Consider the following 57,671-nt stretch of genomic DNA (forward strand, 5'->3'; position numbering starts at 1 on the left):
TTAGGTTTAAAATCGCCTGAAACTGTTTTAATCGCAAAAAAATAATGCTTTCGATTTTAATTCCTACATATAATTACAACGTTTTTCCTCTTGCAAGTCAGTTAGAAAAACAAGCTTTAGCCTCTGATATTCTTTTTGAAATTATTTGTTTTGATGATGGATCAAAATCTTCAATTAATTCTAAGAATGAAAAAATAAATTCTCTTACATATTCTAAATTTTTGGCTCAACAGCACAATGTTGGTTTAAGTAATAATAGAAATGCTTTAGCAGAAGCATCAAAATATCAATTTCTTTTATTTATTGATGGAGATTCTCTTTTACCAGACGAAACATTCATTTTTCGTTATATAGAAGCTATCAAAAAAAATACTGACGTTGTTTACGGAGGGAGAATTCACCCTAAAACTGTCGATTCTAGCAGAAAATTACGCTGGAAATATGGAATTTATAAAGAAGACTCCACATCTATTAAACGAAATAAAAACATCTATAAAAGCGTATTATTTAATAATACATTGATTAAGAAAAACGTATTTAACACTATTGGGTTTGAGAAAAGTATCACGGAATACGGACATGAAGATACCGTTTTTGCTTATAATCTTAGTAAAATTAAAGCTTCTATTTTTCATATAGACAATCCCGTTTTACATGGTGATGTGGATTTAAACGAGGACTATTATAAAAAGACGCACAAATCGCTTGAAAATTTAGATTCAATTTATAAAACTAAAATGATTGAACCAGAGTTCACCACCTTCTTAAAGGTTTTTATTAAATTAGAAAAATTCAAATTGAATTATTTTTTTGCATTTGTCTATAAAATATTATCACCATTTTTTACTTACAATTTAATCTCTAAACACCCATCACTAAATGTCTTTGAGTTATTTAGATTAAGCTATTTTTGTCATATTAATTTAAAAAAATAATGCCGTTTTTTTCTGTAATTATACCCTTATATAATAAGGAAGATTTGATTGAGCAAACTATCTCTAGTCTGCTTAAGCAATCGTTTACAGATTTTGAAGTCATTATAGTCAATGACGGCTCTATTGATAATAGTTTAAATAAAATAAAACCTCTATTTGATTCTAGGTTTAAAATTATAAATCAAGATAACAAAGGTGTTTCTTACTCAAGAAATTTGGGTGTGAATAATGCAAATGGAAAATATATTGCCTTATTAGATGCTGATGATATTTGGCTTAAAAACCATTTAACTGAATTAAAAAATCTCATTGAAACTTTCCCTAACGCTGGTTTATATTGTAATAACTATCAAATTTATTACACAAAAGATATAGTGCGACCTGCAAATTTTAAGTTTGATTTTAAAAAAGACTGCTTGATAGTTGACGACTTTTTTAAAGCCAGCGTAACCAACTGCGTTGCATGGACCTCTACAGTAGGGTTCGCAAAAGAAAAATTTGATGCTGTTGGTGGTTTCAATTCAGCTTTTGATGGCGCTGAAGATTTAGATTTATGGATAAAAATGGCATTAAAATACGATGTTGCTTTTAACCCTACTATTACTATGTCTTACAAATTATATGTTGATAATAGCCTTTCTAAAAGAGAATATAATGATATACGGTATGAATTCATTAATAACTTTTCTGAAGAGGAAAAATTAAACCCTTCATTAAAATTATACTTAGATGTTAATAGATTTGCGGTAGCATTGCGGTGCAAAATGAATGATGAGGAAGAACTTTATAAAAAATTAAAATCTGATATTGATTTTAATAACTTAAATTTCAAACAAAAACTACTTTTAAGTTGCCCAAAATTCATCCTAAAATTAGCCAAACAATTTCATGGTTTTTTAGTTAAAAACGGGCTTTATTTTGCCGCTAATAAATAAATTGAAATAAGATGTTTCTTGTAGTAAGGAACCTATTAAACTATTTACCTTTCTTCTTTTAAACCTAAAATACTAAAAAAGAAACTAAATAAAATCGTTTGAACACCTAATACCACAACAACAATTGCTGGTACGATTATTTTCAACGTTCTCTCCATACTATCCATTTCATTTTTAAAGCCTAAATAGTATAAAGCAACACCAATTAATGTGAATAAAAAACCTAGTATCACACCTCTTTCTAAAGTAAAAAAATCAAATAGCTTATCATAACTTTTTTTTCTTGGTATGAGTCCATGATTAGTCGCATATATTTTAGTAAGCGCATAAAACACAACAAATTGGAAGCTAATTAAAAACAAACCAGCAAAAAGTGGTATCCATTTTAGATTTGCTGAATCTGCATCAAACAAAATATATAAAGCACCAAATACACCTGTTAACATACACAGGAAACCAGGTATTAAAAACAACCATTTAGGGCTGTAAAGTAACAAGAACCGTAAATGTCTCCAACCATCCGGAAACGTTCTTAAATGAGCCTTTCTATTTCGACCAGAGGGAAATACTGTTGTAGGCACCTCGGTAATATTAAGATTTAACAACGATGCTTTCACAATAATTTCCGAAGCAAACTCCATACCTGTAGTAGATAAATTCATTTTATTATAAGCTGTTCTAGTAAAACCTCTTAAACCACAATGAAAGTCTCCTAAATCAGTTCTAAAAAATAAATTGCCAATAAAAGTAAGTATCGGGTTTCCAACGTATCTATGTAAAAACGGCATGGAATCTTTATTATTTTCACCTTTAAAACGATTTCCCATCACTAAATCTGAACCTGCTCGTAAATTATCAATAAATAGATTTAAATTCAGAATATCATGACTGTCATCCGTGTCTGCCGTAATAATATATTTCCCTTTTGAAGCTTCAATAGCGCCTCTAGATGCATTACCATATCCCTTTTTTTCAACATCCACAACAAGAGCTCCTAACATTTCAGCAATTTCTTGAGAGCCATCGGTACTGCCATTATCACCAATTATAACTTCGCCTTTAATATTATTATCACGCATAAAACTTTGCGCTTTATTAATGCACGATGCAATGGTTTCTGCTTCATTTAAGCAGGGCATAACTATAGATAATTCAAGATTCACGTCGCTCTTGATATTTAAAAATTTCGTTCAATAATATTATAAATGTTGCAAAAATAACCCAATCAAAATAAAACACATAACGTTTAATAGAATGGATAACTAAAGCTATAAGGGCATTGTTTGCAAACATAAACAAGGTTGCTATAACAATAAACTTGTAAACACTTCTGTTAGACTTTAATAAATTTAACACACCATAAAATAATAATACACCGAAGAAAAGCATATACTTGGAAGAACCAAAAGAGTGGCTAAGATTTTTTAAAAAAAACTTTAACCAAACCTTAAAATTTTGCTTTATGAGCGGTCCAACCATTTTTGAACACAAGGTATTTAATGCTACATTTTGTTCAATAAAATTAAGCCCTTTTGCCTCATAATAGCTCAAGCCTAATTCATAAATCCTTCTGTTACATATTTCTGAGAAATTAAAATGGTAAAACAAATAATCATCTAATCCCCCAGTTTTAAAATTTTGATTTCTTGTTAACTCTGCTTCTTTTAGACTACTATAAATCAAATTAAAATAAGCGCTTTCATCTTCATCGGTAAAAAGATTTATGTCACTTTTATTCGCAATATAAAAAGGCGATGCGATAAGATGCACATAATTCATAGCGTTGTTTATAAAATGGTCAAATACTATTTTATTATATACTCTTTCAGTAAAACTAGTCAATATTGGTATGGCTATTAAAATGGCTAAAAAATAAAAATGCTTCTTAAAAGATTTAGTTTTAAAAATGATATACCCAACAATTAAAATTAATGCTGGAACTAAAGCTAAAAATTGTCCTCTTGTTAAAATTAAAACAAACAATAAAGCACCAATCTTATATACATATTTTAGGTTCTCTTCAACAAATAGTTTTAAAGTCAAGGCAAAAATCACTAAAAAAATAGGATACGCTAAAGCCTCACTTAATATGGCACTTCCTAGATTATGCACATATACAGATGGTGCTAAACTTATGAGTTGAATAATTAACACACCAACCTTATGTATGTGAAACACATTATTTAAAGTTTGAACAAAAAAATGAACGCCAAAAGCTATAATTATATATTGGGCTATAACAACTGGTAATTCAAAATAGTCTCCAAAAATACTAGTGAATATTTTCAAAAAAGTACAATAGGCAGGGCTATGGTTTAGTGCCATATCAACAAACGTATAGCTATCTGGAAAATAAATAGCACCCCTTGCTATTACCAAAACACCAACAATAAAATATATGCTTGTGTAAATTATGTTAGTTAACTTAAATTGTTCGTTTATTGGTTTCAATACTTTTTTTAATTAATGAATTAAATGCTTTTGAAGTTCTTACACCAGAATTTCAAACTTATAAAATATGTTGATATAAAATACTATCATGCCTTTCAATTTAATTTTAATTTTTCATTGTTAATTGTGTAACACTATTTTGTTAGTAAATGAGCCCACTCTTCAGCAATATTTTCTATAGAAAATTGTTTTATACTGGCCTTGGTATTTTCTTTACAATGAGAATAGAGTGAATCATCTTCAACAAAACGATTAAATGCATTTGCTAAAACAGTTACATTGTGGTTTTCAACCAATAAACCATTACTTTCATTCTTAATAATTTCATTTGGGCCAGATTTACAATTTACAGAAATAACGGGTGTACCACAACATAAAGATTCAATTAAAACCAATGGAAAGCCTTCATGCTTACTTGTTAATATCGTAAAAAACGCCTTTTTTACGTAAGGGAAAGGATTTTCTAAATATGGTATATGTTTTACAAAAGATTCTAGTTTTAATTCTTTAACAATTTTAACTATTAAGGGAACATCAATTCCATCACCGATAATGTAAAATTTAAATCCTTTTTTCGGCAAAAGCGATGTTTTATATGCATTTAAAGCTAAGGTCAAATTTTTAACATGTTCCTCAATTCGCCCATAAAACAAAATATAATTATCATCAATTGAAACTGTTTCATTTGCTTTTTCTAAGATGTTTTTTGCATTTGCTGGATTGTAAATTTGTCCACAATCTTTAAACTTATATCTTGTTATAAGCGTTTGTTGAATTTCTTTACTTACGGCAACAATTTTTACCTGATTGTATAATATTCGTGCTAAAAAAACCGAACTAGGTAGGTATTGTTTTAAATTATAACTATGAACAATTGATATTATTTTTTTTGACTTAAACACATAATTATAAACAATAAATTCTTTGAAAAAACTTGGTCTTGTGCGATTATCAATAATAATATCAAAATTATGTTCTTTAAAATAAGATTTTAAAATAGATAATTTTAAAAAATTTGATTTGCTGCTTCCTAATTGTGTCTCAAGATTAAATAGTTTACCTGAGAATTCATAATTTACTTCATCTTTAGTAATAACAATATGAACATTATATCCTAGTTTAAATAACATCTGAGAAAATATTGCACTAAAACGCTCAACACCTCCCTTTCCCATTGATGTTGTTACGATACATATTTTTTTCATTAGAGTATTACCTTTTATAGTTTTTATAAAATAAGACTATTTAAAATAGTTATCATAATCAACACTATCACCAACTATCCTTTTTCTCTCTTTAAAATGTTCGCTAAAAATACTACGAGTATAATCAACTTCTTTTGCTTTAATACTAAATAGGTCTGCCATTGAATGAAATAAGTCATCAATCATATACTTTGAATCTAAATGGGGAAACATAGTTTTTCCTTCTTTATAGTTTTCTGAGCGCCAAAGTATAAATGGGATTTCGTAAACATTTTTTGTTCGAAGTTTATCTCTAAAATGCCCAGAAAACTCAATGTCGTCATACACTTCTTCTCCATGGTCTGAAAAATATAGAACACAACTATGAGCATTAGCCTTTTTAACTGTTTTAATAACAGAACTTATTATATAATCAGTGTATCTTACAGCGTTATCATAAGCATTAATTTCTTTATAGATATGTTCTTTTTTAAATTTAGTTTTTGGAATTTCATTATTAAAAAACTTAAAGCTTTCAGGGTATCTATTTTTATAATCTACATGGGTTCCAAGTGTGTGTAAAAAAATTACTTTTTTATTTCCTTTTTCTAATAAAATTTTATCTAATTTTTCAACTAAAACTTCATCATGAATAGTTTTTCCTTCTGCTCGTTTAATATTTAAAAAATAAGATTTATCCGCTCCTAATCCTAAGTTAGTAATTTGTGAATCATCCGCACCTGCAGGTTTTTGAACTGACACCCAATACGTTTTAAAATTAGCTTTATTTAGTAATTGTATAATAGAACCTTCAAACTTAGCCTCTGGATTTTCATAATTACCTAAAGTTAATGCTTTTGTTAAACTAGCAATAGTATAAGTATCTGGACTTATAACCTTATTATAAATTAACAACTCATCCTCCATGTCTTCAAGTAATGGCGTAGTATTTCTATAATAATCATAAATACCCAAATGTAATCGGGATGTAGCCTCTCCAATTATAATAACATAAACCTCTTGCCCTTGCATATCAAAAGACCTAGAAACATCACTAAAATTTCCATTTTTATCGTTTGCATAATGACTTAACTTTTTTGACTCAATATAATATTCAATACCTGCCCTAATTATCATGTAAGGTGAATTGTAAATTATTAAAAGTGATAATTTCAGAAAAACAAGAATACCAATAAAAAGACCGAAAATTTTAATTCTAAACGCTTTTAATCTTTCATTAATTATGAAATCTTTCTGTTTTAATGCAATCAAATTAAGTATGATGGCTATAAAAAATATGATTACAAATAAGATTATATATGTGTTTGAATAAAACCTAATAAACTCTTTTGATTCTTGATAATTACTATCTAAAACAACAAATATTACTGAAGAACCGAAGGTTGTATCAAATAAAAAATAGTAAATAGTTTCAATGCAAACACTTAAAGAAAAAACGAGATAAAAAACAACATAAAGCAAATGACTAATTCGCTTATTATTAATTATCAAATGAGGACAAACAAGTATTATGGCAAATAATATATTCTCAACAAGGTTATAAATTACACTTTCTGTTATTTCATTAAAAATACAATCAAAAAGAAATGCTAAGAATATAACTATTAAATACCTAAAAAAAATCTTTACAAAAATTTTCATATTAACTCACTAGTCTTTTTTAAAGTATTCTACTTTTACCAATCAATTTATGCCTTAAAATGAAAAGCACCACTAAGAAAAACAAAATATACCTTACAAAATGCGCTATAACCACGCCATCTGTTCCATAAATATCTATAAAATAAACTGAAAAGCCATAAAACATTAAAACGGACAACACTTCCGTGAAAATAAAATAACCTATCTGTTTTTTAGCTATAAACTGATAAGATAACACAATAGCGACAAACTTGATTAAATCTCCTAATAATTGCCATTTAAATAAGCTAGACATTGCTAAAAACTCACTTGTATACAATGCTTTAATGATGAATTCTCTGAAGAGAAAAACCACTAGCATTCCAGAAATAAGAAAAGGCAATAACATTTTGTAAATCTTTACTACTTCTTTTCTAAAATCTATGGTGCTAGTCAATTTTGCATATACCGGCAAAATGTATAATGGAAAAATGGCTGCCGAAAATTGCATATATACTCTAGAAATAGAATTCATGGCGGTCCAATAACCAGCTTCTGCTATACTTGTTTTATCTTCTATTAAGTGTCTTATTGCAACATCAATTATATTACTAAAAAAAACGACAACCAATGTCATTAAGCTGTACGATAATAATTGCTTCTTAAAGCTCAATTTAAATGATATAAAATTTAAATCGATAAAGGTTTTATAGGTTTTTGAGCTAAAAATAATATAAATTAAAAATTGCAAAAGAGGAATTGTACTAATGGCAATCAAACTTCCAATAAGACCAAATTTAATGGTTAGAAGTACAATTAAAATAGTACTACTAATCACTACAATTAAACCTATTTTAGAAAATAATTTATAAGCAGACAAACCATTTAATAAAGCATATAAAATGCCATTAACCCCCATAAAAGGTATTAAAAATGCCAAAATCTTGAAGATGTAGCCATAGTTTTCATTAGCCCCAAAAACAGCATGGTTAATTGCATTAGACCAGAAAAACAAAATCATAAAAGAAACAATGGACGCTATAGCTGAAAAAACAAAAACAGTAGAAAATAAATTGTTAAGTTGTTTTTTATCGTCCTTATGTTCAGAAATATACTTTACTAAACCATTGGATGTCCCTAAAATAGAAAATTGCTCAAAAAAGCCAACTACATTTTTCAAGTTGCCAACTATAGCAATGCCTTCTGCTCCAATAAAAATAGCAAACGCTTTTTGAGAAATTAAAGAAAACAACATCCTTACTAAAACCAATCCCGTGTTGGCAGAAGTAACCTTTAATAATAAATTGTTCTTTATGAAACTTGGTATTTTCAATAGTTAAGCTGGATAAATTAATAAAAGTATCTATCTATTTTCGCTTTCTAAACCAAAAAGAGAACTTCCAAAAATGAGTAAAATAATACCATAATACATAATATAACTCACAAAATGAGCAACTACTGCTCCTTCAACATCATCAAACAAATCAATAAAATAGACACTAGTAGTGTATAAAATAATAACTAGGAAAGCTTCCGTTAATATATAATGCCAAAACATTTTCTTTGCTAAAAATTGATAAGCAATTATAATAGATAATATTTTCACAAAATCGCCTAACAATTGAAATAAGAATAAATCTTCAACAGGTTCAAATTCCTCCGAAAATATTCCAATTACAATATAATGCCTTAAGAAATATATAAGTACCAACCCACCAACTAAGAAAGGCATTATAGTTTTATAGAAACTTATAACTTCTTTTTTAAATTCCTTGGTATCATTAATTTCTGTAAATCGAGGTAAAAGATATAAGGCAATTAAAGAACTAACAAACATTAAATAATAGTTGGATATTCTTGTCATGGCTTCCCAAAAACCCGCATCTTTATAACCTATATTTTCGATAATATAAGATCTAATTGCAATAGCAACAAACGGCAGTAAAACTGCAGAAAAAAGTGCCATTAAGGAGTATGGACTAAGTTTTTTTAATATGCTATAACTAACCTGACTAACTTTTATCTGTGAGACCAGGCTTTTTCTATTAATTATTCCAACTAGAGTGATTAAAAATATTAATGATTCAGCAATAACTACTGAAATTAAAGCCCCATCAATCTTGTTTTGATAAATTAAAAGTAATGCAATAGAAACGCTTAATACCTGACCAATAATATTAATTATAATAAGAATTTTATACTTTGAATATCCATTCATTATAGAAAATGAAAACATATTTAAAGCATAAAAAGGGAGCACGATGGCAAAAATTTGAATGACATAGGCATAATCATTATAAGTGGGAAATATAATATCATTAATCCACTCTGCCCTGAAATAGCAAAAAAACGAAACAATAATTGTAGAAATAAAACCAGTATAGTAAACAGTAGATAGGGTTTTACTGAGTTTAACGGTGTTATCTTTAAATTCGGAAACATACTTAACCGCACCTTTATAAAAGCCAAGTGTAGCAATCGTTTGAAAAGAGCTCACAAAGTTTCGTAAATTACCTATCAATGCTAAACCTTCAGCCCCAATAAACACAGCAATAGCCTTTGATGTTAATATGCCGGCTATGACTCTGGTTAGTACTGAAGCGGTTTGTAATGAGGTTATTTTTACTAAAACCTTACTGTTTATATAATCTATTAATTTTTTCAATTAATATATGATTTCCTTGCTCATTAAATTACTTATAATAAGTTCATCTCTTGTAAACGCTGAAAAGAACATATTATTTTTCTACAATTTTATGTAGCAATCAAATATACAAAATCATTTTACGTTTATATGTTTTCCTTTATAAAATCGTAAGTAATTATAACTTATAATTTAAGAAAATAAACTAATCTCCTTTCTTTAAGATATAATACAAATTAATACTGAATATAGCTATATTAGTGATAATTATAGGTTTGGAAATGGGCTGAAGCACAAACCCATAAAACACAAATAGTAAACACCCAAAAGAGTTTACTATTCGTAATTTATTAACAGATTTCATTAAGAATGAGGTTAAAACGGTTGCCATAGCCGCATACCCAATCCACTCTATCCATGAAATTCCTAGAAATTCCATATTATATTGATTTGTTTCGCTTTCGATCTACTTCTGTTAAATAGATTTTACGTAAACGTAAAAAGTGTGGTGTAACCTCAACATATTCATCTTTTTGAATATATTCTAAAGCTTCTTCTAATGAGAATTTAATTGCCGGTACAATCTTCGCTTTATCATCGGCACCAGAAGAACGAACATTACTCATCTTTTTGGTTTTGGTAATATTAACGGTCATGTCATCACCACGAGAATTTTCTCCAATCACCTGACCTTCGTAAATATCTTCACCTGGATCAACAAAAAACTTACCTCTATCTTGTAATTTATCAATAGAATAAGGAATTGCTTGCCCTTTTTCCATGGATACTAAAGACCCATTTTGACGTTCAGGAATTCCACCTTTTAGTGGTTGGTATTCTTTAAACCTGTGAGCCATTATGGCCTCACCTTGAGTTGCAGTTAGTAATTGGTTACGTAAACCAATAATACCTCTAGAAGGCACCATAAATTGACAAACCATACGCTCACCTTTTGCTTCCATGCTTAACATTTCTCCTTTACGCATAGTCACCATTTCAATAGCTTTACCAGAAACTGTTTCAGGTAAATCAATGGTCATTTCTTCAATAGGCTCACATTTTACACCATCAATTACTTTGATGATTACTTGTGGTTGTCCAATTTGCATTTCATAGCCTTCACGACGCATGGTTTCAATTAAAACCGATAAGTGTAGTACACCGCGACCAAAAACAATAAACTTATCAGCGCTATCCGTAGACTCTACTTTAAGTGCCAAGTTTTTTTCTAGTTCTTTAGCTAAACGATCTTTAATATGGCGAGATGTTACATATTTTCCGTCTTTACCAAAGAAAGGCGAATCGTTAATTGTAAATAACATACTCATGGTAGGCTCATCTATGGCAATTGTTTTTAATCCTTGAGGATTTTCCCAATCGGCAACGGTATCACCAATTTCAAAACCTTCAAGACCAACAATAGCACAAATATCTCCAGTTTGTACACTTTCAACTTTTAAACGACCTAAACCTTCAAAAACATGAAGTTCTTTAATTTTAGATTTTTGAATGCTACCATCCCTTTTTACTAAAGATATGTTTTGCCCAACTTTTAACTCACCTCGAGTTAAACGCCCAATTGCAATTCGTCCTGTAAATGATGAGAAATCTAAAGAAGTAATCAACATTTGCGTCGTTCCTTCTTCAATTTTTGGAGCAGGAATATGTTCAATAACCATATCTAAAAGTGGCTCAATATTTTCTGTTTCATTTTGCCAATCATCACTCATCCAATTATTCTTTGCAGAACCATAAACTGTTGGAAAATCCAATTGCCATTCTTCTGCACCTAATTCAAACATTAAATCAAAAACTTTTTCGTGCACCTCATCAGGTGTACAGTTTTCTTTATCAACCTTGTTTATTACCACACATGGTTTTAAACCTAAATCAATAGCTTTTTGTAATACAAAACGCGTTTGAGGCATTGGCCCTTCAAAAGCATCAACTAATAATAAAACACCATCTGCCATATTTAACACGCGCTCTACTTCACCACCAAAATCGGCGTGACCAGGCGTATCAATAATATTGATTTTTGTGTTTTTATATATTACAGAAACATTTTTAGAAGTAATCGTAATACCCCTTTCACGCTCTAAATCATTATTATCAAGAATTAAATCACCTGTGTTTTCATTTTCACGAAATAACTGACAGTGATACATAATCTTATCAACCAAAGTAGTTTTACCATGATCTACGTGTGCAATAATTGCAATGTTTTTAATATTAGCCATAATAGTGCCTTATTTTAAGCGTGCAAAGGTACATGTAATTTAGTTAAAACTATGTTATAATTAAATAGTATTATACTTTATAGACTATGTTTTCGTTAATTTTATCTTACCAACCAACTCTCAATAATCAAAAAATTATAATATGTCCCTAATTAATAGATTCACAAAGTTTATACCTTATCTGTATTTTATAACAATTACTGCCTATTGGTTTACTGTTTTTAACAGAAGTGAAGGCATTACAGCATACCCAATTTTATTATTTGGCATTCCTTTTTTATGGCAAATTATTAAACCCAATAAAAAACTTAATTTCACTTTAGGCATTACCTTTGTTTGCATATCATCTTACTTGATACTCGCTTTTTTATCTGATATATTACAAATTATATCACTTTCACAGCCTATGAAACAACTTATGATTTACGGAGGCTTATTTGTTTTTGGCAATTTCATAATGGCCTTGTGGATTATAAAAAACAGTTTAAATAAAAGTTCTTAAAACACAATTTGGGCGTTCCCCTACGGGTCAGGCTTTCGGTAGTCGCTCTCTTCGAGGAGCTCCAACAATACCTCAATCCTTAACGCGGGCATATCCGCCAATAGCAGTTTAAAATCCTCAACAGTTCAGTAATTTTTACACCACTGTTAAAAGACATTTTTGTAACTTTGCAACCTAAATTTTTATGCAAATGCATCTTAGTGATATTCCAAAATTAAAACATACCAATTCCAATAATTTCTTTTTGTTATGCGGCCCGTGTGCCATTGAAGGTGAAGACATGGCGTTGCGCATTGCAGAAAAAGTAGTTAACATTACAAATAAATTAGAAATACCCTATATTTTTAAAGGAAGTTTTAAAAAAGCAAACCGTAGCAGAATTGATAGTTTTACAGGAATTGGAGACGAAAACGCTTTAAAAATTCTTAAAAAAGTTTCTGAAACCTTTGATGTGCCAACGGTAACAGATATTCATGAAATTTCAGATGCACATTTAGCTGCTCAGTATGTTGATGTGCTTCAAATTCCTGCGTTTTTAGTACGTCAAACTGATTTGGTTGTTGCGGCAGCAAAAACAGGCAAAGTGGTTAATTTAAAAAAAGGTCAATTTATGAGTCCAGAAGCCATGAAGCACGCCGTACAAAAAGTAAAAGACGCTGGTAGCGATAAAGCGTGGATAACCGACCGCGGTACTATGTTTGGTTATCAAGATATGATTGTAGATTTTCGAGGTATTCCAACCATGCGTAACTATGCTCCTGTTGTTTTAGATGTTACACATTCTTTACAACAACCCAATCAATCGGCTGGCGTTACAGGAGGCCGACCAGATATGATTGAAACCATTGCTAGAGCTGGTATAGTAAACCATGTAGATGGGTTATTTATTGAAACACATTTTGATCCTGCAAATGCAAAAAGTGATGGCGCCAATATGCTCCACTTAAATAATCTAGAAAAATTACTTACCAATTTAGTAGCCATTAGAAAAACAGTAAATAGTCTTCAGTAGGCAGTCTTCAGTGTGCAGTGTGCAGTGAGCATTAATTTGTAAAATTTATTTTTTTCTCTGCGTATCTTTGTGCACCTCTGCTAATCTCTGTGAAACAGCTTATACAGCAGTTAAACCTAATAGCAAATCAGTTTTAATCCAGAAACCACGCTTTTTTACTTTTTTTAAGTAACTCAGATGCGGCATGTAAAAGTTCCATAAAATTTTCCTGATCTAAATCTTCTAGTGTTTTTAATTGAATAGAACGGACTTGCTTTCGTTTATTGTCATCCTTTAAAACAGGAAATTGTTTTTCTAACAGTATCCCTTGAACAAAAGCCACATCCACATAGTCCTTCCCTTTTAGGATATTCAAATAAATCATCGGTTTTTTTCCAATATTATAAAACGGAATCTTATAACTATACCGCTCCTCTACTTCTGGAAGCGTATTTAAAATCACACGCCTAACATATAGCATTATAGACTGGTATGGTTCTTTTTGATCTAAAAAATAGTCATCTATAGGTTTCATGTGTCTTAATTATTTGTTTTTTGGTCGCATGTAGCTTCCAAATAATCATTCCTGTGTGAGTATCAAATTCTCGTTAAGGACGTTTCACTGAGCTAATTTTATTTCAAACTTAACAAAAAAATATGATGCCCGAATCAAAAATATTTATTTACTTTGCAATTCAAAGTACTTTTATATGGAATCAAAAGATTATCTAAAAGACATTACAGAGATTAAAGACTTAATGAATAAGTCATCACGCTTTATCTCGCTGAGTGGCTTATCTGGAATACTTGCAGGCATTTATGCCCTTGTTGGGGCTTATTTTGCTCATGGAATAATAGCTAAAATTAAAGTAATAAAAAATCCATTAAAACAATTTTTTGTAAGTTTTGATTCCGTTGAAACATTATTACTTATAGCTATTAGTGTCATTCTAATTTCCATAATAACAGCTTTTTATTTAACAAGAAAGAAAGCAAAAAAACAAAATGAAAAAATCTGGAATAAAACATCTAAAAGACTAATTTTAAACTTTCTAATTCCATTATTAACTGGAGGGATTTTTTCTGTAATTTTAATTGCTAAAGGATATTTTGATCTTATTGCTTCAACTCTACTTATATTTTATGGATTAAGTTGTGTAAATGCTAGTAAATATACTTTAGGAGATATTAGATATCTAGGTATTACTAATATTATTTTAGGTTTATTATCTACTCCATTTGTTGGTTACGGACTCTATTTTTGGGCTGTAGGTTTTGGAATTATGCATATTGTTTATGGCACTTGGATGTATTTTAAGTATGACCTAAAAAAGTGAACAGTATTCAGTAGCAGTTTACAGTTCAATAAATAAACTTTATAATTGAGTATAATTAGCAACATAAACAAGGCATTCGATCATCGTATTAGATTAGGTATCATGTCTATTTTAATGGTTAATGAGTATGCCGATTTTAATATGCTAAAAGAACTTTTAGGTGCTACTGATGGTAATTTAGCAAGCCACACAAAAGCACTTGAAAAGGTTGAATATATTAAAGTAGAAAAATCATTTATTGGCAGAAAACCAAACACGCGCTACTCAACTACTAAATTGGGTAGAGAGGAATTTAAAAAACACATTAGCGCCCTCGAAAAATTAATTAATAAACAATAAATTCCCTCTGGAGTTTACCTTGAGCGTAGTCGAAAGGAGGGAAAGATAAAAGAAGAAAATTATTTTTTTATTAATTAACTTTGAAATTCAAAGTACTTTAAATAAATATTATGGAAGAATCACTAAAACCTCAACAAAACAAATTCGGAAATTGGTTAAAAACATCTATTACAGCTAGAATGCTTATGGTAGGCTTTTTAACTTTTGTACTCCTAATTCCTTTATTCTTTATTCAAGATTTAATTAGAGAACGCTCTAATAGACAAACAGAGGTTATTAACGAAATTAACGAACAATGGGGAAACGAAGTACTTATATATGGTCCTATTTTAAAAGTTCCATATAAAACCTATAAAGAAAAAACAGTTACAGATAAAAAAACAAAACAAGTGTACACTGAGACTATTCAAGAGATTCGTAACGCCTATTTCTTTTCAGAAAATCTAAATATCAGTTCCAATATAAATCCCGAAACAAAAAAACGTGGTATATACACAACAGCTGTTTACAATAGTAATATGAATATTACGGGATCTTTTTTAAAACCAGATTTTAGTGATATTGAAATAAACGATAAAGACATCCTATGGGATAAGGCAAAAATCATTATTCAGTCTTCTAACGTTAAAGGTGTAAACGAAGCCAATTTAAAACTTAACAATACCGCTTACCAACTCACTTCAAAATATAATGGTCAAAAAAAATATCAGTATAACGAAGTCGTGCTGCATACTCTAGAATCAAAGAATATTAAGCCAGAACAACTTAATTTTCAAAAACCACTAACTTTTAATATCGATTTCAACATTAAAGGAAGCAAACAAATTCGTTTTATTCCAACTGGAAAACATACAGAAGCACAAATAAAATCAAACTGGAAAACAGCGAACTTTTTTGGAGATTTCCTGCCCTATAACGACGATAAAATATCAGATAATGGCTTTAATGCTAAATGGAAAATCTTAGACCTTAATCGTCCGTTTTCTCAAGAACATTTCAATAATATTCCAGACTTAAAAGAATTTGCCTTTGGTGTAAATTTCATGATTCCGGTAGATGAGTATCAAAAAAGTGAGCGTTCAGCAAAATACGGTTTCTTAGTTATAGGCTTAACCTTTCTTGTGTTTTTCTTAATCCAAACCCTAAGCAAAATAAACATCCACCCCTTTCAGTATTTAATGATTGGTTTGGCACTTACCATGTTCTACACCCTATTAGTATCCATATCAGAACATAGTAATTTTTTAAAAGCCTATTTAATTGCTAGCATTTCAGTAATAAGCCTTATTACTTTATACTCAAAATCCATACTTAAAATAATTAAATTTCCAATATTTATAGGGTTATCACTTACCGCATTATACACCTTCATCTATGTTATAATACAATTAGAAAATTACGCACTTTTAGTCGGTAGCATCGGTCTATTTCTAATACTTGCCATCGTCATGTTTGTATCACGAAAAATAGATTGGAACAACGGATAATTTTATGAGTTATAATGTGGGCGTTACCCCGAAAAAGGGTCGCACTTTATTCATCGAATTCTATTTTAAATTATTGAACTCATGAATATAAATGTTTCACTACTCGCTCCATCATACGTCGGGGAACTAACAATTAGCCTGCGGTGAACGCAGTCGAACCGTTCTATCGCTAGCGCAAAAAGAAATTCATGAATAATTTTATAAATACAAGTAAAGCAATAGCCCTTTTAAGTTTTGTTATAGGGACTATCTTGTTTGCAATTCAACTATGCTTCATTACTCCAATAGATCTTATATACTCAGGAATCATTTTTATAGTTGTTGCAGTAATTATAAACACTATCGCCTTAACAGCTTTAGTATTTGTTTTATTAGGAAATACTGATAATCAGTCCGAGACTATTAAAACCTGTGGCTTGATATTATTAAACATCCCTATTGCCATTTTGTATTTCTATATTTTAATTGAAACCTTATGAGACCCAATAAAACATATTTAATCATCACTTTACTCCTTTTTTTAATAGAAGCATTAATTGCTATATTCTTAAAAAGCGGTTTTATACGTCATACGTTTGGTGATTTTTTATGTGTCATCCTACTCTATTGCTTCTTCAAAAGCTTTATAGAAGGGCACCATTTTAAAATTGCTATTTCAGTTCTCATTCTATCTTTTTCAATTGAATTTTTACAGCTTACAAATTATCTTGAACTATTCAATTTACAAGATAATCATCTAGCGAATCTAATTTTAGGAAGCACGTTTAATGCATCAGATTTACTGGCTTATACACTTGGTATTATTACCGTAATAATTTTTGAATATAAAATTTACAAATTATGGATTACATAAAACACCTCTTTTTGTCCCGTTTTAAAACAATTGCTCATCAAGAAACTTGGTTATTTACTATACTCTTCGGAATGTTTTTAAGTTTTGGATTTTAGATGTTTATACAAACAAAGCAATCGAGCATCAATTAGATTGAAGTAACAATATGGAATTAAAAAACCACCTAAAAGTATTAATAGGTGGTTTTTTATATTTTATTTTTTTAATATTAGTTATTCATTTAAATACATCATCAAACCAGAATAATCACCATAACCTTGTTGGTAAATGATTTTTCCATTCTCATCAAAATCAAAAGAATTGTATAATTTAATAATTCCAGATTTGGCTTCAGTGGAATCTGTAGCAGGTAAAGTAACTTCCCAAGCACCATAATAGCGCACTGAACCGTCTGGTAATTTAGTATCTGCATTAACACCAGGTAATAATATTGGTGGATTAGTCATAAATTTAAAATCATACTTTGCTAAGAATGCTTTATCACTAGCCTTCGCTTCTTCACTATGAATCATTACCGTATCTACCTCTGCACCAAAGTGAGTACTTAAGGCTACAGAATTTTCGGCATAAATTGAGTAATCTGGTGTTTCATTCTCCCAATCTGAAATTGATTTTAAAACGGTCTCAGAGTTCTTTGCAAATAAGTCATTTGCTGAATTGTCTGGTTCTGCTTTACAACCTACAATTAATAAAGCTAAACATAACATTGAATACATAATTTTCATAATAGTTTTGATTTTGATTAGTTATTAGTACTGAAATATAGTGTATTTATTTAAATATGAAATATTTATAATTCAACTTTATTAAATACCATCCAAATAATCTTGCAAATATGAAAAACGTTTAGTGAGTTTTCCGTTTTTTGTTATTTTGGCACGTTGCAATATCCCATTGGCATCATTATCAAAAAATGCTGGAATAACATGTTGTAAAAACTGTTCGCCAAAACCCTCGCTAGCATCTTGCGGAAGTTCGCATGGTAAATTATCTACTGCCATAACCGTTATAGCATTGTCGTCTTTATAATCTATTTCTTTTTCAGATTCTGGGTCGTAACCGTAAATAGGGTCTGCAATTGTTGAAGCTCTTAATGTGGTAGCCACAGGACCATCAACATCGCAACTTACATCAGCAACTACTTTAATATTAAAATCTTTAGACTTTACATTTTCTCTAGTATATAAATAAGGAGCGCCATCACCGTAGAAATGACCAGCAATATAATAATCCGTCACTTTGGCAAATCGCATAAAATTGGATTCGTAATCTTGTGGGTTGTTGAAGAAATCGAAAACATCAATGACGCTGCCATCTTTTCGTTTGTTATAATCTAAAACATCAATTTTGCAGTAAACGGGTTCATTGAAGGTATTATTTAAATAACCATCAACAGAAACTGATTTTATGCTCATAGCATCTAGCATTTCTTGAGCGCCATTGGACACTTTTCCACTACCAGTAAGCAATATTTTTATATTGGGTAATACAATGCTATTTAATTCTTTAATTAGAGCTGCTTGATTTGGTAACGGTCCTGCTTTTGGTAAATTCCACGAATCGTATTTTAAACCCCATGCACGAAAACCATTATAAGCACCTACAATTCCTGCATAGCGTCCAAACCCAATTAAGCGAAACCCTTTTTCGTTAACTATGGTTTCATGATCGTAAAGCTCAATATTCTTTTCTAAAACAGCTTTTAATAGTTTTCTATTGTATGGTTGTTTTTTTATAGTATGCGAAAAGAAAAAGTATTTTTTATTTTGGATAAGCGTGTCTAGTGGCACTTCTTTTACGCCTATCATCACATCACAATCAGTAACATCATTTGAAACTTCAAATCCTGCAGCTGTATATTCCTTATCTGAAAAAACACGAATATCTGATGATTCTACTTTAAAAATGGCTTTTGGAAATTGTTTTTTAGCTTCTATTAATTTTGATGGTGAAAATACCACACGACGATCTGGTGGGTTTTTACGTTCTTTTATTATGGCAAACTTCATAAATTTACTTTTTTTACTGACACTACTATGATTTGGTACAAATTTTGAACTAATGTAATGGGATTTGAAAGGTTATACAAACTTTTTTGATAACTTTGCTGCCCGCGTTAAGGATTGAAGCGACATCCTTTTTTGTGCTTAGTTTAAAGTTTCAAATAATAGATACTCTTGAATGGATTTCTATATTTGATGAGATACTGAAACAAGTTTAGCACAAGAAAGATATAGCGGAAAGCCTGACCCGATAGGGTAACGCCCAAATAAATTTAATTGATGAGTTCCCGAAACAATCCCGAAAGCTATCGGGACGGGATTAATTCAATTACGTAAATTAAAAATATACTATTTCATTGAAAACGGGGTCGACTGGTTTTGACAGCGAGATTAATTGAACGGTAAGCACGTCGTGTAATGGCATTGAAACACGTAAAAGGCTAGACCAAATTTTAAACGGCGAGAATAACTACGCTTTAGCTGCATAATCCGAATTATAGTAGGATTAAGCCTTGGTGCACTAGGTGTACAAGCTTTATGTCTCCGGAAAGCCTTGATTGACGGCGTTCCATTTTGAGACATCGTAAATGTCAATATAGATTAGGTAGCGCTTTGATGCCTTTTTGAAACTAAAGAAGATAAGTTATTGGTAGGTTGTCTTTAACAAGCTTATAATCGAAAACCCAAGAAAAGAATAAACGTGTAGAAAACTCTTTGGTTACTTGTTTGGACGAGAGTTCGATTCTCTCCGACTCCACTTATTGGGTATCAAAACCCACCAAAAACCCTGTAAATATATGATTTACAGGGTTTTTCATTTTATTTGATATCAGATTATAGCATATAATATCATATAAAAGGTGTGCAATTCGGGTACAATTTTACATGACTAAAAATTGCACACCAATTCAATGTAATCTTCTATATTTCAGTAATTTACAAAAACATAAAGTTTGCTTATTTACACTTATTGGTGTACATTTAGTGTGCAATTTAACAGTAGCGTTATGGAAGATCGTTTTAGCAGTGCTTTTTTCATCCGAAAAAGTAGAAGTAAAAAGAGCAATAAATGTGATATATATTTAAGAATCACAGCAAATGGAAAGCGTTCAGAAATGAGCATTAATCGTAAGATTGACGAAGATAAATGGAATAAACGTTCTTCAAGAGTTATGGGAAGAAATGTCGATTCAAACATGATTAACGCCTATATGGATATGATTACCTCCAAACTCAATAAGATTCATCAAAGACTCAAAGACGATGAAGAATACATAACTTCTTCGAGAATCATGCAAGAGTTTAATTCTGGTGGAAAACCAACTAAATTAGTTTTAGAAGAATTCAAAAAACATAACGAAGAAGTCGATTTACTAATTGGCAGAGATATTTCTAAAAGCACCGCTAAGAGATATTGGACGTGTTATAGTCACGTCGAACAATTTATAAACGAAATCTTTAAAGAAGAGGATTTTAGGTTTCAAGATATAGACTATAGTTTCATCAAGAAGTTTGAAGTATTCTTAAAAACAGTTCGCAACTGCAATCATAATTCGACACTAAAATATATTAATAATTTCAAAAAGATAATTCGTATTGCTTTAGCGAATCAATGGATGGATAGAGATCCATTTTACAATTATAAAGTTCAATTTGAAGCTGTAGAGCGTGAATATCTAACTGCTGAAGAAATAGAAATACTTTATACAAAAGAATTACATTTCGACCGATTGAAAGTTGTTAGAGATATGTTTGTGTTTTCTTGTTACACGGGTCTCGCCTATTCGGATGTTGAGAAGCTATCAAAATCAGATATCACTATTGGTATTGATGGTAAGCAATGGATCAATATTAAACGAACTAAAACGAATACACGAAGTAGTATTCCACTGCTCCCCATTGCCAAAGAGATTTTAAATCGTTATGCCTACGACCCACAAGTGCTAAAAAGTGAACGTTTAATTCCTGTATTTAGTAACCAGAAATCTAATGCCTATTTAAAAGAAATAGCGATGCTATGCGGCATTACAAAGCCGCTAACAACACATTTGGCACGACACACTTTTGCTACTACTGTAACATTAACGAACGGTGTGCCTATAGAAACCGTTAGTAAAATGCTTGGACATAAATCGTTAAGAACGACTCAACATTATGCGAAAATAGTTGACCGTAAAGTTAGCGATGATATGAATATACTTGAAGAGAAACTGAAAACCCAGAGAAAACAGAGGAAAGAAAAGCAATAAACATCCTATATAGAAAGTGTTTTTTGAACATTTTACCTAACAACCATATACATTTTGGCATGCTGTCATGAATGATTTCTTGAGAATTAGACATCACACTACGAAAATTTTAGAAAGAGATTATAGCGGCTGTCCATAGTCTTTATCTTTTCTGCTATGTAATCTATCCACAAAGCCATTAAATGGACTGGTCGGTTTTTCCTTTTCTGTCATAAAACCATTTTTAACAAAATTATTGGCTGCCGTTTTCCAGTTTTTTATATTTAGACCTTTGCTTAATTTCCAATTTTTAGTTTGATAATAAACATAAAATTTTCTTCCTTCTATTTCTGGCCAATTGTTCTCTTTAAAAAAATTTAAAACAACTAATTCATTTTTTGGCCTTGCCAGTTTATTATAGTTTTTATTTGTTTTATGTTTATAAGAAGTTACCAAATTTTGGCCTACTTCTGGGACGGTGTTGTCCAAATTCTGGCTGGCTTTGGCAAAAAAAATGGTCATCTTAATTTTAGAACCTCTTGCTGGATGGTATGATGGGTAATATTGCAGATAGTCCCAATCGTTTAATTCTTTCACGAAGTTGTGGTATGTTGTCTTGGATTTAATTTTTGCTCGCTCCATAATCAGTTCTCGATTAATCGTAATTGTTGTTTTAAAAAATTCCCTGTTCCACTTTTGGAAGAAAGCCAAATACAAGGTCATGTGACCCTGTTTTATCCGAGTGTCATTATGAAATCGTTCGAAGGCCATATTTAGTTGGACGATATAATTTACGTGTTCCATTTATTATCTATTTTTGATTGTGATTCAGTTTTATTTTTTTCAAATTGAGCTTTAAATTCTTCGGGAGTTTTCTCGCGCATAATTCGTCTTTCTTTTTTGGGTTCGGTTGCAGCAAATAGGGATTGCAACATCGCCATTGTTGGTTTGGTTTGATTCTTTTCTATATTTTTTATAATCGCAACAAGTGCATTGATTCTTTTCTTAATACGATTTTCAGTTTCCATTAATCCTGGTTTCAAATCATCTTCTGGAGACAATTCATTCTGATCAAAAAATTCCATCATCGAAAGCAAAGTCATTGAGTTTGATTTTGAAATTGATTTAGAATATTTCCTAAATCTCTTAACCACAGAGCTCTTAATACTCAAGCTTTCAAATCGTTCTTTTTCATAACCTTTATCCATTTTTACGGGAAATTTTTATTGATTTTACTGGGCTGAGAGCATTTTTACGGTAAAAATGATTTTTAGCCTAGTTTTAAATCGCACATAAACACCTAATAATCAATAATTTAAAAAATAGTAACATCGCGTAGCGTGTTACCCTCTTGCTATACATTTTTTTCGATACATCTTCAAAAATCCATACTTACATTGAAGATAATTTAGTAATCAAATTTATCTTTAGGATGACCAAAATTTAAGAACCAAAAAAAGTAATTCTTGAATTATTTTAACTTAATTAAGCTTATGATTACATTATCAACAAAACCATTTACTTATTATATCTTGAGCGTTTTCCTTTTCTTTTTTCTTATTTAGCAGAATCTCTCAAAAAAATAAAATAACTACCAGAAAACAGCATATAGATTTCCTAATTCATCTACTTCCCATAGCGCCATCGCCGTTACCTTTTCCAAATTATAAATCCTAAAATTTGAAGTTCATAAAGATTTATAAAAAGTGCGAAGTATGAGCCTGATTATGCAATCTGTTGAGAAGCAAATTTTACAATTTATGCGGGAAAAGTGATTAAGAAAACAAGCAAGATGTTATTTCCCAATTTTAAATTTGAACGGAATGTTTCGCGTTGGCTAAAATTACTGGTTGTGGTAATGTAGCGTCTGTCCGATAGGCAGGTGCGAAATGGACATAACGAGTATTGCGCGGAACTGGAAGCTCTTAATATTGAGTGAATGAAGCTTTCACGGAATGAAGGAATTAGTATGTGCTGGAAGTGTGGCAATTAAAACCCCAATTCTTATTTAATTTTTAAAACACTCCTTAAATGTTTTAAATCATTATAAAGCACTTCTTTATCAATCATTCTAAATAATCTATAATTAGAACAATGCAACCCTCCACTACACTTTTTAAGACTCTTACCAGAGCTACAGTAACACAAGTCTCTAATACGCAATTTTTTATTTTGCAGTCTTTGAAGTATCAATCTTCCAATGCTCCTAACATCTACTACTCCTAATATGTCTTGATATGATTGAACAACTCCCATTGCTCCATGATCATACTCAGCGTAGCAATATGTTCCATTAATTTCATAGTAAGAGTTGTTTTCAAAATAGCGCACAACAATTTCATCTACAAACTTCACTAGTGATGCAATTTTTGTTCTTAAAAGAATCTGTGATTTAGCCCCTGTTGTAAAACAACAAGAGCCAATATCAGTATACATATGTCTATCCATTTTTATAGGGATACGACCTCCAACCTCATAAACAGTAGGGAAAAACCTAGGATATGAATCTAGTTTTATAATCAGATCATAGCTATCACCATCTGGTAAGAATAACTCGCCACTCAATGAATTATCATCTGAATGATAAGCTAATCCTTTATGTTTATCTAATACTTCTTCAATCTGATTTTTAATATCCATAAGGTTTAGGCTTTATAATAGCTGCACCTAACGACTTCTTTAAACTATTGCTTTTAGATTCTTCATCTTTGTCATCACCTAATGGAAACCTAGTCCCAAATTGATTATTTCTTAATATCTCAGACGCTGCTTTAAAGTTTTTTTCTTCCGAAGCATTATCACAATCTTCTTTAAGGCTTTTGAGTGTTGACAAGAAGTTTGATTTTCTAGTTTCACTATAGTTTTCAAAAACATCTTCATCTGAAGGTGTTGTAGGTCTAAAGCATTTGAATCCATTATTTTTATTCAGTTCCGTAGCAATAGCTTTTATGGTTTCTCTAAAAGCCTCGTCTAAATTATCTGCATCAACGTAATGATTTGTTGCTAAAATCGTTAACTCAAATCCACTTGGCAGTTTTAAATTAGTATTCTTGTTCTCTCTGAAATTTTTCCATGCTTTTAAACAACGTACGATGGCTTCTAGTCTAGACCTTGTTTTCTTTTTTTCGTTATACCACTCATAGAATTCTTTGGGATCACTCTCTATCCAACCTTTTGATTTATGAGCAAGTTCAATAACACCATCTTCTTTATAGTAAATAGGTAAATCTATGTGATGTCCGTCTGCATAGACAACTCTTACGCAAGTTGTTTTCCTGATTGAGTCCTTTCCTGTATGGTTCTCCGTTGCTTTGTATACCCAATCGTGCCAGGTATTAATTGATTGTTTAATGTCATCATCATTTTTTTTGATAAAATAAACGCCATAATCCGTATCATAGTCTAACAAAGGTTTTCCTTCTTCATCATATGTTACAAGTGGGTTCACGGTAGTTCCCATCTCTGAAGAACCTTGGGGATGAAATTTAGGTTGAATCTCATCTGGTTTGTTGTCCCTAAACCAATTTTGTATTTTCTTTTTAAGCTCTTTTCTGCTTTTTTTTAAAGAATCTTTCCTGCTCTTATTAAGCTTAATCTCTTTATCAAACTTATTGTACTCTTTGTTTAATACTGCCATAGTTATCTATTTTAGAAATCGTGATTTTTATTATTACTTACCCATTTTAGGTCTTTGAATTCTCCTTTAGTTTGGTACGGACTTCTATTTGTAAAATAGCGTCCAGATAGCTTCTTTTCATTTCCATTCTTAATGAATTTAACCACCTCTGTTCCATAATGTGGTGGAAAGCCTTGTTCTGTGCTTCCTTCATTTAGGTAGTTGTATATAAAATTGAAATGTTGTCCATCCTGTGTGTGCTCAATGTACATTCCTTTATTTGAGGATGGAGAAGACATAGAACCATCAGCTTTCTTGGTAAAAGATGAGATATTTATATTACTGCCTGTTTGTGAAACAATTTTTATATGCTCAAGCTCGCCCGTTTGAAGGTCTCCATTCTCATCTTGAAACTGATATATTAATCGACCTTCATATCTACCTGAGAAATCTTCTACCCAAAATAACCAACTAAATGGTTTATATTTCCACAAATATTTTGTTATCGTTACTAGTATTAGTGTTAGTATACTAAAAACTGATATTGATAATCCAAATGATTCTTTAGTTAAATAGATTAGTAAAAATCCTCCGACGATAAGAAAGATTAAGAATTGTGGGTGGTAATACTTTAGATAGTCTTTTTCCATATTGCATTGTATTTTGAAATTAATACTGCAATACTACGAACCTACTATGCAAAGTAATTGCATAGTAGATTATAACATAGAAATAGTAAGCTAATTTGCTTGATTGAAGTCTTCCACAATTTTGAAAATTACATCTGCCTGCTTTTCTGTAAACACGCCATCAATTCCCATACTGTGATAATTCTTAAATGGTGAATCATAAAGCTTCTCTGGATTTACCTTTCCGTTTTTAAGTAAAAACTGTTTTAAGGTATCTATAAATTGAATTTGCTTTGAATTTAATTGATAAGCATTAATAAATCCAGCAAAAGCCTTATTGACGTGTTCAGCCGACAAACCCATAAGCGATACTATAAAATCGGTTAAGTTTAATTGCAAGCCTAACTCCTGTTCTACTACTTCTCGCTCTGCTATAGTTGGAAAAAGTATGCTCTCCAAACTTTCAAGTTCTTTTTTAGTAATAGTTTCTCCGTTTCTAATACGACTAATTGTAATGTTGTCCTTGTTGTTTCTAATTAGTTCTTCTAATCGATGAATATTATTTGCAAAAGGTGAAGTGGTATAGTTTTCATTTGCCTCACTAACATAATCAGTTACAATAACCTCATTTTCTCGTAATTCATCTTCAAAATCTGTAGTCACATAGCGCTGATCTACTGGATCAATATACTTAGTTAGATTACGAATTCCTTTTCTTATTTTTTCAAGGTGTTTAATACCATCTTCTCTCCAGAATGTTTCTTCTAATGGCAATTTTATTAAATCTTCGTTCTCTTTAACTTCTGGTATGGTTGTTTTTTTAAGTAATTTTTTTGAAGTTATCGCAACTTTAGTAATAGGTATATTAAAACTAGCCACAAACTCTGGTGCATTTGGTGTTTCTAATCGTTTAATTATTAAAGCATAAAGTAATTTATCATAAAACCGTGCTAAATCTGTATCTCCTTTTAATGGTTTTACTAATGGTGCAAGGACATCATTAACAATCTTAATGTCTTTTTTTGAAAGATGATTCCACAATTCCCTATTATCACTTCCATAATCCATTACCGTTTTTAATTGCATCTTTACATCAAATCGTTGTGTATCTAAATTGGCAATATCATCATACAATTCATCTAACAATTCTTTTCTGTAGGCTTGTAAATTTTCATCAGATTGAAACTTGCCTTCTCTTAAATACTGTGCCAATTGTAGTTTTAAGCCAAATACAATTTCTATCAAGCTTATTTGAGTGCTTGATTTTATTCCATTAGGATTCTGTTTAAAAAACTCAAAGTTTCCACATAAATCAAAAATCACGAAACGCTCCTTATCCATACCTACACCAAACAAATCTGGACGCAAACGTGAACCACGACCAATCATTTGCCAGAATTTCGAAAAAGATTTAACGGGTTTATAGAATACTAAATTAACACAACTAGGTGCATCAATACCTGTATCGAGCATATCAACTGAAATGGCTATTTGCGGTAGTCTATCTTTTTCTTCGTCACAGAAACGTTTAATAAATTCTTCGGCTTTTGGTTCGCCATGAGTAATTACTTTTACATAATCATTACCAAATTGCTCTTTATCTAAGTTTAAAAACATATCCTTTAAAAACTGAGCATGCTTTTTATTACGTGCAAAAAATATGGTCTTTCCTAATTCTTCATTACCACGTTTTTTAATACCGTGTTTTAAAATAAACTGTAATGTTTTTATGGTTGTATTTTTATTAAACAACCATTTATTTAGTGCTTCAGATTCTACCCACTCTGTTCCAGTAGCTTCTTCGCCATCTAAAATTTCGTTTTCAAATTCTTCTTTTTCTTCTTCTGAAAGCTCATCATATTTTATGCCTTGTCTTAAAAATTTAGTCGGCACTTCAATAGAACGATATGGTGTTAAATGTTCATTGGCAACTGCTTCGTCAAAAGTATAAGCATCTGTTGGCGATTTGTCTGGCAACCCAAAAGCTTCAAAGGTGTTTCTGTCAATTTGCTCAATTGGAGTTGCTGTTAACCCTAAAAATAAGGCATCAAAATATTGAAATATAGCTTGGTATTTTTTATAGATTGAGCGATGCGCTTCATCAATAATAATTAAATCGAAATGCCCAACGCCATAAAATCTGTGGTCATTATCCTTAGCATCATCAATCATTCTCATCATGGTATTGTAGGTTGAGAATGTAAACCTAGCTGTCATATTATCTTTTTCCTTCAACAAATTAACGCTAGCATGCTCAGGAAGGTGTTTTACAAAATTAGATTTTGCCTGACTTACCAAACTTTTTCTATCTGCCAAAAACAAAATACGTTTTGCCCAATTGGCTTCCAGCATTATTTTAGAAAACGCTATACTTGTTCTGGTTTTTCCTGTTCCTGTTGCTAAAACTAGTAATGCTGCTCTATGCGTTCCTATTAATTTGCCCGACTGTTTATCGTTTCCAACAAAATGCTCGCTAATACTTCTAATAGCTCGCATTTGGTATTTTCTATCGGTAATTTTCAAATCAATTGGCATTGAACGAATGTCTTTTCTATGCTCTCGCCTATACATTTGAGTTTGTAATTCAGCTTTGGTATAATAACCATGCACTGGTCTTGCTTGCTTATAAAATTGGTCGTCCCATAAGTAGGTTTCAAATCCATTAGAATAATACATAATAGGACGTCTGCCATACATTTTCTCTAAACTATCCGCATAAAGTTGCGCTTGGTTTTCTCCTTTGGAAACACTTTCTAATGATTTTTTGGCTTCTACCAATGCCAATGGCAAACCGTCATCATCCCAAAGTACATAATCTACAAAACCTGTTTCAGAACTGTTGGTTGACTTCGGCATATAATTGACCATGAATTCTTTATCATTTACACCTTGTAAATCCCATCCGGCTTCTCTGAGTGTAACATCAATTAATTGTCGTCTTGTTTCAGCTTCATTACGAGGATGCTTATTTGCATTTTTATCTTGGGTATTAGCAATTTCCTTGTTATTCTCAAACTGTTGTTGTTTGGCTTCAAGCTGTTGCTTAAACAATTCATTCTTTTGAGCTAAAGTTTCTTTTTCTTCATTAGATGCTTCTAGAGCCTTTTGGAACGTTGCGAGGTCTTTATCTAATTTCTTTTGTAAACTTGTAACCTGTTTTTTAGCTAAAACAGTAACATCATCACTAGGTATTACATTAAAATCGAAAAGACCCAAAGTACCTAAATCGGTTTCAGTATAAGACTTGGCAAACCATTTTGTAAAATAATATAGATGTTCAATAGTTGTAAGGGCATCTATATCGCTAACTGGTTTATTATGCGTCGCTAAATTTCCTGTTTTACGAATTAAATGTAACTCGTTGTATAATTTAATATTAAACTGTTGCTTAAAATCTTCTTGCACCATAAGGTTGTGCAAACCACTATCAAAAGGAGTTTCTAACTCGTCGTCATTGGCATACATCCAATTTATAGCCACCTCTAATGCCATACGTGCATATATAAGCGAAGTTCTAGCATCGGTTTTAGCAAACTGCTCAGCTTTAGAGGCTCTGTTAAAAAGAGCTTCCCATTGATACGCTAAAAACTGAAAGTTTGAATTCATATTTCTAAAATACTATATTTATTTATAAGCAATCCTTTTTAAATAACTAACTGTATTAAAAGGTTGCAACACAATATCTTCTACAGGTCCAACATATCTATTAATGGCTTGTGCAGCTGGATGAAAAGGATGTTGCTTTGCTGTTAATTTTATACACCAATAATTTAGCTCATGTTTTTTAAGACGTTCTAAAATAAAGGCTGCATATTTAATTAGATAAGGATGTTGAAAACTAGTAATTGTATTTCCCCAAGCCAACAATACGTCGGATATTTGAAACTCATTTTTCAAAATAAAATCATCAAGAAGGTTTACATTTTTTATTAATACTGCTTCATTTTCTTCTAATGGTAAATCGTTAGGATGTGGTGTTCTTTGTGGCGATACATTAAATAATACCCAACCATCATAACCATTGGCTTTAGCAATTTTCTCCACATTATTTGTGGTACCATCATGTTTAAAAGCATTTGCTGTACTAGGGTTTAAACAGATTGCCAAAAGGTTTCTTTTACCTTTTTTGCCCAAAACATATCTTACTTCGGAATCGTTTTCTGGTAGACTTAAAAGCTTTGTTTCCATATACAATAGTTTTCAATCATTCTTTTTTAACTTTTAACTCGTTACACCAACGTCCCCTTAAATGCCTTTTGCAACAAACAATTAAACAAATCCTCAGATTCTTGTAACTCTTTCTTGGCCAATGTCTTTTGTTGCTCAATTAAGGCTATTTTTTCTGCGAACTGATTTTGAAGTTCGATTGGTGGTAAAAGAATCTTAATTTTCTTCAAAGCAACAATCTTTAATTCTGCAAATGTTGTTCCTGAAGCTATATTTGAATAGTTAGTTCTAAATAATTCTCTCAAAAAGAATTTAAGGTAAAAACTATTAATTTTTGAAGCATCAACTTTAATCCATAGTACTCGACCATCCTTAAAATAAAATGGCTCGTTAGTTTCAACACTTAAAATTCTGCCATCAGGACATATTGATGGCATTAATAAATCACCAATTTTTGGAACACCAGTTGCTTTAGCTAAATTCTCGTAATGCGCCTGAGTTAAAAATAAATCAGCTTTTATCGATTTACCTTCACTTAATTCACCTATCTCTTTACCGCGATAAAATGGAACACCTGATTCAACAATATCTTTTACAAATACTCTTCTACTAGAACCTACTCCACAAATATTCTTAAGTAATTCTTTTTTAAAACCTTTAGTATTTATTCTTGCATCCCCAAACATATCCAAAAATATACTTTGTGCTAGCAAATTGTATTCTGTAAGTAATTGTTTGGTTTTATCGCGTAAAGCGGCAGCATCTTCCAAAATTTGGGATATTTTTTGTTGGGATTTTAGTGGTGGAAGTGGGATTTTAACTCCTAAAATTTCTTTTTTTCCAACATTAATTTGCAAACCACCCCCAGCGAACATTTTATAGTAATTTCTGTGTATCGGATGGTTTAAAATATATCTTAGATAATTTTTATCCGCTTGTGAAGAGTCTTTGATGACCAATTTACCAGCACGTTGATTTAATAACCAAACATTTTCTCCTGTTTCAACAATTGTTGGAATACCTAAAATTTTAGGGTCATTTGCAAGGTCAGTCATTGCTATTACCAAATCTCCATCCTTAATCAAATAGTTAGAATATTTTTCTTGAAAACTATTGGGTAAATATCTCAAGTTATAATTATTATCAAAAGTTCCGCCAGGTCTAATATTGCTCATTCTTAAACTAACGGTTTGAGAAGCTTCTATATAATCGTCAGATTTAAAAGCATAGCCATTTTGCAAATCACATACTGTTCCTAATTCTTTCAAATTCACTTAGTTTAAATTTAATTTCGATAACAGTTGAGTTCTTTCTTTCGATAACTTATTAATTCTATCAATTATAATATTTGGTTCATCATACTCAACTTCCTCATAAACTATTTCTTTATAACGATTAATGGATAAATCCCAATCGTTATCTTTTATTTCTTTAAAAGGCACTAAAAAGGACTGTGAAGTGCGGTCTGCATAATTATGTGTGCAAGTACTATCTAAAAATTCATTAAAACCTAAATTGTCTGGTACATCATTAACATGTAATAATTCGCCATTTTTAGCGTGCATTTTACTAAAATATGAGCTTTTTAAATACTTGTAATGGTCTAAAATTTGAGGCAGATTAAAGTTGGTATGCGCTTTTGCTAATTCAGCTACATTAATAGCATCGCCAAAACTAAAGGCTTCAAAAATGTCTTGGTCAACTAACAAGTTTCTTTTATCATCTAAACTTTTACCATCTGCTAGCATATCATAAAACCAAACATTATCTGTACCGCCTGCTCCTGTTTTAGTAAAAATCATTATAGCTGTACTTACTCCAGAATACGGTTTAAACACACCACTTGGCAATGAGATAATAGCTTCTAATTTATTATTTGCTAATATTTCTTCTCGTATGCTTTTGTGTGCTTTACCAGCACCAAAAAGTACGCCGTCTGGTACAATGGTTGCTGCCCGTCCTCCAATTTTTAATTGACGTAGCATTAAGGCTAAAAAAAGTAATTCTGTTTTGGTGGTATTGGTAACGTTTTTTAGACCTGGCGAAATGCTTTCTTTATCAATAGTGCCTTTAAATGGTGGGTTTGCTAATACTAGTGTATAGGCATTTGCTACTGTATTATCTTTACTTACGGCATCTACATCTATAATATTAGGTTCTTCTACACCGTGTAAATAGAGGTTCATAGAGGCAATACGCAACATGGTCGCATCGAACTCGGTACCATTAAACATGGTTTTATTAATGTGGTCTTGGTATTTATCGCGTTCAGTAACGCTATAATGTTTATCTACATACTCTTTAGCAGCTACTAAAAAACCTGCTGTACCAGCAGAAGGGTCGCAAATAACATCATCTAGTTTTGGTTGCATTAACTCTACCATTAACTTAATAATATGGCGAGGTGTACGGAATTGCCCAGCGGTTCCGCCACCTTCCAGTTTAGATAATAGGTACTCATAAATATCGCCTTTGGTGTCTTGATTGCTCATATCTATGGCTTCGAGCTTTTCCATAACCTGATCTAAAACGGCTGGTTTACTGATACCAAAAGTTGCACCTTGCATGTAAGTACTGAACAAACTTTTTTCTTTACCTATTGAGCGTATAAATGGAAAAATGCCATTTATGGTGTCATTAAAAATATTGTGTCGTTCGTTAACGTCCATTTCTTTTAAGTTTTTCCAACGGAATTGTTGTTGGTCTCCTCCAAAAATTGGTGTTATGGTTTTATTTAAACGTTTTGCCATACGCTCGTTTCGCGTTTCGGTTTCGTCTAAATCTTTAATAAACATTAAATAGGTTAATTGCTCTACTATGGTAATGGTATTTGCAATTCCCCCTGTCCAGAAGGTATTCCAGATTTGGTCTATTTGTTGTTTTAATTGGCCTGTTATCATTTGGTTTATTTGGTGTGAATTTTTAAATATAGTTTTCGTAATGCGTTTGTGCGAATTCAGGTAGCCATTCTAATATTTCCATTATCAAGAATACATTTGCGAGAAAAGGAATTTTCACTACATCTGTATTTGACAAGTGTGAATACCCATTGGTAGACTCCTTTAATTTTCTAAAAGCAGATTTAATTACTTGTGGTACATCTTTATTTATCCTATGTCCAGAGATATTTTTGTTTTCCATAAATTTTGTGCAATGCTCCTGAATAGGCAAACCATTGTCTTTAAATAATTCAATTGGTATACAAGGTATTTCCTTGTTCAAGGAGATATATATTCCTTCAAGCAGGTCTCGTTGAATATTCAAATTTACTTTACGATAATCTTTTTCATTATATGCCTTTATAATGTTTACAAGAAGAGGTTCATAGTCTTTTGAAACAATAACCATATCAAATGCCATAAATGCTTCATTAAATTGCATTCTTATTGAGCGGTATTCAGATTGCGTAATTTCATTTATTATGAATTGAAACATAGTCTCTCTTTGATTATCATTTTTTTCAAAGATTTTAACGTTATCTTCCAAAGCCTCAAAACGCTCCATAAAACCTGTGTTTACGCAATATGGAATGTGCCTATCAATTTCTTTTGAATATTTATCAATATCTCTCATTGCACGAATTACGAAATTGTCTTTTTCAGTTTCTTGATCTGCTTCAATTTTCCCTTTACCATCAAGTATTACAAATTCAATTTTAGAATCTTTCTTAAGAATATCAAAACCATTCTCCCAATCTAGTTCATAAACAATTTGAATATTCTTATATCTTGCAGGACCAGATAATGATTTGCAGTAATCTTCTTTGTCATCTACTAGAAGGACTTTTATAGGTTGTGCCATAATTTATTTAGGTAATGTTATTAAAAATTCAACGTTGTAAGGTAAAATACCAAACCCTTCCTGTTTTTTTAATTCAATTAATCCTTTGTGATTTTTAATTATTTGTGCAATTAAAAAGCCTCCAAATCCACTTCCAACATCTGACTTTGAAGAATTTCCTTTAGCTAAAAAGTCTTTGATTGTGAATTGTGGTGGTAAATGCTTTCCATTATTTCTAATTGAAATCTGGATTGAAAGTGTATCTTTTGGTTTGATTTCTATCCATACTGTTGGGTTAACAATTTCATCTTTAAACCCATGTTTAATGGCATTATTAATGAAGTTATGAATTAAAATTCGTAATTGTTTACGATCTGCCAATATTTCAACTTCTTTACCTGTAACTTTTATAGTTATACTAGGATACTCTGATACAAAATTTAGTAAAAATTGTTTTAGTTCTATGTATTCTTTTATTGGTTCAGAGATCGAAATAACTTTAACTGCTTGATTTAAAATATAATCAATATCAGTTATTGCACGATTCATTCTATTTAGTGTATTCTCAAGGGAGTGTATATTTATTTGTTCTGGAGTATCAGTATCAAAAACAGGCACAATTATTTCATCATTGCTTAAAGTGCCTTTTGACTTTATCTTGTCACTTAAGTATTTACTCAATGAAGAAAAATCATTTCCTAAGCCTGAAACCGGTTGTTTCAAGGAATGCTTTAGCGTTTTTATAAAGTCTTGTTCCTTGTTATTAACATCTTCTTCTTGGACTGGATTCTCTGTTTTTCTGAATTCTTTAAAGAGGATGTTTTTTTGCTCTTCCAAACTAGGAACCTGTATTCTAACTTCCATTAAATTACTAATGCTCAATCTAGCAATAGTATCTCCTTTGGAATAATACTCAACTTGTCTTGTCACATAAGGTTGCGTTAACTCTCTAGCAACATATTCATCTAAAACTTCATCTTCATTAAATTTTAGCCAATACACATTTTGTCCTAATGCAAAGGATGTGTCAATTGGTAAAACCGAGGCTTTAATTTTTTTATTAAAGGCACTCAATACCACGCCACCTCTTACAATATGTTTATCTATATTTTGAATTTCATCATGGTCGATACCTAGCATATTTTCTTTTGGCTCAAAATAAAGGTCGTTTTTATCGATATCTCCCGTTTTAATAAGCTTATACTCACCTCCAACATACAAGGTATTTTTATTTCGGAACATGGAACCGTATTTGCGCTGTTTTAATAGTTGATCAACATGATATAGTTTATGACCAGGTTTGGCCTCTATATCATCAATATCAACTACATATCGCTTTGGGTTTAGATTGTAATGAAAGAGGTCTTGATATGTTATCGTTCTAGAAACATCTCGAATTAATTTTTTAGTATTAATAGTTTTAACTATCTCTAACATGTCCTCTTTTACTATGTTTGAGGCATCTAAAAAGAATACTTGATTATCTCTATTATTAAAATCGAAAATGAGCATAGAAACATTTATTGCTGTATTTTCGAACATACCATTAGGAAAGGCTATAACAGCTTCTAAAGCACCAGAGTTTATTATTTGCTCTCTAGCTTCCTTATTAAATGATGCTTGGCTACTTAAAACACCTGACGGCACGATTAGTATAGCTTTATCTAACTCATTATGATTATTCTGTAATTTCGATAAAATATGATCAAACCCTCCTCTTGAATTTCTGGCCGCACTTCTTCTAAATGGTGGAATGAAAACACCTGTAGTTGTAGTTTGGGACATCATATAGGTAAAATTACCTCGGTCAATTAATTTTGAAACTATTCTGTTGATTTGATTATCATATTCAAACTCATTAAAAAGGTTCGGGTTATGCTCACTTTTAATTGAGAACGTTGCCCCTTTATTATCTGCTGCAATTTTTAACAGGAAATCATTATACCCCTCAAAATAGGTTTCAATAGCATTGTCATTTATTTCAAACCAGTTTAGGCCTGATAAAACTGCTATTAACTTATCACTTAATCTTAACGACTTACTCTTTGATTGTTTAAAAAACCAGTCACATAATTTGTATGCCACCAGTAGTTTTTCCCTTGGTTGGTTATTTCTATCAGTATACTTAAAATTTGGCTCTGACAATGTATTATAAGCAAACCTGTAATTATCCTCATGTAATAGTTCTTCGAGTGCATGAACAAGTACATCAATTTTATTTGCCTTACCATATGTTCTTATCGCGCTGGATTCATGTACCAGCTTATTACGATAGTGTTGAAATTTTAAACTTACAATATCATCTTTTACTAATTTAACCTTACCTGTCTCCCTTGTGAAGAGTTTTGTGTAATTATTTGCTCTTGTTGTTACTTGAGATGCAGAGACTGGAAGTCCATCCTTACGCTTGTAAAGCTTTAGATTATTTATAATATCAGCTATATCTCTTGATTGAAGAGGTTTTTCTGCATTTTGCAGGACTTGTTCTATAGCTTCGTGTAATGTCATAAATAATATATATCTTTTTTAATTTTACTCTGCAAATTAACTAATTAACTGTGCAATGTATTCGCATAGTTACTTAACGTAAAATTGTCCCATCCCTTTTGAATGTTCTCTCATTTGATTTTTTAAAGACTCAGGCTCAAGCACTTCTACATCTTGACCATAAGACAATAATTGCTGTACCAATTCTAGGTTAATGATGGTTTCAAACCAAATTTGATCTTGTTTTTCTTCTTCAATAAACTCATCATAATCAGGCTGAAATGGTTTTGTTTTAAAATAGTTTTCTCTACCATTGTGAAAGCGTAAGATTACTTTTTGTACTTGAGCATTGGGCATTCTTCTGACACCAACCATTGTTCTAAAAAAAGTATCCCAATCGGTATCCGATTCGCTATAATCTGCATTCTCAAGTATATCAAAATCGATCAGCCTCTCATCTAAGGGAATACTCCATTCTTTTATTCCTCTAGTACTGTTTAAACCATAGACAAACCATCTCCTATTATACTGCTTTAGAACATGTGGATGAAAATCAAAACTAATAGATTTATCAGCTTTAAAATCTTGAAATACAACTCTTAATACATCTCTCTTTTTTATAGCTAAGTATAATGGCTTTAAATATTTAATTCCTTTGTATTCCTCATTATGGTCATAAAATAAGATTTTTGAAGCGTCGTTTTCTTGCTCCTCTTCATCTTGAAACTTAATTAAGGCTTCTGCTAATTTGTTATACTTTGGATGATTCTCAAATCTAGATAATAGTTGTTGAGCAGCTTCAATTAAATATTGCTCATATTTTTGCAATGGTCGTTGTGCAATAGTAAAATTACCATCAGAGTATTTATATTCCCTTATTCCTTCTGGTAGTGGTGCATCAAAGCCTTCTTTTTTATCTCTAAAAACTTTAATATCGTCACGTAATGTTCTTTCTGAAATTTCTTCTCCAGGATATAATTCTGCAATACCTTCATTCAGAATTCTCAATAATTCCTCAAAGCCATAAGACTTATTCCGGAAGCAATTATCTAAAATATTATATCTCAAGTGTGCGTGTTTGCTATTTGCCATTATCCTATTCTTAAAATTAATTTATAGCAACTTCAATTTTGAGCTGAGTTTTTTTCTTATTTATCAATTCTTTAAATTCCGTTTTTCGTTCTTGCAAAAGAAAACTATAGTCAATCAATCCAGACCATTCACTCATTCCTTTTTCAATTCGCTTCCAAAGATTTTCAATCGCTTTTTCTGGTATGTGTGCTTTAAGCATTGCTTCGTTAAAATCCTCGCGTTTTAGTTTTCGTTTTTTACCGTTTATGTTTAAAGCCAAATCTTCTAAATCGTCGGGCAATAATAATTGTGATGAAATCATATCGTAAGCTGGTGTGAGTTCGTATGCATTGGGTTCTTTTGCAATAAGCGAAAAATTCTTTAGGTGCATATCATTATTTCCTATTAAGAAAGACACGATCACTTGTTCATAAAAATGAACAACATCCTTTATGGGGTTTTTAGAGTAAGCTATTATCCCTTTGGCAATTTGCTCGTAAGACCCTCTGTACTTATGTTCTGTTAGTCGCTCATTAAATTGACAAGCATCTTCCATAGCAAACTTATCGCCTTGCGCATTACGATCTATACGTCTCGTTATGTAAGCCAACTCTCCACCTTTTAAAGGCAGTAATAAAAAAGGAACGGTTTCAATGCCACAAGCTTGGGTCATTAGCATACACAAAGCTTCTAGTTCTGGCATTTGTGGATAAGCAGAATAAGGTGGTTTTAAAATATATCTTCCGTTTAAAGCACCAACTATGGTTAAGCGCTCTTCAGTAGCTATTTTTGTAAAGCCCATTGATAATTTAGGCTGTACACCCGTTACTATAATACGCTGTGCAACGTTTTCTTCAGCAAGCTCATTTATTTGTGACACGTCATAGTCTAATTGAAATACAGGTGTATCACTTTCCCAAAAACGAGCAAGACAAGCAGGGTGATACTGATGATCTCCTGATGCTAATGGTTTATGACAAGCTAAACAACTACTCATTTTCTATAATACTTATGTTACCTATGCAATCACGACAGGTTGTTAGTAATAATCCCATGCGATCTCTCGGGTTGAGCTTCCAGTTTTTTTGTGCAATATCTAGCAACCACCCTTCTGGAATTAGTCCATCAAAAAATGGAAATAAATTATCTGATACAAAAGGGTCTTCCTGTAATGGAAATGTTAATGATACAGGTGTTGCATTTTTCAATGATAAATAGGTTTTATCATATTGAAACAAATAACCTTCGTCATTTTCAGTAAGCATTCCTGCTTTTTGATTACTCACCCAAATTTCTCCTTGTCTCATCGCTTATAGGTGTTGGTGTTAATGTATGTCCAAAAAATAGTAATACTTGATTTACTTTATCGGTCATTAAATTTGGTTTTCCTTGCTCCAGGTCGCGCACAAAGCGAAGTCCAACGCCAGTTAGGTCAGACAAATCTAATTGTGTCAATTTACTTTCTTTTCTGCTTATTCTAACGAAGTCAGCAATAGCGTTATGTCGATTCCAATCTTTCATAATTATACCCATAAAGGTGTAAGATGATGCAATATATGAATTTTATACCTCATTAGGTATAATTTATAAAAATAATTATTAAATATACCTTTAAGGGTATAAAAAATTATCCAGTTAATAAAACATTCCTAATAACGCTTATGAATTGAAAGCAAAAGTGTAAATTAAAATAAACTATATGTAATTACATATAATATTAATTGAACCCGTACTTTTATATATACTTGCATATAGAATTAAGAAAATCTTTACTTTTCTATTTTAAGAAGATTATCATTATTTAAAGACTAATTTGCAATTCGCGAAACGTAAATTACAAATTGAAAAAATAAAATTTGTGCCATTTTGATGAATTTTGAGAAATTCGGACAACCCAAATGTTAAAGTTTGTTAAATCGAGACCAATTCGGTTACCTTTAAAAACAGAACCTTTTGGAAGCACTATAAACACTAGAAAGTTAAATATATGGTCGTTGTCTCCGACTCCACACTAAAAATCTTCAACTAATGATTTCTGATTAGTTGAAGTTTTTGTTTTTGAATATTAGACAGCCCATACATGGTAATTTGAATATTCAGTAACCTTTCAAATGATGTTTCATAAATTTCCTTTTTAAACTCTCATCTGTTTTTTCCTAATCCTTAAATCCCGTAACTTTTTGACTTGATTCCATTTCTTTTAAAGTTCTTGACTAAAATTGGAAGTCATGGTAAAATCTGTTAAACAAAAAGAGCTCCTACGAATCTAATCATAGGAGCTCTTTTTATAAATAAAAAACAAACTTAACTAACTTTTTGCTTTTCTTTCATCTTTTTTAACAACATTAATTCATGCTGTATTTCTTCTTTTCTTTCAGTAAATTTTCGAACTCTTGCATCAATTAAATCTTGATTTTTAATACGAGCTTGACGCCTTTGCTCTGCTTTATCTAATTCTTTTTGTTGAATTTTTTTCTGCTTCATTTTCTCCATTGCCACAGAAAAATATGAAAACCCATACATACTCAAAAATAAAAGGGCAATAATTCCTAATATGACGAAACCGTTATCCATTATACAAATAATTTTAAAATGCTATTAATAAAACCTTAAAAAGAAACCATTAAATTAATATTTTCATAACGAAATGGTAAACTTTACAACAAAATAAGTAAAATTTATACGCTATTAAAAATAAAAAAGGTGAAGTACTAAAAAAAGTAGTTGAATGTGCAAAATAAGTAAAAAACCTCGCCATTATATAATGACGAGGTTTTTTATAAGAGAAAAGGTTAAATTTATTTTTTGTTAAAATAAACTATTATTTTCCACTCATATGTGCGTTATATGACCACATTTCATCCCAAGAGTTTGAAAAACTATTACTACCTAAATCTCGAAAAAGTTCCCAATTTTCTTCTCCATTGACCTCATCAAAAACCTTCTTAAAATCATTGTCATCTTCGTCCATTTCTGCCCAGTTTTTCATAAAACCAACTGTTGCAATATGTCTTCCTAAATCACCTTGTCTAAATTCATTAACATAAACACCCCATGGATTTTCTCCTTTCATCTTCTTAATTGTTTTACTTACATATTCTAAAAAAGCAAACGCTCCTGGTATTTGTCCTTTTTCAATTTCATGATATCTAACAAATAATAACGGATAAGCTGATGCATCACCATCCATCATAGACGTATTAGATAATTTTGCATTTGCTTTCCAATATTCTATAGTATGCATTTTTTTTACATAAGGCATCACATTATCTCTCCAATCCTCATCATGTCCACCTTTACTTGGGCGCGTATCATTATGCTTATAATTCATCGGGCCCATCATCCAGACTATCTTACCTGCATTTGGTCCAGAAACAATATTATATACTGTAGCATCGTAAGTTCCTGCTTTGTGGTACTTAGCATTGTGGGCTTTCATATTATCTCCTAAAACTTTTAATTTGGTATGGTCTGGAGACAACATGATACTTTCCCACATAGCATATGAGTCATCTTCTTGTGCATTTACCGTAGACACAACGCTTAATGTAATTGCTAACATTGTAATTAATGAAATTGTTTTTTTAATCATAATAAATTATTTAATTGGTTGATTAATAAACTATATAACTATTATATAGAGTTAACACTAATAAATTATTCTAGGGGAGAGAGAAAAAAATATAAACTAATTGGATATTATTAAATCAATTAGTGAAAGGATCAAGATTTGAAGTATACTAATATACAAATTTATTAAAAACTCAAAAAGTAATTGTAAAAAAAAAAAAAAAATTAGGCAATGGAAAGTTTATAAATTATTTACTTTCTATAGGAAGACCTTTAGACATCCAATTTAATATGCCTCCCTCTAAATCGTAGATTTTGGTAAAACCAGCTTTTTCAAATTCAATTGCACTTTTACCACTGCGTTTACCAGAACGGCAATAAATATAAACTGGTTTTTGCTTATTTAACTTATCAATATTACTAGTAAAATCATCTGATAAAAAATCAATATTTACAGCATTGGGTATATATCCAGTTACATACTCACTTGGTTTTCTAACGTCAATAAGCTGGACTGAATTATTATTTAGAGACGATTGAAATTCTTCTGGAGTAAGGCGAGTAACTTTTTTATTAGTTGTAGTTTGACAATTAAAGACAAATACACTTAAAAGCATACATATAACTATTATAAATCTTTTCATTTGTTTATATCTATTGTTTTTTATTGGTCACATGTAGCATCCATTTAATCATTCCCTTGGGTATCAAGATTTAGTTATGGATGTTTCATAAAGACCTATTATATATCAACAATATCTCCAATCCATTCTAACATACCGCCTTCTAGGTTGAATGCCTTTTCAAAACCAAGTTGTTCCATAATTTGGCATGCTTGACCACTCCTATTTCCTGAACGACAATATACGTAGTAATTTTTACTTTTATCAAGATCTTCAATTTCATTGATAAATTCTTGACCTTTATATATATCTATATGAATAGCATTGGGGATGATACCATCTGCAACTTCAGCTTCCGTTCTTACATCTATTACTACTGCATTATTATCTTGGGCTAATTGTTCTACCCATTCCTCCTGTGTTAAATCTTCCATGTTTATTTTTAAAAATTATATTCTACAAAATTAATATAACTAAAATTATAGACGAAAAAAAAACGAAGTATTACACTTCGGATTCATATTAAAATCATTATTGATTATACCTTAATAGAACAACCAATGGCTTTTGTTTCTTTTAACCCAACTTCTTCTCCTTTTAATAAAGCATTTACAGCATTTTCAACAAACTTTACTTTAACTGCCGAAGCATCTTTATGGTTATCGTCAATAGCCCCAATATACTTTACAACATTACCTTTTTTAGTTTTCTCAAGCACAAAAATATGAGGTGTTTTAGTAGCTCCAAATTTTGGATATACGTTTTGTTCTTCATCCAATAAATATGGAAAAGTAAAGCCTTTTTCTTCAGCTCTCTTTTTCATTTCTGGTAAGGCATCTCCAGGTTTAACATCTGTATTATTAGGCATAATGGCAATTACAGGATAGCCTTGAGATGCATACTTTTCGTTAAGGGCTTGAATTCTATCTTCATACATAACAGCAAATGGGCAAGTATTACATGTAAATGTTATTATAAAGCCTTTAGCGTCTTTATAATCTGCCAGAGACACCATATTTTCATCTATGTTTTTTAACAAAAAATCATCAGCAACATCTCCAATTCCATAACCTTTAAGAGTCGTATTGTTTAGAGTAAAAGCACTAATAAAAACTACAACAAGTACTGCAGAAACAAATATAATAGACTTTTTCATATAAATTTATTTTAAAAATTATTTACTCATATAACACTCCTCAAATAACATTTTTTTTGGAGAGGGTTTCTTTTAATTGTCAATCCCGCCAATGCGGGAATCTAAAGTTAAAAAATTTAATCACAGAAATTTTTTAACTTCTTTTTCTAATTCTTCATACGTAAATGATTGTTCATAAAACTTACGATTATCATTCTTATAAATTATTGTAGCTGGTATTGATCCAGACCAACTTTCATCAACTTTGGGTATCCAAGTATTCATATCAACATCATCTAAAGCAATAACTTTTGATGATAATTTTTTGTCTTTTATAAACGGTTTTAGCTTTTTATCATATAAATGTGGAAAATCCAAACTTACTAATATGACCTCAACATTTTTATTTTTATATTCTGAATTCAACTTTTCAAAATACGGAAGCTCTTTAACACAAGGTGCACACCAAGTTGCCCAAAAATTAATAACATAAACTTTATTGTCCTTCTTATTTAAAAAGGTCTCAAAACCTGCATAATCATAAACTTCAAGTTCAGTATCAAGGTTATTTATTTCGTTTTCAACTACTTTTTCAGTGGCTTCTTTAAATACCTCAGCAGTTTTGTTGTTTTTTCCACAACTTGTCATTAAAAGAATGACAACAATTAATACGTTTAGTTTCATAACCATAAAATTAATTAATAGTTCTTTGCATTTCTCATAGTTTAACAAACTTTTATATAAAAAATGTTTCAAAGTTTTGTGTATAACTATTTTCATTTCTATATTTGACCTCCCGATAGTTATCGGGATAATAACTGAAAATGAACAGATTTTTAAATAATACTTGGTGGTGGTGCTTTCGAAACTAATCTTCGTGAAGTAAAACCCTAGTATATTTAAACATAAAATATTCAAAAGGCTTGTCATTCACGACAAGCCTTTTTTTATAGTATTTTTTTTATTTCCGCGAAAGCGAAAATCTTAAAACAGAAAAACTAAGTGCTTTCGCTTTTGCGGAAATGATAAAAACATTTAAATGAAAAAATTTAGTCTTTACACACATCACAAAAGAATATTAACAGATACTATTACACCTGTTACTGTATACTATAAAATACGAGACAAATACCCAAATAGTATTTTATTAGAAAGTGGTGATTATCATAAAAGTCATAAGAATTTCTCATACATCTGCTTTAATCCTATTGCATCCATCAAAGTTGAAAATGAAGTCATTTCAGAAACTTTTCCTGATGGCAGTTCAACATCCTTGGAAATAACAGATGATATTAATGTAGTTGATGAAATCTACAATTTCACAAAACGTTTTGACACCAAATCTGAAGAAAATTTCAAATTCATCAACAACGGTATTTTTGGTTATACAGCTTACGATGCTGTACGGTATTTTGAAGATGTTGAAATCAGCAAAAAAGATGATTCTGTAGTTATTCCAGATATGTACTATGCAGTTTATCAAAACATTATAGCCATTAACCACTTTAAAAATGAAGCTTATATTTTTGCTCATTGTTATGATGGCACTCCAAATAACATTGATGCTATCGATAAGCTAATAAACGTTCAAAATTTTGCATCTTATAATTTCAATTCAAAAGGAGATATTAAATCTAATCTAACGGATGATGAGTTTAGAGAAAATGTTGAAGTAGCCAGAAAACATTGCCAAAGAGGTGATGTATTTCAATTGGTGCTATCAAGACGTTTTTCACAAGAATACACAGGCGATGATTTTAACATCTACCGAGCTTTAAGAAGTATCAATCCTTCACCATATTTGTTCTATTTTGATTATGGCGATTTTAAAATCTTCGGAAGTTCTCCTGAAGCTCAACTTATTGTAGATGATGGTTTAGCTGAAATACACCCAATTGCAGGAACTTTTAAACGAACCGGTGACGAGCAACAAGACGAGATCTTAGCAGAAGCACTCAAAAAAGACGACAAAGAAAACGCTGAACACGTTATGCTAGTTGATTTAGCTCGAAATGATTTAAGCCGTCATGGAAGTCAAGTAAAAGTAGAAACTTATAGAGAAGTTCAGTTTTTCTCGCACGTTATTCATTTAGTGAGTAAAGTTACAGGGCAAAAACACAATACAACCTCAACCATGCAAGTAGTGGCAGACACGTTTCCTGCGGGAACTTTAAGTGGTGCACCAAAACATAGAGCCATGCAACTTATTGAGAAATACGAAAAAACAAGTCGTGGTTATTACGGTGGCGCCATTGGATTCATGGATTTTGATGGTAACTTTAATCACGCTATTATGATACGCACCTTTTTAAGTAAAGATTACAAACTCAACTGGCAAGCAGGAGCAGGTTTAGTTTCAAAATCTGATGCGGAAAGTGAATTACAAGAAGTGTACAATAAATTAGGAGCATTAACTAAAGCTATTAAGTTAGCAGAAGATATTTGAAATTATGGCGTTACCACAAGGGTCGGGCTTTCACAAGTCGCTCTCGAAAAGAGGAGCTCCAACAATTGCTCAATCCCTAACGCACAAGTCAGCAGATGGCAGTAATCAGTTAGCAGTAAATATGTGGCTTAAAACAATAAGTTAAGAGTTAAGAAAGATATAAATATAATTTTAGAGAAAAATTAGCAAAAAGTAAAGTCCTGAATCAATTCGTAGAAATGAACGCCAAGGCGCAGAATAGATGCAGAAAAGCTCCGAGAACAGGAGAACGTAGTTCGACGCGGAGTTTTCAAATCGGTTTTCAGTTTTTACTGAAAAATTCCTCGGCTTGGACTTGATTTTTTGGTTTTGTATTTAGCTTAAAATGTCTACTAGACATTTTAAGCTAAATAGTGCATCAAGGCAAAATGAACAAACAAATAAAAGCAAGATTTCCGTTATTAACAGGAATAATTAGATAGAAATAACATTAAAAAGATTTCCGCCTTCGCGGAAATAAAAAAAGGATGAATAGAAAGGTATTAGTTATAGATAATTACGACAGTTTTACGTACAATTTGGTTCATTATTTAGAAGACCTAAATTGCGATGTTACGGTGGTAAGAAATGATAAATTAGCTTTAGAAGATGTGGAACCTTTTGATAAAATTGTATTATCTCCAGGTCCTGGAATTCCTGATGAAGCTGGTTTATTAAAACCTATCATTGAAAGATATGCATCTACTAAAAGTATTTTAGGTGTATGTTTAGGGCAACAAGCCATTGGGGAAGTTTTTGGTGGATCACTAATTAATTTAGACGAGGTTTATCATGGGGTTGCGACCAATGTAACTTTATGTGTCGATGACGAATATATCTTTAAAGATTTAGATAAAAATATTGAAGTAGGACGCTATCATTCATGGGTAGTCAATCCAGATTTACCTGAAAGCTTAGAAGCAACTTCTTTTGATAAAAACGGACAAGTCATGTCTTTAAGACATAAAATTTATGATGTAAGAGGTGTTCAATACCATCCAGAATCGGTATTAACACCCCACGGAAAGAAAATATTGGAGAATTGGGTGAATTCCCCAAACCCCAAAGGGGCTTAAAATTAGTTTCTCAAAACTCAAAGAGGGCTTTTAAAAATGAAACTTAGAAAATCGAATAACTAATCAATCCCCTCTCCTTTGGAGAGGGTTAGGGAGAGGAAAATGAAAGACGTACTAAATAGACTTATAAATCACGAAACCATCTCAAGCGAAGAGGCAAAACAGGTTATTGTTAATATATCAAATGATATGTATAACCCAAGTCAAATAACATGCTTCCTATCTGTTTTCATGATGCGAAGTATTACCTTAGAAGAATTAAAAGGCTTTAGAGATGCGCTTTTAGAACTTTGTGTATCAATAAACCTCAACGACTTTAATGCCGTAGATATAGTTGGTACTGGAGGTGATGGTAAAAATACGTTCAACATCTCTACCCTATCATCTTTTATAACGGCAGGTGCTGGAGTTAACGTTTCCAAACATGGTAACTATGGTGTATCATCAACTTCTGGTTCATCTAATGTTATGGAACATCTAGGAGTGAAATTTTCCAACAATGAAGATTTTTTAAGAGGATGTATAGATAAAGCTGGAATTTGCATTTTACACGCACCATTATTTCATCCAGCTTTGAAGAACGTTGCTCCCATTCGTCGAGAGTTAGGCGTTAAAACCTTTTTCAACATGTTGGGCCCTTTGGTTAATCCTTCATTTCCAAAAAACCAAATGCTAGGCGTTTTTAGTTTAGAGCTTTTACGCCTATATAGTTTCATATATCAAAATACGGAAACAAACTACAATATAGTTTATGCTTTAGATGGTTATGATGAAATTTCATTAACAGGCAAAGCCAAAATTGTTTCCAATCACACTGAAAAACTTTTTTCACCAGAAGACTTGGGACTTAAAAATATTAAACAAGACGCTATTTTTGGAGGAGATACAGTTAAAGATGCTGCAAAAATATTTGTTGATATTATTAGTGGTAACGGAACAGAAGCACAAAACAATGTAGTTTGCGCCAATGCAGGATTAGCAATAGCCACCACAAAACAAATTTCACATCAAGAGGGATTTGAAATTGCAAAAGAATCGTTATTCTCTGGAAATGCAAAAGCAAGTTTAGATAAATTAGTTGAACTGAGTAAATAGTAAGAAGTAAGAAGTAAGCAAGATTGAGAATAAATTTTAATTATAAAAAGAATATAGTAGAAAGTCTAGTCCTGAATCAATTCGCAGAATTGAACGCCAAGGCGCAGAATAGATGAAGAAAAGCTCCGAGATCAGGTGAACGAAGTTCGACGCGGAGTTTTCAAATCGGTTTTCAGTTTGCAAAACTGGAAAATTCCTCGGCTTGGACTTGATTTTTTGGTTTTGTATTTAGCTTAAAATGTCTACTAGACATTTTAAGCTAAATAGTGTATCAAGACAAAATGAACATAAAGAAAAAAAAGAATGAACATACTAGATAAAATAACACTTGATAAAAGAAATGAAGTTGCACTAAGAAAACAACTCATTCCAACATCTCAACTAGAACAATCCGTTTTATTTGAAAGACAAACGGTTTCTCTTGCTACTAATTTACGGAACAGTAAATCAGGTATAATTGCTGAACACAAACGCAGATCACCATCTAAATCTGTAATTAATAATACGCTAAATGTTCAAGATGTAGCAAAAGGTTATGAATCAGCAGGTGTTTGCGGGATGTCCGTTTTAACCGATGGCAAATATTTTGGAGGTTCTCTTGACGATTTATTAACAGCAAGAGCAAGTTGTAACATTCCTTTGTTAAGAAAGGAATTCATAATAGATGAATACCAATTATTAGAAGCAAAAGCTTATGGTGCCGATGTTATTCTTTTAATTGCAGCAATTCTTACTAGAAATGAAATCAAGCAGTTTTCAGAATTTGCTAAAAGCTTGAATTTAGATGTGCTTTTGGAGGTTCATAACGAAGAAGAATTGCATAAATCTATTATGCCAAGTTTAGACATGCTTGGAGTAAACAATAGAAATTTAAAAACGTTTGATGTTAGTTTAGACACTAGCAAAAGTTTAAGTAATCTTATTCCAAATGATTTTGTGAAAGTATCGGAAAGCGGTATTAGTAATATAGAAGCGATCAAAGAACTACAACCTTATGGTTATCAAGGTTTTTTAATAGGAGAAAACTTTATGAAAACAGATAATCCAGGAGCGAGTGCATCAGAATTTATTAAAACTTTAGAAGGATGAAACATTCATAACTAAACTTTTATATGAATCAATAACTATTATATGAATGTCACATGTGACAAATAAAAAATAATAAAAACGAACACATGAAACTAAAGGTTTGTGGTATGAAATATCAGGATAACATCAAACAAGTTGCTGGATTGCAACCTGATTATCTCGGTTTTATATTTTATGAAAAATCCGCAAGAGACTTTGATTCACATCAAATACCAGAAATATCAAATAGCATAAAAAAAACAGGAGTTTTTGTAGATGCCGATTTAGATTATGTTCTCGAAAAAATTAGCAAACACGATTTACAAGCCGTTCAATTACACGGAAAAGAATCTTCTGATTATTGCTTAAAATTAAAACGTCATTACAAGGAGAAAAGCGACGAAGTAATCTCTTTAATAGAAGCAGATTGCCACGACTTAGAAAAAAAGTCTCGCAATGACAAAAAACTGGAAATCATAAAAGTATTCTCAATAAAAGATGAATTCGATTTCAATGTTTTAAAACCTTATGAAGGCATTGTTGATTATTTCCTTTTTGATACCAAAGGAAAACTCCCCGGAGGAAATGGGTACACATTTGATTGGACTATATTAAACAACTACCCATCCACTACCCCATTCTTTTTAAGCGGAGGAATTGGATTGAGCCAAATGGACGACATTAAAAAGTTTCAACAAAGCGAAGCTTCAAAGTACTGCTATGCTTTAGATGTGAATAGCAAATTTGAAATAGAACCTGGATTTAAAAATATTGCAGACTTAAAAAAATTTAAAAACAACCTGATTTCTAAAATCATGAATTATAACGTAAACAAAAAAGGGTATTACGGCGAATTTGGAGGCGCATTCATTCCAGAAATGCTGTACCCAAATGTTGAAGAGTTACGCCAAAATTATTTAAAAATAATGGCTGAACCCGATTTTCAAAAGGAGTTCAATCAACTACTTAAAGATTATGTAGGGCGCCCTTCTCCCCTATATTTTGCTAAGCGTCTTTCAGAAAAATATTACACCAAAATTTATTTAAAGCGTGAAGATTTAAACCATACTGGCGCTCATAAAATCAATAATACCATTGGTCAAATTTTAATGGCGCAACGTTTAGGCAAAACAAGAATTATTGCTGAAACTGGTGCCGGTCAACATGGTGTTGCTACAGCAACCGTTTGTGCTTTAATGGGACTGGAATGTATTGTTTACATGGGAGAAATTGACATTGCTCGACAAGCTCCAAACGTTGCCAGAATGAAAATGCTAGGTGCTACAGTTGTACCTGCCTTATCAGGAAGTCGAACGTTAAAAGACGCCACGAATGAAGCGATTAGAGATTGGATTAATAATCCTGTAAACACGCACTATATTATTGGTTCAGCCATTGGCCCGCACCCTTATCCAGATATGGTTACGCGATTTCAATCAGTCATTTCAGAAGAAATAAAATGGCAATTAAAAGAACAAACAGGTAAAGAAAACCCAGATTATGTTGTAGCATGTATTGGTGGTGGTAGTAACGCTGCCGGAACGTATTATCATTATTTGCACGAACCTGAAGTGGGTATTATTGCCGTAGAAGCCGCTGGTTTGGGAATAGATTCTGGTGAAAGCGCCGCCACCTCTGTTTTAGGAAAAGAAGGTATTATTCACGGTTGTAAAACCCTTTTAATGCAAACCCAAGATGGACAAATAACTGAACCTTACTCTATTTCCGCAGGATTAGATTATCCAGGAGTTGGCCCTATGCACGCGCATTTATCGAAAACAGGTAGAGCAGAGTTTATGTCTATTACCGATAGCGATGCTATGGATGCTGGCTTAGAACTTTCAAAACTGGAAGGTATCATTCCTGCTATCGAAACATCTCACGCCTTAGCTATTTTTAAGCATAAAACGTTTAAACCTAACGATGTTGTGGTTATGAGCTTATCTGGTCGTGGCGATAAGGATTTAGAGAATTACATTGATTATTTTAATATATAATTTTTGCATTTCCGCGAAGGCGGAAATCTCATGATTAAAATATGGATGTTCATTATGTGTACATATTAACAAATAAAAGTCATAACGTTCTTTATGTGGGTCGTTCAAAACAATTAAAAGAAAGATTAAAACAACATAAAACTAATAGTCTAAAATCTTTTACTGGAAAATACAATGTTGACAAGCTTGTATATTTTGAAACAACAAAATATGTTAATAATTCTATCAAAAGAGAGCGTCAAATAAAAAAGTGGAATCGAGAATGGAAGATTAATTTAATTAATGGATTGAATCCGGATTGGAAAGATCTTTCAGAGTATATCTAAAATAAACATTAAAAGATTCCCTCCTTCGAGGGAATGAAAAACTATTCATTTACAATGAACAGAATAAATCAAAAATTAAAAGAAGACAAAAAGTTATTGTCTATATATTTTACGGCAGGCTATCCTAATATTAATGATACGGCTTCAATCATCCAAAACTTAGAAAAAAACGGAGTCGACATGATTGAAATAGGATTACCGTTTAGCGACCCACTAGCCGATGGACCAACCATTCAAGATAGCTCAACAAAAGCTTTAAAAAATGGCATGACATCAGAAGTCCTTTTTATTCAATTAAAAGACATCCGAAAAACCGTTAATATCCCATTAATTATTATGGGGTATTTTAACCCGATGCTTCAATATGGTGTGGAAGCCTTTTGCAAAAAATGTAAAGAAACAGGTATTGATGGTTTAATTATACCCGATTTGCCTGTTGATGTATATCATGAAGAGTATCAAGCTATTTTTGAAAAGTATGGACTTATCAATGTGTTCTTAATTACACCACAAACAAGTGATGAACGCATTAGGTATATTGATTCTATTTCAAACGGATTCATTTATATGGTAAGTAGCGCAAGTACCACGGGAGCCCAATCAGGATTTGGTGATGAACAAACTCGTTATTTTGAACGTATTGGTAAAATGAACTTAAACAATCCACAAATTATTGGTTTTGGAATCAGTAATAATGAAACCTTCACACAAGCAACACAGTATGCAAAAGGCGCTATTATCGGGAGTGCTTTTGTAAAACATGTAACCAATAAGGGTGTTGATAGTATTGATGAATTTGTAAATTCAATTCTTAATTAATAAGATGAAATTACTTAACGATTGGAAACTTGTTATTTTACTTTGCGTCACTTTAGGCTTAGCACCTTTTTTTCCAGAACCTCATATTTGGGGTAAACTAAAATGGATTGCTGGTGGCTCTAACAATATGCAACTTATGGATTGGTTTGATACGCTTATGCATGGTGTCCCTTTCTTGCTTTTGATACGGTTAATAATTGTAAAATTTACGACAAAAAAATGAGCCTTAATATTGTTTTAATAGAACCCGAAATACCTAATAACACAGGTAATATAGGTCGATTAGCTCTTGCCTCAGGTTCTCATCTCCATCTTGTGAAACCTTTTGGGTTTGAAATTAATGATACGAGATTAAAACGAGCAGGTTTAGATTATTGGCAGCATCTATCTGTTACTTACTACGAGAATATAAGTGAGTTTTTCAGCATCAATAAGGATAAAAATATGGCACTTCTATCTAGCCATGGCACAAAAAATCATTGGGATATTCCTTTTGAAAATGATATGTTTTTAATCTTTGGAAAAGAGTCCGTGGGCTTACCTAAAACTATTATTGAAAAACACACTGACAAACTTTTTAAAATACCTTTATATAGTGAACATGTTAGAAGTTTAAATTTAGCCAATGCTGTAAGTATTGTTGTTTATGATGGGTTAAGACAGCTTATTTAAGGTTGCTTTAGAATAAATTAAACCTGGTTAAATCCACTCAGATTTACAGCCTGGGCAATAGAAATTTCAATAAATTAATCCGCCTTATAAAAAAGTTCTTATCTTTAATTCTCTAAGAACGTTATTCATTTACAATTCCGGAAAATGATTAGTACTTCACATTAAAAAAGAGAATATGGGTTCGATAACTAGAAGAGAGTTTACAAAAAAATCCGCTTTAGGCATAGGAGCTATTCCACTTATAAATATTCCTCAAAATTTATTTAATACTCAAAATAACAACGAATCTTTATCAGTTCATTTATTCTCTAAACATCTACAGTTTTTAAACTATGAGCAGGCAGGTGAAAAGGCTGCGGAGTTAGGCTTTCAAGGTTTAGATTTAACGGTTCGTCCAAAAGGGCATGTTTTACCTGAATCTGTTACTCAGGATTTACCAAGAGCCATTGAAGCTATTAAAAAAGGTGGTTCAACATGTACTATGATGTCTACAGCTATTGATGATGCAAATAATAAAACAGACATAAATGTGCTAAAAACTGCTGCTGAACAAGGCATTAAATATTATAGAGCAAATTGGTTTAAGTATTCTGAAAACAGATCGATGGATGAGGATTTAGAATATTATCAACAAAAAATCAAAGATTTAAGCCTACTTAACAGCAAACTGGGGATAATTGGTGCTTATCAGAATCATGCAGGACGTTCTATTGGTGCTTCTATTTGGGAAGTTAAAAAACTTTTGAAATATGCCAACCCCGATTATTTTGGTGCTCAATATGACATAAGACATGCCATGGTTGAAGGTGGATTATCATGGGAAAATGGATTAAAGCTTATAAGACCATCCATAAACTCTATTGTGCTTAAAGATTATAAATGGGGACTAGTTAATGGGACTTGGAAACCTATTAATGTACCTGTAGGATCCGGTATGGTAGACTTTAAAAAATACTTCTCAATATTGAAAGCATACAAAATTAATGTTCCAGTAAGTTTACATCTAGAGTATGATTTAGGAGGCGCAGAGAAAGGACATAAAACTATTTCTGTAGATAAAAAAGTAGTTTTTAATGCTATGAAAAAAGATTTAGAAACAGTAAGACAGGTTTGGACAGAAGCATAATTTAGAAGCAACCTCCAACAAAATTATTGTTTGTTTTTCAACATTTTTAAATACATATTCTCCACTTTAGTTCTTGCCCAAGGCATTCTGCGTAAAAATTTCAAACTCGATTTTACCGAAGGCTTATCTGTGAAGCATTTAATTTTTATATTGTAACCCATATATTCCCAACCATAATGTGCTACCAAATCGTTGATGATTTGTTCTAGCTTTATGCCGTGTAACGGGTTATTGGGTTGCGATTCCATATTGTGTCTGGTCGAGCGCAGTCGAGACCTTCATTAATAATTTACTATCTAAACCTCTCGACTGCGCTCGAGGAGACAAAAATAACTTATTCTATTAAACGTTTAATTTTTACAGCCTTCTCAAAATGATCTAGCTTATGGGTTTCAATCCACCAAGTGGCGGCTTCCATGAGTAATTCTGGATTATCATTTTTATTCTTAAAAAACGCATAAAAAGAAACACCAACATTTTCACCTTTGGCAGCGATTTTTTTATCGCACACTTCAATAATTTTATCTTTAAGAATCTTTTGCATGAATTCTGGCTTCTAATTACGTCTATCGCTATTGCGATTAGGTCGTCTAGAGTTACTTTTCCCTTTTGAATTTCTACTTGAATTCCTAGAGTTACCAGAATTTCTAGAGTTTCGATTTTGTCTCCCTTGTCCCTGTTTTATTGGTGCAGTTGAGGCATTTGGATCTGGTTCAAAACCTTCTATAATTTGTACGGGAAGCTTCATTTCAATCAACTTTTCAATATCTCTTAAAAAAGAAGTTTCATCAGCACTAACTAAAGATAAGGCTTCACCACTAGCTCCTGCTCTACCTGTTCTTCCAATTCTATGCACATAATCTTCAGGAATATTAGGTAACTCAAAATTAATAACATGTGGCAATAATGGAATATCTAATCCACGAGCAGCAATATCTGTTGCTACTAAAACACGAACACGCCCACTTTTAAAACCAGCTAATGCTTTTGTTCTTGCACCTTGACTTTTATTACCGTGAATGGCCGCTGCAGATATTCCTGCTTTAATCATTTTTTCACACAGCTTGTTAGCGCCGTGTTTAGTTCTACCAAACACCAAAACTTGTTTCCAATGACCATCAGAAATTAACTTAATAATCAAACCCGTTTTTAGGCCTTTGGCTACTCTGTATACCTTCTGCGTTATGGCTTCAACAGTTGTGTTCTCTGGAGTTGCTTCAACATACACAGGCTTATTTAAAATACCATGTGCTAACTTTTTAATATCTTTTGAAAACGTAGCAGAAAACATCAAATTCTGACGTTTCTCTGGCATGGATTTTATAATACGTTCAATATCTCTTAAAAAACCCATATCAAGCATTCTATCGGCTTCATCTAAAACAAAAATTTCAACCCGTTTAAGCGATAATAATCCTTGATTTTGTAAATCTAACAAACGTCCTGGTGTAGCTACTAAAATATCAACACCTTGACGAATAGCGGCTACTTGCGGTTTTTGGTTGACACCTCCAAATATAACGGCACTTCGCAAATTTAAAAACTCGCTATATTCTCTAACATTGGCATAAACTTGCGCTGCCAATTCTCTTGTTGGTGTTAAAATTAAAGCACGAACAGGTCTGAATTTTTCTTTCGGATTTTCAGAAAGTATGTGTAAAAGCGGTAATGTAAAACCTGCTGTTTTTCCTGTTCCTGTTTGCGCCGAAGCTAAAACATCTCTGCCTTCTAAAACTGGTGGAATTGCTTTTTGTTGAATAGGACTTGGGATTGTGTATCCTTTTTTGCTAACTGCTTTTAGCAAGGCTTCGGATAAGCCTAAAGATTGAAATGACATATATTGTATTTATGAAGGTCCATAATGGACATTTGAGATTATAAACCGTTATGAATTCAATCTCCTTCTAATTATTAAAGGCGCAAAGGTACATCTAATTTTTTGTCTAATTTTCAATTAATCTATCAAAAAAACTCCCGATACTGCATCACTCTATAGTCAAACGTATTGAACTTAGGGTTTTTAGCTTTTAGTTGTTTGTAGAGCGGTATTCTACTTATTGAAATATTTGCTGCTCCAGAACCAGAGGTTAATGAAACGGTTTTAATAGTTCTTATCGGGGTTTGGATGGAGCTTGTGCTAATCGCAGTCGAAGTGCTCAACCTAACAGGCAGTTTAAATTCGTGTATTCGTGGCACTTCATTATTTACCAACTCCATTTTCAAATTGTAATCTTTTAGATGTCTTCTGAAGAAATATTCGGGTCCGTTTTTACTATTTCCGCCAGTAAATAATAGCGTATCAATATTTGGGTATTTATCCAAATAACCGATGATATTTCGAAGCTTAATATTTTTCATGCCCAAGTCTGAGGCATCAATTTTATCGCGTTCTGCACTGTCAACAATATCACAAACGCCTATTTTATTTTTAATAAGAAATGTTTTTCGTTCTTCAATCGCTTCATTTGAATTATCATATCGCAAGTTTAAATTATGAATCTTATCTATAAATAACCAAAGCGAGTTATAATAACTTCCATAGCAAAAATCTACGTCCTTTTCTAAAAGTTCGCCAGTTGAAAACCTTGGTGGTGGCAATGTCCCAACAATCAGTTTAGTGGTGTTTTTTTGAATGAATGGTTTGTAAGGGTGCTCGTGTTTAAACATAGATTTAACTTGATTTTATGCTTTAAATTCACTATATTAAATCTTTAGTTAAAGATAATGAGATTCCCGTCTTCACGGGAATGAAAAACACTTAATTTATTATGGGAAAAGGCGATAAAAAAACAAAACGAGGTAAAATTAATCGAGGCACTTTTGGCGCTAGAAGACCTAGAGTTAAAAAAAGACGTTCCATTGAAACTAAAATTGGCGTTGGCAACAAGGCTACACCAAAATAACTATCTGATAAATACAAGTTCAGAATCAGAACTCATGGATTCACTAAAACCATAGCCATCGTAGTTAAATCCTTTTAAATCGTCTATGGTTTTTGCGTTTGTGTCAACAATATAACGTGCCATCATGCCACGAGCTGCTTTTGCAAAAAATGAAATCATTTTATACTTACCGTTTTTAAATTCTTTGAAATTAGCAGTTATTACAGGAACTTTTAAGACTTTAGTATCAACCGCTTTAAAATACTCGTTACTGGCTAGATTTAAGAATAACTCATCGTCTTCAAGGGCTTCGTTTAAAGCTTTTGTAATATCTTTTTTCCAGAATTCGTAAAGATTCTTTTTTACACCAACTTTTAATTTTGTTCCCATTTCCAAACGATATGGTTGTATTAAATCAGTTGGTTTTAATAAACCATATAAACCTGAAAGAATACGCACGGTATTTTGAAGTTCATCTAATTTATCTTCAGTAATGGTGTAAGCATCCAGTCCTCGATATACATCGCCATTAAAAGCATAAACCGCAGGTCGTGCATTTTCTGGAGTAAACGGTAATTGCCAATCTTGATTGCGCTGATGGTTTAATTGTCCCAAAGCATCAGAAATACTCATGAGTTTTGATAAACTTTTTGCCGATTTACTTTTAAGCAGTTTATTTAAACGCTCTGATTGTGACAGAAAACCAGGTTCGGTATATTGAGTTGTTGGCAGCGGGCTTTCAAAATTGAGCGATTTTGCAGGCGATAATACTAGTTTCATGAATAATGCTATTTTTTTCATTCCCTCGAAGGAGGGAATCTCAAATTCCTTTTCATTCCAAATTTACAACTACTATTTTACTTTAAAAATCTTAGTCCAGAATTAATTGTGATGTAGTTATAAATGGAATTGATGCTTTTTACATAGTCAATAAAAATAGCTAAATTCGTTTAACAATTCATAAGGTTAATTTTAATCCAACTTGTTTCAGCATAGAAACAGATTTTTATCTTATATTTTGGAGTCTTTAAAAATATATATCCATGAAAAAATTTATCATAATTAGTTTTCTTCTCCTTACCACTCATTCAGTGATTGCTCAGTGGAAAAACCGCTATCCAAAGGTAGACGGATATGGTCATCATGTATATCTAGAAGGCTATGAGCTTCCTGTTTTAAATCCAGGACCTATGGATCCTGCCCCATCTCCGGCAACTAACAGCGTAGTTTTTTCAGCAAAAGGATGGTTATGGTTAATGAATCTTGATACTTCTGAAGCCTTAAGGATAACTAGTTCT

At 31.5% G+C, this 57,671-nt stretch carries 59 protein-coding genes, 1 other RNA gene and 1 pseudogene (1 of these 61 running past the window's edge); 24 read left to right on the forward strand and 37 right to left on the reverse strand.

Annotated features, from left to right (window positions below):
• Positions 1 to 44: 44 nt before the first annotated feature.
• Together AAC024_RS03165 and AAC024_RS03170 are read left to right on the forward strand one after the other, a co-directional pair.
• Entirely contained in the window at positions 45 to 935 is an 891-nt protein-coding gene (locus AAC024_RS03165) for a glycosyltransferase (RefSeq protein WP_339893733.1), read from the forward strand.
• Positions 935 to 1,870 carry a glycosyltransferase family 2 protein gene (locus tag AAC024_RS03170; protein WP_339893734.1) on the forward strand — a complete coding sequence of 312 codons (936 nt, stop codon included), beginning with the start codon at positions 935 to 937 and terminating at the stop codon, positions 1,868 to 1,870. The genes AAC024_RS03165 and AAC024_RS03170 overlap by 1 nt, the downstream gene beginning before the upstream one ends.
• 44 nt (positions 1,871 to 1,914) lie before the next feature.
• Here AAC024_RS03170 and AAC024_RS03175 read toward each other — a convergent pair whose 3' ends face one another.
• The 8 genes from AAC024_RS03175 to typA all read right to left on the reverse strand — a co-directional run bounded on the left by AAC024_RS03175 (position 1,915) and on the right by typA (position 12,030).
• Positions 1,915 to 3,033 (reverse strand): glycosyltransferase family 2 protein, encoded by a 1,119-nt coding sequence (locus AAC024_RS03175; RefSeq protein ID WP_339893735.1) that lies wholly within the window; start codon positions 3,031 to 3,033, stop codon positions 1,915 to 1,917.
• Positions 3,023 to 4,321, reverse strand: coding sequence for a hypothetical protein (locus AAC024_RS03180; protein ID WP_339893736.1), 1,299 nt, complete (start codon positions 4,319 to 4,321; stop codon positions 3,023 to 3,025). Before AAC024_RS03180 ends, AAC024_RS03175 begins: the two co-directional genes overlap by 11 nt.
• Positions 4,322 to 4,455: 134 nt before the next feature.
• Positions 4,456 to 5,526: a glycosyltransferase gene (locus tag AAC024_RS03185; protein ID WP_339893737.1), complete on the reverse strand. Its 1,071-nt coding sequence runs from the start codon at positions 5,524 to 5,526 to the stop codon at positions 4,456 to 4,458.
• A 36-nt stretch (positions 5,527 to 5,562) separates the two neighbouring features.
• Positions 5,563 to 6,642 (reverse strand): phosphoethanolamine transferase, encoded by a 1,080-nt coding sequence (locus AAC024_RS03190; protein WP_339893738.1) that lies wholly within the window; start codon positions 6,640 to 6,642, stop codon positions 5,563 to 5,565.
• 544 nt (positions 6,643 to 7,186) lie between these two features.
• Positions 7,187 to 8,479, reverse strand: a complete 1,293-nt coding sequence (locus AAC024_RS03195; protein WP_339893739.1) for an O-antigen translocase — start codon at positions 8,477 to 8,479, stop codon at positions 7,187 to 7,189.
• Positions 8,480 to 8,509: 30 nt separating this feature from the next.
• Entirely contained in the window at positions 8,510 to 9,811 is a 1,302-nt protein-coding gene (locus AAC024_RS03200) for an O-antigen translocase (protein ID WP_339893740.1), read from the reverse strand.
• Positions 9,812 to 9,995: 184 nt separating this feature from the next.
• Positions 9,996 to 10,229: a uroporphyrinogen decarboxylase gene (locus AAC024_RS03205; RefSeq protein ID WP_339893741.1), complete on the reverse strand. Its 234-nt coding sequence runs from the start codon at positions 10,227 to 10,229 to the stop codon at positions 9,996 to 9,998.
• A 1-nt stretch (position 10,230) separates the two neighbouring features.
• On the reverse strand, positions 10,231 to 12,030 hold the full coding sequence (gene typA, locus AAC024_RS03210) for a translational GTPase TypA (RefSeq protein ID WP_339893742.1): 1,800 nt from the start codon (positions 12,028 to 12,030) through the stop codon (positions 10,231 to 10,233).
• 142 nt (positions 12,031 to 12,172) lie between these two features.
• Between typA and AAC024_RS03215 the strand changes: the two genes are divergently transcribed.
• Both AAC024_RS03215 and kdsA read left to right on the forward strand, forming a co-directional pair.
• On the forward strand, positions 12,173 to 12,532 hold the full coding sequence (locus AAC024_RS03215; protein ID WP_339893743.1) for a hypothetical protein: 360 nt from the start codon (positions 12,173 to 12,175) through the stop codon (positions 12,530 to 12,532).
• A gap of 190 nt (positions 12,533 to 12,722) precedes the next feature.
• Complete coding sequence (gene kdsA / locus AAC024_RS03220) at positions 12,723 to 13,544, forward strand: 3-deoxy-8-phosphooctulonate synthase (RefSeq protein ID WP_339893744.1); 822 nt, start codon at positions 12,723 to 12,725, stop codon at positions 13,542 to 13,544.
• A 133-nt stretch (positions 13,545 to 13,677) separates the two neighbouring features.
• Here kdsA and AAC024_RS03225 read toward each other — a convergent pair whose 3' ends face one another.
• Positions 13,678 to 14,058, reverse strand: coding sequence for a DUF1801 domain-containing protein (locus AAC024_RS03225; RefSeq protein ID WP_339893745.1), 381 nt, complete (start codon positions 14,056 to 14,058; stop codon positions 13,678 to 13,680).
• Positions 14,059 to 14,233: 175 nt separating this feature from the next.
• Between AAC024_RS03225 and AAC024_RS03230 the strand changes: the two genes are divergently transcribed.
• From AAC024_RS03230 to AAC024_RS03250, 5 genes are all read left to right on the forward strand, one after another.
• Entirely contained in the window at positions 14,234 to 14,860 is a 627-nt protein-coding gene (locus AAC024_RS03230; RefSeq protein WP_339893746.1) for a hypothetical protein, read from the forward strand.
• 45 nt (positions 14,861 to 14,905) lie between these two features.
• A complete protein-coding gene (locus tag AAC024_RS03235) occupies positions 14,906 to 15,199 on the forward strand; it encodes a transcriptional regulator (protein ID WP_339893747.1) in 294 nt (97 codons plus the stop codon).
• A 110-nt stretch (positions 15,200 to 15,309) separates the two neighbouring features.
• On the forward strand, positions 15,310 to 16,686 hold the full coding sequence (gene creD, locus AAC024_RS03240; protein WP_339893748.1) for a cell envelope integrity protein CreD: 1,377 nt from the start codon (positions 15,310 to 15,312) through the stop codon (positions 16,684 to 16,686).
• 188 nt (positions 16,687 to 16,874) lie between these two features.
• A complete protein-coding gene (locus AAC024_RS03245; protein ID WP_339893749.1) occupies positions 16,875 to 17,165 on the forward strand; it encodes a hypothetical protein in 291 nt (96 codons plus the stop codon).
• Positions 17,162 to 17,539 (forward strand): DUF2809 domain-containing protein, encoded by a 378-nt coding sequence (locus AAC024_RS03250; protein ID WP_339893750.1) that lies wholly within the window; start codon positions 17,162 to 17,164, stop codon positions 17,537 to 17,539. The genes AAC024_RS03245 and AAC024_RS03250 overlap by 4 nt, the downstream gene beginning before the upstream one ends.
• Positions 17,540 to 17,751: 212 nt before the next feature.
• Here AAC024_RS03250 and AAC024_RS03255 read toward each other — a convergent pair whose 3' ends face one another.
• Together AAC024_RS03255 and AAC024_RS03260 are read right to left on the reverse strand one after the other, a co-directional pair.
• Positions 17,752 to 18,264 carry a hypothetical protein gene (locus AAC024_RS03255; RefSeq protein WP_339893751.1) on the reverse strand — a complete coding sequence of 171 codons (513 nt, stop codon included), beginning with the start codon at positions 18,262 to 18,264 and terminating at the stop codon, positions 17,752 to 17,754.
• Positions 18,265 to 18,345: 81 nt separating this feature from the next.
• Positions 18,346 to 19,548: an NAD(P)-dependent oxidoreductase gene (locus AAC024_RS03260; protein ID WP_339893752.1), complete on the reverse strand. Its 1,203-nt coding sequence runs from the start codon at positions 19,546 to 19,548 to the stop codon at positions 18,346 to 18,348.
• Positions 19,549 to 19,906: 358 nt separating this feature from the next.
• Here AAC024_RS03260 and ssrA point away from each other — a divergent pair.
• Both ssrA and AAC024_RS03270 read left to right on the forward strand, forming a co-directional pair.
• Positions 19,907 to 20,302, forward strand: a transfer-messenger RNA (tmRNA) gene (gene ssrA / locus AAC024_RS03265).
• A 247-nt stretch (positions 20,303 to 20,549) separates the two neighbouring features.
• Positions 20,550 to 21,791: a site-specific integrase gene (locus AAC024_RS03270; RefSeq protein ID WP_339893753.1), complete on the forward strand. Its 1,242-nt coding sequence runs from the start codon at positions 20,550 to 20,552 to the stop codon at positions 21,789 to 21,791.
• A 120-nt stretch (positions 21,792 to 21,911) separates the two neighbouring features.
• Here AAC024_RS03270 and AAC024_RS03275 read toward each other — a convergent pair whose 3' ends face one another.
• The 21 genes from AAC024_RS03275 to AAC024_RS03375 form a co-directional block, all read right to left on the reverse strand.
• Positions 21,912 to 22,574, reverse strand: coding sequence for a hypothetical protein (locus AAC024_RS03275; RefSeq protein ID WP_339893754.1), 663 nt, complete (start codon positions 22,572 to 22,574; stop codon positions 21,912 to 21,914).
• The gene (locus tag AAC024_RS03280; RefSeq protein ID WP_339893755.1) at positions 22,562 to 22,978 is read right to left on the reverse strand and encodes a BfmA/BtgA family mobilization protein; all 417 of its coding nucleotides are present in this window, start codon (positions 22,976 to 22,978) and stop codon (positions 22,562 to 22,564) included. Before AAC024_RS03280 ends, AAC024_RS03275 begins: the two co-directional genes overlap by 13 nt.
• Positions 22,979 to 23,774: 796 nt before the next feature.
• Positions 23,775 to 24,410 carry a hypothetical protein gene (locus tag AAC024_RS03285; RefSeq protein WP_339893756.1) on the reverse strand — a complete coding sequence of 212 codons (636 nt, stop codon included), beginning with the start codon at positions 24,408 to 24,410 and terminating at the stop codon, positions 23,775 to 23,777.
• The gene (locus AAC024_RS03290; RefSeq protein ID WP_339893757.1) at positions 24,400 to 25,407 is read right to left on the reverse strand and encodes a cyclic GMP-AMP synthase DncV-like nucleotidyltransferase; all 1,008 of its coding nucleotides are present in this window, start codon (positions 25,405 to 25,407) and stop codon (positions 24,400 to 24,402) included. The genes AAC024_RS03285 and AAC024_RS03290 overlap by 11 nt, the downstream gene beginning before the upstream one ends.
• 11 nt (positions 25,408 to 25,418) lie before the next feature.
• Positions 25,419 to 26,036, reverse strand: coding sequence for a hypothetical protein (locus AAC024_RS03295; protein ID WP_339893758.1), 618 nt, complete (start codon positions 26,034 to 26,036; stop codon positions 25,419 to 25,421).
• A gap of 90 nt (positions 26,037 to 26,126) precedes the next feature.
• Positions 26,127 to 29,621, reverse strand: coding sequence for a DEAD/DEAH box helicase family protein (locus AAC024_RS03300; protein WP_339893759.1), 3,495 nt, complete (start codon positions 29,619 to 29,621; stop codon positions 26,127 to 26,129).
• An 18-nt stretch (positions 29,622 to 29,639) separates the two neighbouring features.
• A complete protein-coding gene (locus AAC024_RS03305; protein WP_339893760.1) occupies positions 29,640 to 30,203 on the reverse strand; it encodes a DUF1643 domain-containing protein in 564 nt (187 codons plus the stop codon).
• Between the two features lie 41 nt (positions 30,204 to 30,244).
• Positions 30,245 to 31,450: a restriction endonuclease subunit S gene (locus tag AAC024_RS03310; RefSeq protein WP_339893761.1), complete on the reverse strand. Its 1,206-nt coding sequence runs from the start codon at positions 31,448 to 31,450 to the stop codon at positions 30,245 to 30,247.
• A gap of 6 nt (positions 31,451 to 31,456) precedes the next feature.
• Complete coding sequence (locus AAC024_RS03315) at positions 31,457 to 33,082, reverse strand: class I SAM-dependent DNA methyltransferase (protein WP_339893762.1); 1,626 nt, start codon at positions 33,080 to 33,082, stop codon at positions 31,457 to 31,459.
• Positions 33,083 to 33,104: 22 nt separating this feature from the next.
• Entirely contained in the window at positions 33,105 to 33,983 is an 879-nt protein-coding gene (locus AAC024_RS03320; RefSeq protein WP_339893763.1) for a hypothetical protein, read from the reverse strand.
• 3 nt (positions 33,984 to 33,986) lie between these two features.
• On the reverse strand, positions 33,987 to 36,470 hold the full coding sequence (locus tag AAC024_RS03325; RefSeq protein ID WP_339893764.1) for an N-6 DNA methylase: 2,484 nt from the start codon (positions 36,468 to 36,470) through the stop codon (positions 33,987 to 33,989).
• 69 nt (positions 36,471 to 36,539) lie between these two features.
• Positions 36,540 to 37,541 (reverse strand): WYL domain-containing protein, encoded by a 1,002-nt coding sequence (locus AAC024_RS03330; protein WP_339893765.1) that lies wholly within the window; start codon positions 37,539 to 37,541, stop codon positions 36,540 to 36,542.
• 16 nt (positions 37,542 to 37,557) lie between these two features.
• Complete coding sequence (locus tag AAC024_RS03335) at positions 37,558 to 38,517, reverse strand: HipA domain-containing protein (protein WP_339893766.1); 960 nt, start codon at positions 38,515 to 38,517, stop codon at positions 37,558 to 37,560.
• A complete protein-coding gene (locus AAC024_RS03340) occupies positions 38,510 to 38,827 on the reverse strand; it encodes a HipA N-terminal domain-containing protein (RefSeq protein WP_339893767.1) in 318 nt (105 codons plus the stop codon). The genes AAC024_RS03335 and AAC024_RS03340 overlap by 8 nt, the downstream gene beginning before the upstream one ends.
• Entirely contained in the window at positions 38,799 to 39,041 is a 243-nt protein-coding gene (locus tag AAC024_RS03345; protein ID WP_339893768.1) for a helix-turn-helix transcriptional regulator, read from the reverse strand. The genes AAC024_RS03340 and AAC024_RS03345 overlap by 29 nt, the downstream gene beginning before the upstream one ends.
• A gap of 783 nt (positions 39,042 to 39,824) precedes the next feature.
• Positions 39,825 to 40,094, reverse strand: coding sequence for a hypothetical protein (locus AAC024_RS03350; RefSeq protein ID WP_339893769.1), 270 nt, complete (start codon positions 40,092 to 40,094; stop codon positions 39,825 to 39,827).
• Between the two features lie 247 nt (positions 40,095 to 40,341).
• The gene (locus AAC024_RS03355; protein WP_339893770.1) at positions 40,342 to 41,112 is read right to left on the reverse strand and encodes a hypothetical protein; all 771 of its coding nucleotides are present in this window, start codon (positions 41,110 to 41,112) and stop codon (positions 40,342 to 40,344) included.
• A gap of 226 nt (positions 41,113 to 41,338) precedes the next feature.
• Complete coding sequence (locus tag AAC024_RS03360; RefSeq protein WP_339893771.1) at positions 41,339 to 41,707, reverse strand: rhodanese-like domain-containing protein; 369 nt, start codon at positions 41,705 to 41,707, stop codon at positions 41,339 to 41,341.
• Positions 41,708 to 41,832: 125 nt separating this feature from the next.
• Entirely contained in the window at positions 41,833 to 42,147 is a 315-nt protein-coding gene (locus AAC024_RS03365; RefSeq protein ID WP_339893772.1) for a rhodanese-like domain-containing protein, read from the reverse strand.
• Between the two features lie 104 nt (positions 42,148 to 42,251).
• A complete protein-coding gene (locus tag AAC024_RS03370) occupies positions 42,252 to 42,869 on the reverse strand; it encodes a thioredoxin family protein (RefSeq protein ID WP_339893773.1) in 618 nt (205 codons plus the stop codon).
• A gap of 120 nt (positions 42,870 to 42,989) precedes the next feature.
• Entirely contained in the window at positions 42,990 to 43,532 is a 543-nt protein-coding gene (locus AAC024_RS03375) for a TlpA family protein disulfide reductase (RefSeq protein WP_339893774.1), read from the reverse strand.
• 355 nt (positions 43,533 to 43,887) lie between these two features.
• Between AAC024_RS03375 and AAC024_RS03380 the strand changes: the two genes are divergently transcribed.
• The 11 genes and pseudogenes from AAC024_RS03380 to AAC024_RS03430 all read left to right on the forward strand — a co-directional run bounded on the left by AAC024_RS03380 (position 43,888) and on the right by AAC024_RS03430 (position 53,491).
• Positions 43,888 to 45,294 carry an anthranilate synthase component I family protein gene (locus AAC024_RS03380; RefSeq protein WP_339893775.1) on the forward strand — a complete coding sequence of 469 codons (1,407 nt, stop codon included), beginning with the start codon at positions 43,888 to 43,890 and terminating at the stop codon, positions 45,292 to 45,294.
• Between the two features lie 506 nt (positions 45,295 to 45,800).
• Positions 45,801 to 46,388 (forward strand): aminodeoxychorismate/anthranilate synthase component II, encoded by a 588-nt coding sequence (locus AAC024_RS03385; RefSeq protein ID WP_339893776.1) that lies wholly within the window; start codon positions 45,801 to 45,803, stop codon positions 46,386 to 46,388.
• A gap of 102 nt (positions 46,389 to 46,490) precedes the next feature.
• Complete coding sequence (gene trpD / locus AAC024_RS03390; protein WP_339893777.1) at positions 46,491 to 47,483, forward strand: anthranilate phosphoribosyltransferase; 993 nt, start codon at positions 46,491 to 46,493, stop codon at positions 47,481 to 47,483.
• Positions 47,484 to 47,786: 303 nt separating this feature from the next.
• Positions 47,787 to 48,572, forward strand: coding sequence for an indole-3-glycerol phosphate synthase TrpC (gene trpC / locus AAC024_RS03395; protein WP_339893778.1), 786 nt, complete (start codon positions 47,787 to 47,789; stop codon positions 48,570 to 48,572).
• Positions 48,573 to 48,679: 107 nt separating this feature from the next.
• Positions 48,680 to 49,333 (forward strand): annotated as a pseudogene (locus AAC024_RS03400) (phosphoribosylanthranilate isomerase); the annotation flags it as partial.
• A 33-nt stretch (positions 49,334 to 49,366) separates the two neighbouring features.
• Positions 49,367 to 50,548 (forward strand): tryptophan synthase subunit beta, encoded by a 1,182-nt coding sequence (gene trpB / locus AAC024_RS03405; RefSeq protein ID WP_339893835.1) that lies wholly within the window; start codon positions 49,367 to 49,369, stop codon positions 50,546 to 50,548.
• A 41-nt stretch (positions 50,549 to 50,589) separates the two neighbouring features.
• Positions 50,590 to 50,874: a GIY-YIG nuclease family protein gene (locus tag AAC024_RS03410; RefSeq protein ID WP_339893779.1), complete on the forward strand. Its 285-nt coding sequence runs from the start codon at positions 50,590 to 50,592 to the stop codon at positions 50,872 to 50,874.
• Between the two features lie 54 nt (positions 50,875 to 50,928).
• A complete protein-coding gene (gene trpA, locus AAC024_RS03415) occupies positions 50,929 to 51,693 on the forward strand; it encodes a tryptophan synthase subunit alpha (RefSeq protein WP_339893780.1) in 765 nt (254 codons plus the stop codon).
• A 4-nt stretch (positions 51,694 to 51,697) separates the two neighbouring features.
• Entirely contained in the window at positions 51,698 to 51,916 is a 219-nt protein-coding gene (locus AAC024_RS03420) for a hypothetical protein (RefSeq protein ID WP_339893781.1), read from the forward strand.
• Positions 51,913 to 52,365: a tRNA (cytidine(34)-2'-O)-methyltransferase gene (locus AAC024_RS03425; protein ID WP_339893782.1), complete on the forward strand. Its 453-nt coding sequence runs from the start codon at positions 51,913 to 51,915 to the stop codon at positions 52,363 to 52,365. Before AAC024_RS03420 ends, AAC024_RS03425 begins: the two co-directional genes overlap by 4 nt.
• 175 nt (positions 52,366 to 52,540) lie before the next feature.
• Entirely contained in the window at positions 52,541 to 53,491 is a 951-nt protein-coding gene (locus tag AAC024_RS03430) for a TIM barrel protein (RefSeq protein ID WP_339893783.1), read from the forward strand.
• 23 nt (positions 53,492 to 53,514) lie between these two features.
• Here the strand turns inward: AAC024_RS03430 and AAC024_RS03435 are convergent, their stop codons facing one another.
• From AAC024_RS03435 to AAC024_RS03450, 4 genes are all read right to left on the reverse strand, one after another.
• Positions 53,515 to 53,739, reverse strand: a complete 225-nt coding sequence (locus AAC024_RS03435; protein ID WP_339893784.1) for a VF530 family protein — start codon at positions 53,737 to 53,739, stop codon at positions 53,515 to 53,517.
• A gap of 86 nt (positions 53,740 to 53,825) precedes the next feature.
• Complete coding sequence (locus tag AAC024_RS03440) at positions 53,826 to 54,035, reverse strand: DUF6500 family protein (RefSeq protein ID WP_339893785.1); 210 nt, start codon at positions 54,033 to 54,035, stop codon at positions 53,826 to 53,828.
• Between the two features lie 12 nt (positions 54,036 to 54,047).
• Positions 54,048 to 55,328, reverse strand: coding sequence for a DEAD/DEAH box helicase (locus tag AAC024_RS03445; protein ID WP_339893786.1), 1,281 nt, complete (start codon positions 55,326 to 55,328; stop codon positions 54,048 to 54,050).
• Positions 55,329 to 55,453: 125 nt separating this feature from the next.
• Positions 55,454 to 56,158, reverse strand: coding sequence for a uracil-DNA glycosylase family protein (locus AAC024_RS03450; RefSeq protein WP_339893787.1), 705 nt, complete (start codon positions 56,156 to 56,158; stop codon positions 55,454 to 55,456).
• Between the two features lie 101 nt (positions 56,159 to 56,259).
• Here AAC024_RS03450 and AAC024_RS03455 point away from each other — a divergent pair, with 101 nt between their 5' ends.
• The gene (locus AAC024_RS03455) at positions 56,260 to 56,394 is read left to right on the forward strand and encodes a 30S ribosomal protein THX (RefSeq protein ID WP_339893788.1); all 135 of its coding nucleotides are present in this window, start codon (positions 56,260 to 56,262) and stop codon (positions 56,392 to 56,394) included.
• Here the strand turns inward: AAC024_RS03455 and yaaA are convergent, their stop codons facing one another.
• Positions 56,395 to 57,153: a peroxide stress protein YaaA gene (gene yaaA / locus AAC024_RS03460; protein WP_339893789.1), complete on the reverse strand. Its 759-nt coding sequence runs from the start codon at positions 57,151 to 57,153 to the stop codon at positions 56,395 to 56,397. It lies immediately after the preceding gene.
• A 263-nt stretch (positions 57,154 to 57,416) separates the two neighbouring features.
• On the opposite strand from yaaA, the gene AAC024_RS03465 reads away from it, so the two are divergent.
• Positions 57,417 to 57,671 carry the beginning of a CehA/McbA family metallohydrolase gene (locus tag AAC024_RS03465; protein WP_339893790.1) on the forward strand. 2,163 nt of this gene lie beyond the right edge of the window, so 255 of the gene's 2,418 nt are visible here — the first part of the coding sequence; its start codon is at positions 57,417 to 57,419; its stop codon lies beyond the right edge, outside the window.

The organism is uncultured Algibacter sp. (assembly GCF_963976535.1).
Lineage (GTDB): Bacteria > Bacteroidota > Bacteroidia > Flavobacteriales > Flavobacteriaceae > Algibacter_B.

What these genes read in the sequence shown, in the direction of transcription:
- AAC024_RS03420 (WP_339893781.1), top strand. Translation starts at nt 51,698, where the DNA reads ATGAAATTACTTAACGATTGGAAACTTGTTATTTTACTTTGCGTCACT.
- AAC024_RS03450 (WP_339893787.1), bottom strand. Translation starts at nt 56,158, where the DNA reads ATGTTTAAACACGAGCACCCTTACAAACCATTCATTCAAAAAAACACC.
- AAC024_RS03250 (WP_339893750.1), top strand. Translation starts at nt 17,162, where the DNA reads ATGAGACCCAATAAAACATATTTAATCATCACTTTACTCCTTTTTTTA.
- AAC024_RS03255 (WP_339893751.1), bottom strand. Translation starts at nt 18,264, where the DNA reads ATGAAAATTATGTATTCAATGTTATGTTTAGCTTTATTAATTGTAGGT.
- AAC024_RS03440 (WP_339893785.1), bottom strand. Translation starts at nt 54,035, where the DNA reads ATGCAAAAGATTCTTAAAGATAAAATTATTGAAGTGTGCGATAAAAAA.
- creD (WP_339893748.1), top strand. Translation starts at nt 15,310, where the DNA reads ATGGAAGAATCACTAAAACCTCAACAAAACAAATTCGGAAATTGGTTA.
- AAC024_RS03330 (WP_339893765.1), bottom strand. Translation starts at nt 37,541, where the DNA reads ATGGCAAATAGCAAACACGCACACTTGAGATATAATATTTTAGATAAT.
- AAC024_RS03275 (WP_339893754.1), bottom strand. Translation starts at nt 22,574, where the DNA reads ATGGAACACGTAAATTATATCGTCCAACTAAATATGGCCTTCGAACGA.
- AAC024_RS03345 (WP_339893768.1), bottom strand. Translation starts at nt 39,041, where the DNA reads ATGAAAGATTGGAATCGACATAACGCTATTGCTGACTTCGTTAGAATA.
- trpD (WP_339893777.1), top strand. Translation starts at nt 46,491, where the DNA reads ATGAAAGACGTACTAAATAGACTTATAAATCACGAAACCATCTCAAGC.
- AAC024_RS03165 (WP_339893733.1), top strand. Translation starts at nt 45, where the DNA reads ATGCTTTCGATTTTAATTCCTACATATAATTACAACGTTTTTCCTCTT.
- AAC024_RS03290 (WP_339893757.1), bottom strand. Translation starts at nt 25,407, where the DNA reads ATGGCAGTATTAAACAAAGAGTACAATAAGTTTGATAAAGAGATTAAG.
- AAC024_RS03285 (WP_339893756.1), bottom strand. Translation starts at nt 24,410, where the DNA reads ATGGATATTAAAAATCAGATTGAAGAAGTATTAGATAAACATAAAGGA.
- AAC024_RS03280 (WP_339893755.1), bottom strand. Translation starts at nt 22,978, where the DNA reads ATGGATAAAGGTTATGAAAAAGAACGATTTGAAAGCTTGAGTATTAAG.
- AAC024_RS03360 (WP_339893771.1), bottom strand. Translation starts at nt 41,707, where the DNA reads ATGCTTTTAAGTGTATTTGTCTTTAATTGTCAAACTACAACTAATAAA.
- AAC024_RS03365 (WP_339893772.1), bottom strand. Translation starts at nt 42,147, where the DNA reads ATGGAAGATTTAACACAGGAGGAATGGGTAGAACAATTAGCCCAAGAT.
- AAC024_RS03295 (WP_339893758.1), bottom strand. Translation starts at nt 26,036, where the DNA reads ATGGAAAAAGACTATCTAAAGTATTACCACCCACAATTCTTAATCTTT.
- AAC024_RS03325 (WP_339893764.1), bottom strand. Translation starts at nt 36,470, where the DNA reads ATGACATTACACGAAGCTATAGAACAAGTCCTGCAAAATGCAGAAAAA.
- AAC024_RS03205 (WP_339893741.1), bottom strand. Translation starts at nt 10,229, where the DNA reads ATGGAATTTCTAGGAATTTCATGGATAGAGTGGATTGGGTATGCGGCT.
- trpB (WP_339893835.1), top strand. Translation starts at nt 49,367, where the DNA reads ATGAATTATAACGTAAACAAAAAAGGGTATTACGGCGAATTTGGAGGC.
- AAC024_RS03270 (WP_339893753.1), top strand. Translation starts at nt 20,550, where the DNA reads ATGGAAGATCGTTTTAGCAGTGCTTTTTTCATCCGAAAAAGTAGAAGT.
- AAC024_RS03355 (WP_339893770.1), bottom strand. Translation starts at nt 41,112, where the DNA reads ATGATTAAAAAAACAATTTCATTAATTACAATGTTAGCAATTACATTA.
- AAC024_RS03385 (WP_339893776.1), top strand. Translation starts at nt 45,801, where the DNA reads ATGAATAGAAAGGTATTAGTTATAGATAATTACGACAGTTTTACGTAC.
- AAC024_RS03445 (WP_339893786.1), bottom strand. Translation starts at nt 55,328, where the DNA reads ATGTCATTTCAATCTTTAGGCTTATCCGAAGCCTTGCTAAAAGCAGTT.
- AAC024_RS03170 (WP_339893734.1), top strand. Translation starts at nt 935, where the DNA reads ATGCCGTTTTTTTCTGTAATTATACCCTTATATAATAAGGAAGATTTG.
- AAC024_RS03375 (WP_339893774.1), bottom strand. Translation starts at nt 43,532, where the DNA reads ATGAAACTAAACGTATTAATTGTTGTCATTCTTTTAATGACAAGTTGT.
- AAC024_RS03230 (WP_339893746.1), top strand. Translation starts at nt 14,234, where the DNA reads ATGGAATCAAAAGATTATCTAAAAGACATTACAGAGATTAAAGACTTA.
- kdsA (WP_339893744.1), top strand. Translation starts at nt 12,723, where the DNA reads ATGCATCTTAGTGATATTCCAAAATTAAAACATACCAATTCCAATAAT.
- AAC024_RS03430 (WP_339893783.1), top strand. Translation starts at nt 52,541, where the DNA reads ATGGGTTCGATAACTAGAAGAGAGTTTACAAAAAAATCCGCTTTAGGC.
- AAC024_RS03455 (WP_339893788.1), top strand. Translation starts at nt 56,260, where the DNA reads ATGGGAAAAGGCGATAAAAAAACAAAACGAGGTAAAATTAATCGAGGC.
- AAC024_RS03335 (WP_339893766.1), bottom strand. Translation starts at nt 38,517, where the DNA reads ATGAGTAGTTGTTTAGCTTGTCATAAACCATTAGCATCAGGAGATCAT.
- AAC024_RS03215 (WP_339893743.1), top strand. Translation starts at nt 12,173, where the DNA reads ATGTCCCTAATTAATAGATTCACAAAGTTTATACCTTATCTGTATTTT.
- AAC024_RS03315 (WP_339893762.1), bottom strand. Translation starts at nt 33,082, where the DNA reads ATGATAACAGGCCAATTAAAACAACAAATAGACCAAATCTGGAATACC.
- AAC024_RS03320 (WP_339893763.1), bottom strand. Translation starts at nt 33,983, where the DNA reads ATGGCACAACCTATAAAAGTCCTTCTAGTAGATGACAAAGAAGATTAC.
- typA (WP_339893742.1), bottom strand. Translation starts at nt 12,030, where the DNA reads ATGGCTAATATTAAAAACATTGCAATTATTGCACACGTAGATCATGGT.
- AAC024_RS03185 (WP_339893737.1), bottom strand. Translation starts at nt 5,526, where the DNA reads ATGAAAAAAATATGTATCGTAACAACATCAATGGGAAAGGGAGGTGTT.
- AAC024_RS03245 (WP_339893749.1), top strand. Translation starts at nt 16,875, where the DNA reads ATGAATAATTTTATAAATACAAGTAAAGCAATAGCCCTTTTAAGTTTT.
- AAC024_RS03260 (WP_339893752.1), bottom strand. Translation starts at nt 19,548, where the DNA reads ATGAAGTTTGCCATAATAAAAGAACGTAAAAACCCACCAGATCGTCGT.
- AAC024_RS03410 (WP_339893779.1), top strand. Translation starts at nt 50,590, where the DNA reads ATGGATGTTCATTATGTGTACATATTAACAAATAAAAGTCATAACGTT.
- AAC024_RS03435 (WP_339893784.1), bottom strand. Translation starts at nt 53,739, where the DNA reads ATGGAATCGCAACCCAATAACCCGTTACACGGCATAAAGCTAGAACAA.
- AAC024_RS03380 (WP_339893775.1), top strand. Translation starts at nt 43,888, where the DNA reads ATGAAAAAATTTAGTCTTTACACACATCACAAAAGAATATTAACAGAT.
- AAC024_RS03340 (WP_339893767.1), bottom strand. Translation starts at nt 38,827, where the DNA reads ATGAGACAAGGAGAAATTTGGGTGAGTAATCAAAAAGCAGGAATGCTT.
- AAC024_RS03370 (WP_339893773.1), bottom strand. Translation starts at nt 42,869, where the DNA reads ATGAAAAAGTCTATTATATTTGTTTCTGCAGTACTTGTTGTAGTTTTT.
- AAC024_RS03425 (WP_339893782.1), top strand. Translation starts at nt 51,913, where the DNA reads ATGAGCCTTAATATTGTTTTAATAGAACCCGAAATACCTAATAACACA.
- AAC024_RS03190 (WP_339893738.1), bottom strand. Translation starts at nt 6,642, where the DNA reads ATGATAATTAGGGCAGGTATTGAATATTATATTGAGTCAAAAAAGTTA.
- AAC024_RS03305 (WP_339893760.1), bottom strand. Translation starts at nt 30,203, where the DNA reads ATGGAAACAAAGCTTTTAAGTCTACCAGAAAACGATTCCGAAGTAAGA.
- yaaA (WP_339893789.1), bottom strand. Translation starts at nt 57,153, where the DNA reads ATGAAACTAGTATTATCGCCTGCAAAATCGCTCAATTTTGAAAGCCCG.
- trpA (WP_339893780.1), top strand. Translation starts at nt 50,929, where the DNA reads ATGAACAGAATAAATCAAAAATTAAAAGAAGACAAAAAGTTATTGTCT.
- AAC024_RS03350 (WP_339893769.1), bottom strand. Translation starts at nt 40,094, where the DNA reads ATGGATAACGGTTTCGTCATATTAGGAATTATTGCCCTTTTATTTTTG.
- trpC (WP_339893778.1), top strand. Translation starts at nt 47,787, where the DNA reads ATGAACATACTAGATAAAATAACACTTGATAAAAGAAATGAAGTTGCA.
- AAC024_RS03300 (WP_339893759.1), bottom strand. Translation starts at nt 29,621, where the DNA reads ATGAATTCAAACTTTCAGTTTTTAGCGTATCAATGGGAAGCTCTTTTT.
- AAC024_RS03225 (WP_339893745.1), bottom strand. Translation starts at nt 14,058, where the DNA reads ATGAAACCTATAGATGACTATTTTTTAGATCAAAAAGAACCATACCAG.